59 protein-coding genes are annotated in these 57,671 nt (G+C 42.6%); 28 read left to right on the top strand and 31 right to left on the bottom strand.

The window, feature by feature from the left end:
• Positions 1-49: 49 nt before the first annotated feature.
• Entirely contained in the window at positions 50-2,167 is a 2,118-nt protein-coding gene (locus BB781_RS04970; protein ID WP_094227398.1) for an ATP-binding protein, read from the bottom strand.
• A gap of 501 nt (positions 2,168-2,668) precedes the next feature.
• Here BB781_RS04970 and BB781_RS04965 point away from each other — a divergent pair.
• The 9 genes from BB781_RS04965 to BB781_RS04945 all read left to right on the top strand — a co-directional run bounded on the left by BB781_RS04965 (position 2,669) and on the right by BB781_RS04945 (position 8,376).
• Positions 2,669-4,990 carry a tetratricopeptide repeat protein gene (locus tag BB781_RS04965; protein WP_094227397.1) on the top strand — a complete coding sequence of 774 codons (2,322 nt, stop codon included), beginning with the start codon at positions 2,669-2,671 and terminating at the stop codon, positions 4,988-4,990.
• A 20-nt stretch (positions 4,991-5,010) separates the two neighbouring features.
• Positions 5,011-5,181 carry a hypothetical protein gene (locus BB781_RS15615; protein WP_164997784.1) on the top strand — a complete coding sequence of 57 codons (171 nt, stop codon included), beginning with the start codon at positions 5,011-5,013 and terminating at the stop codon, positions 5,179-5,181.
• A gap of 24 nt (positions 5,182-5,205) precedes the next feature.
• Positions 5,206-5,376, top strand: a complete 171-nt coding sequence (locus tag BB781_RS15610; RefSeq protein WP_164997783.1) for a hypothetical protein — start codon at positions 5,206-5,208, stop codon at positions 5,374-5,376.
• Between the two features lie 299 nt (positions 5,377-5,675).
• Positions 5,676-6,935, top strand: a complete 1,260-nt coding sequence (locus BB781_RS04960; protein ID WP_094227396.1) for an ATP-binding protein — start codon at positions 5,676-5,678, stop codon at positions 6,933-6,935.
• Between the two features lie 140 nt (positions 6,936-7,075).
• A complete protein-coding gene (locus BB781_RS04955; protein ID WP_242492532.1) occupies positions 7,076-7,273 on the top strand; it encodes a hypothetical protein in 198 nt (65 codons plus the stop codon).
• Positions 7,270-7,422: a hypothetical protein gene (locus tag BB781_RS15605; protein ID WP_164997782.1), complete on the top strand. Its 153-nt coding sequence runs from the start codon at positions 7,270-7,272 to the stop codon at positions 7,420-7,422. The genes BB781_RS04955 and BB781_RS15605 overlap by 4 nt, the downstream gene beginning before the upstream one ends.
• A 42-nt stretch (positions 7,423-7,464) precedes the next feature.
• Positions 7,465-7,608, top strand: a complete 144-nt coding sequence (locus BB781_RS15600) for a hypothetical protein (RefSeq protein ID WP_164997781.1) — start codon at positions 7,465-7,467, stop codon at positions 7,606-7,608.
• An 82-nt stretch (positions 7,609-7,690) separates the two neighbouring features.
• Positions 7,691-7,897 (top strand): type II toxin-antitoxin system HicB family antitoxin, encoded by a 207-nt coding sequence (locus BB781_RS04950; RefSeq protein ID WP_094227395.1) that lies wholly within the window; start codon positions 7,691-7,693, stop codon positions 7,895-7,897.
• A 98-nt stretch (positions 7,898-7,995) separates the two neighbouring features.
• Complete coding sequence (locus tag BB781_RS04945; RefSeq protein WP_340637511.1) at positions 7,996-8,376, top strand: RNA-guided endonuclease InsQ/TnpB family protein; 381 nt, start codon at positions 7,996-7,998, stop codon at positions 8,374-8,376.
• A gap of 1 nt (position 8,377) precedes the next feature.
• On the opposite strand, the gene BB781_RS04940 is transcribed toward BB781_RS04945, so the two are convergent.
• Together BB781_RS04940 and BB781_RS04935 are read right to left on the bottom strand one after the other, a co-directional pair.
• Positions 8,378-8,644 carry a type II toxin-antitoxin system RelE family toxin gene (locus tag BB781_RS04940; RefSeq protein WP_094227394.1) on the bottom strand — a complete coding sequence of 89 codons (267 nt, stop codon included), beginning with the start codon at positions 8,642-8,644 and terminating at the stop codon, positions 8,378-8,380.
• A gap of 11 nt (positions 8,645-8,655) precedes the next feature.
• Positions 8,656-8,853 (bottom strand): hypothetical protein, encoded by a 198-nt coding sequence (locus BB781_RS04935; protein WP_094227393.1) that lies wholly within the window; start codon positions 8,851-8,853, stop codon positions 8,656-8,658.
• A 143-nt stretch (positions 8,854-8,996) separates the two neighbouring features.
• Here BB781_RS04935 and BB781_RS16330 point away from each other — a divergent pair, with 143 nt between their 5' ends.
• Both BB781_RS16330 and BB781_RS04930 read left to right on the top strand, forming a co-directional pair.
• A complete protein-coding gene (locus BB781_RS16330; protein ID WP_277985484.1) occupies positions 8,997-9,122 on the top strand; it encodes a hypothetical protein in 126 nt (41 codons plus the stop codon).
• Between the two features lie 340 nt (positions 9,123-9,462).
• On the top strand, positions 9,463-9,642 hold the full coding sequence (locus tag BB781_RS04930; RefSeq protein WP_129582631.1) for a hypothetical protein: 180 nt from the start codon (positions 9,463-9,465) through the stop codon (positions 9,640-9,642).
• A 27-nt stretch (positions 9,643-9,669) separates the two neighbouring features.
• Here the strand turns inward: BB781_RS04930 and BB781_RS15595 are convergent, their stop codons facing one another.
• Positions 9,670-9,837, bottom strand: coding sequence for a hypothetical protein (locus BB781_RS15595; protein ID WP_164997780.1), 168 nt, complete (start codon positions 9,835-9,837; stop codon positions 9,670-9,672).
• A gap of 492 nt (positions 9,838-10,329) precedes the next feature.
• Between BB781_RS15595 and BB781_RS04925 the strand changes: the two genes are divergently transcribed.
• Complete coding sequence (locus tag BB781_RS04925) at positions 10,330-11,910, top strand: RNA-binding domain-containing protein (protein ID WP_242492531.1); 1,581 nt, start codon at positions 10,330-10,332, stop codon at positions 11,908-11,910.
• 1,059 nt (positions 11,911-12,969) lie between these two features.
• Here BB781_RS04925 and BB781_RS16325 read toward each other — a convergent pair.
• Positions 12,970-13,092 carry a hypothetical protein gene (locus BB781_RS16325; RefSeq protein WP_277985483.1) on the bottom strand — a complete coding sequence of 41 codons (123 nt, stop codon included), beginning with the start codon at positions 13,090-13,092 and terminating at the stop codon, positions 12,970-12,972.
• Positions 13,093-13,502: 410 nt separating this feature from the next.
• On the opposite strand from BB781_RS16325, the gene BB781_RS04920 reads away from it, so the two are divergent.
• Positions 13,503-15,062 (top strand): glycosyltransferase family 2 protein, encoded by a 1,560-nt coding sequence (locus BB781_RS04920; protein WP_094227391.1) that lies wholly within the window; start codon positions 13,503-13,505, stop codon positions 15,060-15,062.
• Between the two features lie 78 nt (positions 15,063-15,140).
• Here BB781_RS04920 and BB781_RS04915 read toward each other — a convergent pair whose 3' ends face one another.
• On the bottom strand, positions 15,141-15,686 hold the full coding sequence (locus BB781_RS04915; protein ID WP_094227390.1) for a metal-dependent hydrolase: 546 nt from the start codon (positions 15,684-15,686) through the stop codon (positions 15,141-15,143).
• Between the two features lie 47 nt (positions 15,687-15,733).
• Between BB781_RS04915 and BB781_RS04910 the strand changes: the two genes are divergently transcribed.
• Positions 15,734-16,774 (top strand): DUF354 domain-containing protein, encoded by a 1,041-nt coding sequence (locus BB781_RS04910; protein WP_094227389.1) that lies wholly within the window; start codon positions 15,734-15,736, stop codon positions 16,772-16,774.
• A 74-nt stretch (positions 16,775-16,848) separates the two neighbouring features.
• Positions 16,849-18,105, top strand: a complete 1,257-nt coding sequence (locus BB781_RS04905; RefSeq protein ID WP_242492530.1) for a phenylacetate--CoA ligase family protein — start codon at positions 16,849-16,851, stop codon at positions 18,103-18,105.
• Between the two features lie 15 nt (positions 18,106-18,120).
• Here the strand turns inward: BB781_RS04905 and BB781_RS04900 are convergent, their stop codons facing one another.
• The 3 genes from BB781_RS04900 to BB781_RS15590 form a co-directional block, all read right to left on the bottom strand.
• The gene (locus BB781_RS04900; protein ID WP_094227388.1) at positions 18,121-20,013 is read right to left on the bottom strand and encodes a hypothetical protein; all 1,893 of its coding nucleotides are present in this window, start codon (positions 20,011-20,013) and stop codon (positions 18,121-18,123) included.
• A gap of 44 nt (positions 20,014-20,057) precedes the next feature.
• On the bottom strand, positions 20,058-21,338 hold the full coding sequence (locus tag BB781_RS04895) for a flippase (RefSeq protein ID WP_094227387.1): 1,281 nt from the start codon (positions 21,336-21,338) through the stop codon (positions 20,058-20,060).
• Between the two features lie 437 nt (positions 21,339-21,775).
• Positions 21,776-21,991, bottom strand: a complete 216-nt coding sequence (locus BB781_RS15590) for a hypothetical protein (protein WP_164997779.1) — start codon at positions 21,989-21,991, stop codon at positions 21,776-21,778.
• A 295-nt stretch (positions 21,992-22,286) separates the two neighbouring features.
• On the opposite strand from BB781_RS15590, the gene BB781_RS16320 reads away from it, so the two are divergent.
• The 5 genes from BB781_RS16320 (at position 22,287) to BB781_RS04875 (ending at position 25,347) form a co-directional block, all read left to right on the top strand.
• Positions 22,287-22,418, top strand: coding sequence for a hypothetical protein (locus BB781_RS16320; RefSeq protein ID WP_277985482.1), 132 nt, complete (start codon positions 22,287-22,289; stop codon positions 22,416-22,418).
• Between the two features lie 167 nt (positions 22,419-22,585).
• On the top strand, positions 22,586-22,810 hold the full coding sequence (locus BB781_RS04890) for a hypothetical protein (protein ID WP_094227386.1): 225 nt from the start codon (positions 22,586-22,588) through the stop codon (positions 22,808-22,810).
• A gap of 5 nt (positions 22,811-22,815) precedes the next feature.
• Positions 22,816-23,418, top strand: coding sequence for a hypothetical protein (locus BB781_RS04885; RefSeq protein WP_094227385.1), 603 nt, complete (start codon positions 22,816-22,818; stop codon positions 23,416-23,418).
• 1,269 nt (positions 23,419-24,687) lie between these two features.
• A complete protein-coding gene (locus tag BB781_RS04880) occupies positions 24,688-24,990 on the top strand; it encodes a nucleotidyltransferase family protein (RefSeq protein ID WP_094227384.1) in 303 nt (100 codons plus the stop codon).
• Between the two features lie 51 nt (positions 24,991-25,041).
• Entirely contained in the window at positions 25,042-25,347 is a 306-nt protein-coding gene (locus BB781_RS04875) for a HepT-like ribonuclease domain-containing protein (protein ID WP_094227383.1), read from the top strand.
• 62 nt (positions 25,348-25,409) lie between these two features.
• Here BB781_RS04875 and BB781_RS04870 read toward each other — a convergent pair whose 3' ends face one another.
• From BB781_RS04870 to BB781_RS04820, 13 genes are all read right to left on the bottom strand, one after another.
• Positions 25,410-25,631: a hypothetical protein gene (locus tag BB781_RS04870; protein ID WP_207205240.1), complete on the bottom strand. Its 222-nt coding sequence runs from the start codon at positions 25,629-25,631 to the stop codon at positions 25,410-25,412.
• Positions 25,632-25,636: 5 nt separating this feature from the next.
• On the bottom strand, positions 25,637-25,813 hold the full coding sequence (locus BB781_RS04865) for an NAD-dependent epimerase/dehydratase family protein (RefSeq protein WP_340637509.1): 177 nt from the start codon (positions 25,811-25,813) through the stop codon (positions 25,637-25,639).
• 459 nt (positions 25,814-26,272) lie between these two features.
• Positions 26,273-26,515 (bottom strand): hypothetical protein, encoded by a 243-nt coding sequence (locus BB781_RS04860; protein WP_129582629.1) that lies wholly within the window; start codon positions 26,513-26,515, stop codon positions 26,273-26,275.
• 56 nt (positions 26,516-26,571) lie between these two features.
• Positions 26,572-27,087 (bottom strand): GNAT family N-acetyltransferase, encoded by a 516-nt coding sequence (locus BB781_RS04855; protein ID WP_094227381.1) that lies wholly within the window; start codon positions 27,085-27,087, stop codon positions 26,572-26,574.
• Between the two features lie 13 nt (positions 27,088-27,100).
• Entirely contained in the window at positions 27,101-27,244 is a 144-nt protein-coding gene (locus BB781_RS15585) for a hypothetical protein (RefSeq protein ID WP_164997778.1), read from the bottom strand.
• A gap of 374 nt (positions 27,245-27,618) precedes the next feature.
• On the bottom strand, positions 27,619-27,990 hold the full coding sequence (locus tag BB781_RS04850) for a HepT-like ribonuclease domain-containing protein (protein ID WP_094227380.1): 372 nt from the start codon (positions 27,988-27,990) through the stop codon (positions 27,619-27,621).
• Positions 27,987-28,289 (bottom strand): nucleotidyltransferase family protein, encoded by a 303-nt coding sequence (locus tag BB781_RS04845; protein WP_094227379.1) that lies wholly within the window; start codon positions 28,287-28,289, stop codon positions 27,987-27,989. The genes BB781_RS04850 and BB781_RS04845 overlap by 4 nt, the downstream gene beginning before the upstream one ends.
• 379 nt (positions 28,290-28,668) lie before the next feature.
• Positions 28,669-28,842 carry a hypothetical protein gene (locus BB781_RS15580; RefSeq protein WP_164997777.1) on the bottom strand — a complete coding sequence of 58 codons (174 nt, stop codon included), beginning with the start codon at positions 28,840-28,842 and terminating at the stop codon, positions 28,669-28,671.
• Positions 28,843-28,954: 112 nt separating this feature from the next.
• On the bottom strand, positions 28,955-29,218 hold the full coding sequence (locus tag BB781_RS04840) for a YgiT-type zinc finger protein (RefSeq protein WP_094227378.1): 264 nt from the start codon (positions 29,216-29,218) through the stop codon (positions 28,955-28,957).
• Positions 29,219-29,231: 13 nt separating this feature from the next.
• A complete protein-coding gene (locus BB781_RS04835; protein ID WP_094227377.1) occupies positions 29,232-29,561 on the bottom strand; it encodes a HepT-like ribonuclease domain-containing protein in 330 nt (109 codons plus the stop codon).
• Positions 29,551-29,910: a nucleotidyltransferase family protein gene (locus BB781_RS04830; RefSeq protein WP_094227376.1), complete on the bottom strand. Its 360-nt coding sequence runs from the start codon at positions 29,908-29,910 to the stop codon at positions 29,551-29,553. Before BB781_RS04830 ends, BB781_RS04835 begins: the two co-directional genes overlap by 11 nt.
• A 239-nt stretch (positions 29,911-30,149) precedes the next feature.
• Positions 30,150-30,371 carry a nucleotidyltransferase family protein gene (locus BB781_RS04825; protein ID WP_094227375.1) on the bottom strand — a complete coding sequence of 74 codons (222 nt, stop codon included), beginning with the start codon at positions 30,369-30,371 and terminating at the stop codon, positions 30,150-30,152.
• Between the two features lie 588 nt (positions 30,372-30,959).
• Positions 30,960-31,805: a lantibiotic ABC transporter permease gene (locus BB781_RS04820; RefSeq protein WP_094227374.1), complete on the bottom strand. Its 846-nt coding sequence runs from the start codon at positions 31,803-31,805 to the stop codon at positions 30,960-30,962.
• A gap of 373 nt (positions 31,806-32,178) precedes the next feature.
• On the opposite strand from BB781_RS04820, the gene BB781_RS04815 reads away from it, so the two are divergent.
• The 5 genes from BB781_RS04815 to BB781_RS04795 all read left to right on the top strand — a co-directional run bounded on the left by BB781_RS04815 (position 32,179) and on the right by BB781_RS04795 (position 39,274).
• Positions 32,179-34,890 (top strand): UPF0182 family membrane protein, encoded by a 2,712-nt coding sequence (locus tag BB781_RS04815; protein ID WP_094227373.1) that lies wholly within the window; start codon positions 32,179-32,181, stop codon positions 34,888-34,890.
• 178 nt (positions 34,891-35,068) lie between these two features.
• Positions 35,069-36,016, top strand: coding sequence for a 1-phosphofructokinase family hexose kinase (locus BB781_RS04810; protein WP_094227372.1), 948 nt, complete (start codon positions 35,069-35,071; stop codon positions 36,014-36,016).
• Positions 36,017-36,037: 21 nt separating this feature from the next.
• Complete coding sequence (gene glgP, locus BB781_RS04805) at positions 36,038-37,750, top strand: alpha-glucan family phosphorylase (protein ID WP_094227371.1); 1,713 nt, start codon at positions 36,038-36,040, stop codon at positions 37,748-37,750.
• A gap of 225 nt (positions 37,751-37,975) precedes the next feature.
• Positions 37,976-38,377: a DUF1699 family protein gene (locus BB781_RS04800; RefSeq protein WP_094227370.1), complete on the top strand. Its 402-nt coding sequence runs from the start codon at positions 37,976-37,978 to the stop codon at positions 38,375-38,377.
• A gap of 51 nt (positions 38,378-38,428) precedes the next feature.
• Entirely contained in the window at positions 38,429-39,274 is an 846-nt protein-coding gene (locus BB781_RS04795) for a DMT family transporter (protein ID WP_094227369.1), read from the top strand.
• Here BB781_RS04795 and BB781_RS04790 read toward each other — a convergent pair.
• On the bottom strand, positions 39,266-40,036 hold the full coding sequence (locus BB781_RS04790; RefSeq protein WP_242492529.1) for a DUF1638 domain-containing protein: 771 nt from the start codon (positions 40,034-40,036) through the stop codon (positions 39,266-39,268). The genes BB781_RS04795 and BB781_RS04790 overlap by 9 nt on opposite strands.
• Before the next feature lie 487 nt (positions 40,037-40,523).
• Here BB781_RS04790 and BB781_RS04780 point away from each other — a divergent pair, with 487 nt between their 5' ends.
• Positions 40,524-41,855, top strand: coding sequence for a type IV pilin (locus tag BB781_RS04780; protein WP_094227366.1), 1,332 nt, complete (start codon positions 40,524-40,526; stop codon positions 41,853-41,855).
• Positions 41,856-42,071: 216 nt separating this feature from the next.
• Complete coding sequence (locus BB781_RS04775; RefSeq protein WP_094227365.1) at positions 42,072-42,512, top strand: universal stress protein; 441 nt, start codon at positions 42,072-42,074, stop codon at positions 42,510-42,512.
• Between the two features lie 222 nt (positions 42,513-42,734).
• On the opposite strand, the gene BB781_RS04770 is transcribed toward BB781_RS04775, so the two are convergent.
• Positions 42,735-43,184 carry a YqaA family protein gene (locus tag BB781_RS04770; RefSeq protein WP_094227364.1) on the bottom strand — a complete coding sequence of 150 codons (450 nt, stop codon included), beginning with the start codon at positions 43,182-43,184 and terminating at the stop codon, positions 42,735-42,737.
• Between the two features lie 91 nt (positions 43,185-43,275).
• Between BB781_RS04770 and BB781_RS04765 the strand changes: the two genes are divergently transcribed.
• Positions 43,276-44,778 (top strand): PEGA domain-containing protein, encoded by a 1,503-nt coding sequence (locus BB781_RS04765; RefSeq protein WP_094227363.1) that lies wholly within the window; start codon positions 43,276-43,278, stop codon positions 44,776-44,778.
• 95 nt (positions 44,779-44,873) lie between these two features.
• Here the strand turns inward: BB781_RS04765 and BB781_RS04760 are convergent, their stop codons facing one another.
• The 7 genes from BB781_RS04760 to hdrA2 all read right to left on the bottom strand — a co-directional run bounded on the left by BB781_RS04760 (position 44,874) and on the right by hdrA2 (position 57,258).
• On the bottom strand, positions 44,874-46,055 hold the full coding sequence (locus BB781_RS04760) for an argininosuccinate synthase (protein WP_094227362.1): 1,182 nt from the start codon (positions 46,053-46,055) through the stop codon (positions 44,874-44,876).
• A gap of 26 nt (positions 46,056-46,081) precedes the next feature.
• On the bottom strand, positions 46,082-49,306 hold the full coding sequence (gene carB, locus BB781_RS04755; RefSeq protein ID WP_094227361.1) for a carbamoyl-phosphate synthase large subunit: 3,225 nt from the start codon (positions 49,304-49,306) through the stop codon (positions 46,082-46,084).
• Positions 49,306-50,403: a glutamine-hydrolyzing carbamoyl-phosphate synthase small subunit gene (gene carA / locus BB781_RS04750; RefSeq protein ID WP_094227360.1), complete on the bottom strand. Its 1,098-nt coding sequence runs from the start codon at positions 50,401-50,403 to the stop codon at positions 49,306-49,308. The genes carB and carA overlap by 1 nt, the downstream gene beginning before the upstream one ends.
• A 91-nt stretch (positions 50,404-50,494) precedes the next feature.
• A complete protein-coding gene (locus tag BB781_RS04745; RefSeq protein ID WP_164997775.1) occupies positions 50,495-51,532 on the bottom strand; it encodes a TolB family protein in 1,038 nt (345 codons plus the stop codon).
• A gap of 46 nt (positions 51,533-51,578) precedes the next feature.
• Positions 51,579-53,480, bottom strand: a complete 1,902-nt coding sequence (gene gatE / locus BB781_RS04740) for a Glu-tRNA(Gln) amidotransferase subunit GatE (RefSeq protein WP_094227358.1) — start codon at positions 53,478-53,480, stop codon at positions 51,579-51,581.
• 89 nt (positions 53,481-53,569) lie between these two features.
• Entirely contained in the window at positions 53,570-54,901 is a 1,332-nt protein-coding gene (locus BB781_RS04735; RefSeq protein ID WP_242492528.1) for a 4Fe-4S binding protein, read from the bottom strand.
• Entirely contained in the window at positions 54,898-57,258 is a 2,361-nt protein-coding gene (gene hdrA2, locus BB781_RS04730; RefSeq protein WP_094227357.1) for a CoB-CoM heterodisulfide reductase HdrA2, read from the bottom strand. Before hdrA2 ends, BB781_RS04735 begins: the two co-directional genes overlap by 4 nt.
• Positions 57,259-57,671 lie beyond the last annotated feature (413 nt).

Genomic DNA, 57,671 nt, shown 5'->3' with positions numbered 1-57,671 from the left:
ATTTCTGAGATACCTTTTCAAGATTCCCAAAACCTTCTCTGCAAGCTTCTCATCTGCTAGCATTGACCCGATCTGCAATTGTGAACGTAAAAGTACTTCCCTTTCCTTCTTCGCTCTTAACCCGGATATTCCCTTTGTGCATTTCAACAAACTGCTTGACAAGAGAAAGTCCCAATCCAGTTCCACCATGCTTCCTTTTGTTCGATCCATCGATCTGTGTGAAGGGAGTGAATATATCTTTCAGCCTATGTTCAGGGATTCCAATCCCAGTATCTGAGACAGATACACAAATCCCGTTGTCCGTCTTTTTTGCGACAACAAAGACTTTACCATTATCGGATGTGAATTTTATGGCATTACTGAGAAGATTGTACATGATCTGAATGAATTTCTGTCTGTCTGCGAATATTTCATCTGTCGGGATTTTATTTTCAATGTTAATACTGATGTTTTTCCTTGATGCTATTTGAGCCATCTGTGTAAAGATCTCGTCAAATACTTCAGTAACAGAAAATTCCTCGCATTTAAGATCCATTTTTCTGGCTTCTATCTTTGACAGGTCAAGAATATTGTTTATAAGCTCCAGAAGATGCTTACCACTTTTGCTGATATTATTAGCATATCTAAGCTGCTTCTCTGTCAGTTCACCAAACATAGCATTACTCAACATCTCTGAAAAACCAATTATTGCATTAAGTGGAGTTCTTAATTCGTGGCTCATGTTTGCAAGGAATTGCGACTTTGCTTTGTTAGCATATTCAGCTTCCAGTTTAGCCATCAACAGATCCTTCTCTGCCTGTTTGCGCTCGGTGATGTCCATTGAGATAAGAGTAAGACCTGTTACATATCCCTCGTCGTCTTTAAGAGGGCTATAAGTATTGGAATACCAGCACCTGTTGAGTGATAGATCGCCATATTCTTCAATACTGGTGAATGCTTCACCAGCGAGTACCCTGTCAAAATTAACTTTTGCTTTCTCCCTATATACAGGATCTTTGATGTAACCGAGCATGCTAACGCCAAGTTCGATCCTGACCCCCCATATATGCTCTATAGTTGCCTGATGATTTTTGTTGAAGGCAAGATATCGGTTTTCCCTGTCAAGAGCGAATATACCTATATCTTTTGGGCTTTCAAGTACTCCCTGCAAAAGATTGTATGCCTGCCTGTACTTCCTTTCAGTTTGTTTCAGCTTTTCTTCTGCAATTTTTTGCTCGGTGATATCATGGACAAAACCATCAACAGTAAATGATCCACCATTCAATCCACTGTTTTTTCTCAAGTTCATTAATAGCCATCTGTGCTTGCCATCTGAACGCAAAGCCTCAAATTCAAAATGATGAACATATCCCTTCTTTTTGATTTGGTTAATCAGTTCTTCACTGCGCCTGGGATCAATATAGAACTGTTCCCCTATATTCTCGATGTAACTGCTGACTTGATCAGGAGTATTCAGACCCAAAATAAGGGCCATTTCCGGATTGGTTTGGATCACTTTCCTTTCGGAACTTATACGGAACATCCCTACAGGGACATTATCAATGAAATTTTGAAGCTTTTCTTCATTCTCTTTCAAAGCATCCTGGATTTTTTTGCGGGACAACTGATTTTTCAGAAGGCTTCCCAGTAACACCGTCCCAATGGGATATATCAACATTACTGGAACACTTATAGATCTTAGAACTTCAAAAGCATATGGCCACGGAAGCAGCAACATGCAAATAAGCATGAAAATATGGACAAGAATACCAAAAATGTATAGATCAAATATGCCAAAGAGTTTTTGAAGTCTTTCATGAAATCGTCTCCATAGTAGTCCCAATACCACAGAACATATTGTTACAGATATACCGACCACAGCTCCAACGCCACCCTGATAGAGGCGATGAGAAACGACCATAAGTGCTCCAATGACTGCAGGAATAGATCCAAAGAATAGAGCAACGATGCTAAGTAGAATCGAACGCGTGTCATAGAATAATCCAGGGGAAAGTTCCCATGGATTTAGCATCAAAGCAATGCCTATCAGCCCAATGATCATCCCTGAAGCTATACTTTTCAAGCGTGTGCTGATATCAATATTAAAGAAAAAAACATCGTAAAGGACACCGATAGCTAGAAGTAAAGCCGCATTGTTTACAAGGGGTATTAACATTTCAGTATTCATACGACACCTTTCATCAAAAAGGACCTGGGTATTCTAAAATGTGAGATTTACTGTGGCTGCACATTATACATGGCACACGTATGTGCTGTAATGTATACAATTACCGTGATAATATAAAAAAGAATGTCTATTAAATTTTGAGAGATGTGGTTCTGTGCGATCCTATTGGGAACTAAATTGTTTTGGCATGATCTCTCCTAAGATCACATGAATATTTTCAGCTTAAATTTAAAAGTTTTCACTGCTAATCTGCTAGTTTTTAGAAGATATTTGTATTATCTTATCTAAACTATAATATACCGTAGAAGCGGTGAAGCTGTAGCAGTATTATTATTTAAACGTTTTTTTCTGATTTTCATGTAGATCTGTCTTTCAAAGATGTTGAAACTGTATACAAATACTCATACAATATCCGATCAACACATGGAAATGAGATCAACATTGACACACAGGATGCCGAAATATAAAAATATATAACTATCTTTAACCCTATCTATTTCCATGTCAAAACAGGTCATAGATTCTATCTATCGCTCGATGAGGTCTGTTTCTGCCCATATCGGAAAGGGAAACTACCAAAAAGCCCTTGATATCCTGGAAAAGGCCGAAAAGCAACTGGAAAGCGAAGATGCACCTCAACTTTCCCATATATGCCTGCTGCTGAAAGGAAAGGTGTGTGAGGAAACCGGCAGGCTGAATGAAGCGCTGGATATTTACGAAGGTGCTTTTGAACTTTCATCAGAGCTATTCTTTAAAGACAGTGCTAAATATCACTTACATGAAGCTCTTTCGGATTCTATGCTCTCTGTGGCCCGCATTCTGGGACATATCAATGAGAATGCACTTGCAGAGGGCATCTGTGATAATGAGAAAGCAACATTTGCAAAGATATGCGAGGAATATGCAGGACTCCTTAGCTATAAACCGGATGATATTGAATATTTAAACAATTATCTAAGGATAAGTTCAGGTATCGTATTCTGCCACATGGCGGCTCTGCGGGGTGAAAGCCAGTTGCCGCTGGTACTGGATATCATGAATACCTATGGGAAGATAATGAAACTGGACCCTGATAATCCGGATATTCCTGACAGTCTATATGAGATGACAGAGCAGTTTGCAGACTACTGCATGGATTGCGATTGTATGGGAGAGGCACAACAGGTATATGAGAAACTGCAGGGTATTTCCGAAGACCTTCTTAAAAGCAGGCCGGATGATGTCAGTTTGCTTGGTTTGTTGGCGAATACATATGATCTTATGGCTTCTTTCTACGTTAAGATAAGTGATACGGAAAAAGCGTATCAGTATTACCTGAAATCGCTTTCCGTGCTTGAAAACCGTCTTGGGAGGGAAGATCAAGATATTTTCTACATGCTTTCCCGCAGCAGAATTTTCGGGAAGATGGGACTGCTTTATTCAGGATCAGGAGATTATGATAGCGCAAGATCCTATTATGAGAAGGCACTGGAAACTTTTGAAGATCTTCTTGAGCTGCCGCAGGAGTATGAATTTTTATTTGATGATTATATTGAACTGCTTGAGGGTATTGCCGTATTCTTTGAGGAAAACGAACCATTTGAAGAAGCGGTCAGATGCTATCTGGATGAAGTCAGGGTCTATAATTGCATGATAAAAGCAGGTATCGATGTAACAGATAATGAATTGTGTATTGCAGAGACCTTTGGCCAGATAGCAAAGCTCTATGGATTTGAAGAAGACACGGAAAAAGCAAAAGAATACTATGAAAAGGAGCTGGCTGTTTATGAGGGACTGCTCTTGGAGTACCCCCGGGAGATCGGCTACGAGATAGATATTGCACGTATCCTCGATTCTTTGGGAAACCTTTATTCAGATAGTGGCGGGGAGCTTGCAGAGGGGTATTATGGGAAAGCCCTGGATATATTTAAGCGGATAGAAGCTGAGGTTTCCGGAAAAGAATGGGCATCGCTGGCCTATGCAAGAACCCTGAAAGACCTGGCAAATTTCTATAGCGGCCGGGAGCAATACGAGGCTGCGATTTCCCCCCTGCACCAGGCAATTGTCATTCTGGAGGAAATGGTTAAAAACTCGCCGGATATGGGGGTGTTTTTTAAGGAACTCGGAAACCAGTACAGTGCTCTGGCTGTCATCTATGATCTGGCAGGGGATGCAGCTATGTCCTCAAAGTTCCATTCAAAAGCGCTGGATACGTACTCGCATGCTCTTTTTGATGAGCCCTGTATCCTGTATACCCGGGACAAGCTGGCCAGGGATATTCTGCTGGAAGGCAGCCTTTATATGCGTGATGAAAATTATGAGGTCTCAAGGTCCTATCTGGAACTTTGCCGCACTTATTACGAAAATATCTGCAAAATGGATATGAGCGACTTGGAAATGGTGGAATGTCTTGCCAGGACCCTGCGGCAGATAGGGTTCATTAATTACAGTACCGGCTACCCGGAAGAGGCAATCAGTAATTACCAGAGCTCCTTAGTACTCCTGGAGATTGCAGCAAGGGATAATGCTGATGATATGGTTCTTCTGAGCAATACCGCAACGGTGTATGCATGGCTTGGGGCGGCCTACTGCGCTGTTGACAGGTCTGAGTTGTCAAGACCGGCTTTTGAAAAGTCGATCGATACGCTGGAAGAGATCATCGCAAAATACCCGCAGCAGCGTTACTTGTTCCTTGACATGCAGATAAAAGCTTTTAGCGGATATGCAGATGTTCTCTCCAGAGAAGGAAAGACCGAAGAAGCTGCACGATATGATTCAAGGGTCAAAGAGCTGCGCAGTGAATATGAAAAGTTTTTTCAGGATGATGAATACGTTGACTATTGAACCTGTGGTGTGAACCTCCCATGGCCAGGGTATGTCCTGCCAGGACCGAGATGCTGAGCTGTCCAGGGGCACTTCCTCCTCTTAATAAGGATAATCTGATAGATGTGGGTATATCATCACGAAGATACCTGGTTTTAGTCAATAGCGAACCGCAGATACACTCACCTCTTACAGAGTTGAGTGCCTGCTAAACATCCGTTTAGCAGGTCACGCAGATGCACGCAGATGCACGCAGATTCAAGAAGATACAGGAACCGGATAATAGGGGATCTCCTCAGGGAAGTGTATCTGACAAAAGGCAGGAACCTGTAAAACCAAGGAGCAGGCTCCGGAAGTACAGGACAACCGGGGAGGGAATTGAGGTTTTAAAGAGAAGGGATGAATGAAGCTTAATCCATGATATAAGAACAGGTTAATCATGTTTTTGCATTATGTTGATAACTCTGTTTCTTTGGTGTGTCTGTTGATTTGTTTTGTTGCAGTGCCGGTGGACTGTGCCGCATGCTTCGGGATGGTTTTGGTCGATATGCGTATATGCTTTTCGTATAATGTGCTTTGGAGTATAATATCTCTATTTTAAATGGAGATATTATTGCTATAATATCTATTACTAATGGCAATTTATTAGTAATAATCTCCATTTTAAATGGAAATGTATATAAGCATTCATTGCAGAATGTAATTCATGGACACGAACCAGATAAAGGAGCTCATAGAAGAGCAAAAGCAGGAGTTTGAAATGGAGGTGCCGACAATAAGACGCCAGAAGCTTGAAGAAATAGACAGTTACTCCCAAATTCCTCATATAGTTGTTATTACAGGTCTCAGGCGTGCGGGTAAAAGCACCCTTTTAAAACAGATAAAAAAAAGATACTATCCGGAAGAGAACATCTATTACATGAATTTTGAAGATGAAAGGTTGCTTGACTTCAAAGTAGGTGATTTCAATGCCCTGTATGAATCATTCCTGGAAACATCAAAACAGAGCAAGGTCTTTTTCTTTGATGAGATACAGAACATACCCGACTGGGAAGCATTCGTAAGGCGGATGTATGACCGGGGTTTCAAATTCTACATCACCGGCTCAAATTCTTCTTTGATGAGCAGGGAGCTGGGATCAAAGCTTACCGGAAGACATGTCAAACTCGAACTCTATCCCTTCTCTTTTAAAGAACTGATAGGCTCAAAGGGCATTGAAACCGAAAAGGAGTTTTACCTTACAGAGGAAAGGGCAAGGATAAAAAAAGAATTCAGTCAGTATCTTGAAAATGGTGGTATTCCGGAGTACTATAAATACGGAAATAAAGACATAATCAGGAACCTCTATGATAATATCCTGTACAGGGATATAATCGTAAGATATGGGGTTAAGGACGAGACTGCGATAAGATCTCTTGCATACTATCTGATAACTAACCCCGGAACTGAGGTAAGTTACAACAGGTTAAAGAACGTCCTGGGCATCGGCAGCCAGACCACTGTGAAAAACTATATAGATCACCTGGAGAACTCTTATCTGATCTTCACGATCAATGCTTTTGATTACTCTCTTAAAAAGCAGATATATTCAAAGAAGAAGGTCTATATTATAGATACAGGACTGATGAACGTTCTTGCCTTCAAATTCTCAAAGGATACAGGCAAGATACTTGAGAATATTGTATTCCTTGAACTGAAAAACAGGGGGCATGATATCTATTACCATGTGGATAAGAATGAGTGTGATTTCATACTGATGGAGAAGGGGCATATCATAAAAGCAATACAGGTAACTCAGAGAATGGAAAGATCAAATGAAAAAAGAGAGATATCAGGACTTCTGGAAGCTATGGAAAAGTACGGGCTGAAAGAAGGCCTCATACTAACAGAAGATACACAGGACGCGCTTGAAATGGATGGCAGGAAAATAAGCGTGAGGCCTGTATGGAAATGGTTGCTTGAGTGAAGGTAAAGACTATTCTGCGGATTTTCTTTTTATATCTTTGGTGACGGACTGTGCCGCATGCGGCGGGATGGTTGTTTTGTATTATCCTCTTTGATAGTGAAATAATACTGAAATACTTTGCATCAACTATTTAAGTAAATATGGGAATAATGAAATTGATGACCCTGAATACTCATAACTGTTTAAAAACAAAAAGGTCTTGTTCTAAAGCCGTTGGAGTTGACCTTGTGCCATTGGATAAAAAGACTATCCAACGCATCGAGGAGGCAAAAAAGGACATTAAAGAGGGCAATGTTTGTACTCTTGAAGAACTTAAGGCCGAACTTGGATTTGAATGAGATACGAAGGTGTCTTTACTAATGCTTTTAAAAAGGATATGAAAGTATCCATTCCTTCATATGGCTCGATGCAGACCCTGATCGTTTCACGTATCCTCCATGAGGGTCATGTCGGGGAGCAGCTTTTGGAAGTACAGGACTACGGGTAAGGGATTTGGTCTTTTAAAGCAAAGGGAAATTGAGATCAAGTGATGGTTGTCGGGAATCGGGTGCTTGTGGCTGTTGTTTTTGTATCCGCGCTGATCTTTGGGTTGGTCGTGAGGGACTGTGCCGCCTGCGGCGTATGGTTGTTTTGTATCTGCATGTTTGTTGAACATACACTTATTATAGACTAATTAGCATGGATGAGTGAAAAATGACAAACTTTTTAATGAAATTGGTAACAATTTAATATACCAGAAGTACTGATGAGTAATTATGCAGTACACAATAGTTCTTGAGGTTGCAGAGGAAGGTGGATACACTGCACGCTGTCTGGAGCTTCCGGCAGCGATAAGTGAAGGCGATACTAAAGAGGAAACTTTGGAGAACATCAAAGAGGCCATTGGGCTTGTGCTTGAAGTTACAGCAGAGCAGGCTCGAATTCTTGGTGAGATTGCAAAGGTTGATGTTGTAAGTGCCTGAACTACCAGTTACTTCCGAGCAGCACTCAAAAGAGGCACACTGAATAGTATTCTTAAACAGGCAAACGTCTCACTGGAAGATTTCCTGGATCATTTGAAATAATACTTCATTTCCGGGAGGCTCACTACAGGGTCACATCTGTTCCTTTTTTTTGCAGCGCCGGTGGACCTTGCCGCCTGCGGCGGGATGGTAATCTAATTCAAATCACAAAATACAAAGCGGAAGAAGCTGGTAAGTTTGTAGAATTAGTAAATCCATATAACACATCTCAACTATGTAGCAACTGTGGTCAAAAGGTAGAAAAATCATTAGCGGTAAGAACACACAACTGTCCTCACTGTGGATTAGTTCTTGACCGTGACCATAATGCCGCTATTAATATTCTCAATCGTGCTGTAGGAACTACAGTTCAAGCCTGTGGAATTGAGTCGTTGGACTCGATAATGAAGCAGGAAGCCACCCTATTCATAGGTTGGTAGTTCACAGCCATTTGTAGCCACGTTCACGCTTAATTATCTCGAGTACGTATACATTATCGGTCTCGATCGCAAAAATAGCTCTGTGATCTCCGATGCGTAGCCTGTAAAGGTCTTGCCGGCCTTTTGTACCTTTCAGTTTTTTGACATCGTTATCTAATGGGTTGTTCTCCATTTTTCGAAGGCCTTCTACAAGCCGTGTTTTTGTTTCAGGATCAAGCGAATTCAAAAACTTCCTGACATGTGGATGCATACTTACTTTGTAGCTCATTTAAGTCTCTTTCAGATCTCATCCAGTGAGACAAACTGATCTTTTTCTTCCAGGCGTCTGTACATGCGGTCCATGAATTCCTCCTTGTCCACCGTGTCCATCAAGCGCTCAAGAATATCACTATAGGTATCTCCTTTTAGGCCATAGCTTTTCAGTCTGTCCCGCACCACCTTTGTGGTTGGTATTGTTGTCGCTTCTTTTGTTGTCATTTTCATTTCTTCCTTTTTTTATGGTATATACTGAGTTATAAGTTATTATGTAATATCATTAATACATTATGAGTTCTTATAATTGGTGATTTGCCTGTGAATTTCTTTGATCTTTTAAAGCAAATGGAAATTGAGATCAAGTGATGGTTGTCGGGGATCAGGTGTTTGTGGCTGTTGGTCTTGTATCCGCGCTGATCTTTGGGTTGGTCGCGGGTGTATGTTGCTTGTTGACAATGGAAGGTGCATCCTGCGGCGGGTGGTTGTTTTAGTTCTGTGATTATTTCTGGGTTGTGTTAAAGATCTTGATGATGGCACGGTGCAGGTTGTGGATCTGTTCCGGTATTTTTAAACATTATTGTGTACACAATTATTGTTATGGCAATAAAGTATGAATTTATTCAGTGATGATGGAAGGTGCATCCTGCGGCGGGTGGTTGTTTTGTATCCGTGTTCATCTGTGGTTTTTGTCAATAGCGAACCGCTGATAAACGCAGATGCACGCAGATGTTCATTCTATACCACCAACGCCGATCTGCTACACGTTGCACAATTATAATTCCAAAAATATATATTTGAGTACTAATAATGTAAATATATAGGGGGAATATCATGAAGTGTAAATACTATGACAAGTGTGAACATGCCAGCTCTTCAGCCCTTACCTGCACCAGCAGCGGCGGAGGTACCTATTGCGGCAAGTATCGTGTCTTTTCTGCAGGAGCCTGTGAATGTGGTCATGTTTCCTTTCGCCCCCAGCCCGGCGCCCGTGCAGAAGAGATCCTCGCCTGACCAGGCAGACGGCTAAGCTGTGCAGTTTCACTGCCTGCTTTTCATCCCTTCCATCCCTTTGATCCTTTTTATCCTGCCTCTAAGCCAGGCCAGCCCGAACACCGCCATTACGACCAGCCCGAAGATCTCGGTCATGACCAGCGATAGTATGGCTGGATCACCAATGTCCCCGAGCCTGCCGTAGACCCCGGCCAAAAACTGCCAGAAGGACCCGTATGATGCCTTCCTCTCAAACTCTCACCCCCAGCAGCGGCCACAGGAAGCTACTAACAGATATATATTTTCATCAGAATTCTTCATATTTCCTCTATCTATGAATTGGGTGGTCTCCATGCGCAGAATTCTGATCAAGACCCACGAATTGAAGATGCGGTAAGTATTTGTGAAAAATACGGGAATTGAGTGCTTATGGCTGTTGTTCTTGTATTTGCGCTGATCTTTGGGTTGGTCGCGGGGTGTTTTGTGCGGTGGCGGAAGGTGCCGCCTGTGGCATGTGGTTGTTTGTGTGTTGTATCCGTGCATTCCTGTCCTGTTTGTCCTTAAACTGAAGATAATAACTTTTATTCTGAATGATACTTTTTTGTATCTCTGTTAGACGATAAGGACAAATGTAAGAATGGCTTACTAGTAAAGGAAGATTAACGTTGTCAATACTGAAAGACGTCTTTCCTGAAAAAATATCTAGCTATGATGGATCTGAAGGGAAGAAAGAGAGACAAAAGGAGAACGCATGTAATGCCACTTCCTGTAAATATCAAAGAACTTATTAATGGCCGTACTGTTGAATGGGAGCGCATTGAATTTAAAAAGGGATGGAATCCGGAATCTGTTTTACACAGTATCTGTGCTTTTGCCAATGATTTTAACAATTGGGGCGGCGGTTACATCATTCTGGGGATCGAGGAAAAGAATGGACGACCCCTGTTGCCTCCTTTCGGACTTAAAAGTGAACAAGTAGACCGGATACAGAAGGAATTGCATGAGCTGTGCAATCTGCTATATCCAGCCTATTTTCCGGTTGTTGAACCTATATATTTGCATAATGAACAAATTTTGATCATCTGGGTGCCAGGAGGACAGAACCGCCCATATAAAGCTCCTGTTTCCCTTGGTAAGAGAAAGGAGTATGCATATTATATCCGGAGATTTTCAAAGACCGTAAAGGCTCAGGGGGATGATGAAAGGGAACTGCTGTCTATGACTGCGTCGATACCCTTTGATGACAGGATAAATCACAATGCAAGTATTAACGACCTGAACTTCACCCTCACCAAAGCCCATCTTAAGGTGGTGGGAAGTGATCTTTTGTCCGTGGCTGATTCAATACCGTTTGCTGATCTTTGCAGAAGGATGAATATCGTTGGAGGACCTGATGAGTATATCAGACCAAAGAATGCAGGTCTTTTGTTCTTTAATGATGAGCCTCACAGATTCTTTAAGGGGGCACAGATAGATGTCGTTGAGTTTCAGGATGAGGTAGGGGACAGTTTCACAGAAAGAATATTCACAGGTCCTTTGAGACAGCAGATAGTTTCTGTTCTTGCATATATAAAGAACAATATCATAGCAGAGACTGTACGGAAAGTTCCTGACCAGGCAGAAGCTATACGCTTTTTTAATTATCCCTATGAGGCTTTCGAAGAAGCTCTTGTCAATGCAGTCTATCACAAAAGCTATGAGATATATGAGCCTGTGGAAGTGAGGATCTATCCTGCCAGGATCGAGATACTGAGCTATCCGGGGCCATTGCCTCCTCTGAATAAGGATAATCTGATGGATGAAAATATCTCTTCAAGAAGATACAGGAACCGGATAATAGGTGATTTCCTCAAGGAATTGCATCTGACAGAAGGCAGGAACACTGGTTTTCGGAAGATAAGGAAGGCACTGCTGAACAACGGATCGCCTGGACCTGTATTTAAGACGGATGACGAGAGAAGTTACTTTCTTACTGTTTTAAGAAGCCACTCCGAGGCCCAAGTCGAGGCCCAAGTCGAGGCCCAAGTCGAGGCCCAAGTCAAAATAACAGATACACAAGTGAAGATATTATCCGAATGCACCACTGATCCAAAGTCGAAAAGAGAGATTGCGCAGATGCTGGGGCATTCAGAAGTTTCGGGAAGTGTTAAGAAGGCCATAGCAGAGCTGATAAGATATGATCTGCTGGATTATACGATACCCGAAAAACCAAGGAGCAGACTCCAGAAGTACAGGACTACGGGTAAGGGCTTTGATCTTTTAAAGCAAATGGAAATTGAGATCAAGTGATGGTTGTCCGGGATCGGGTGGTTGTGGCTCTTGTTTTTGTATCCGCGCTGATCTTTGTATTTGCGCTGATCGTTGTTTTTGTCGCGGAGTATGTTGTTTGTTGACGATGGAAGGTGCATCCTGCTGTGGGTTGGTTGTGGGTCTGAGTTACTATGGTGGATGTTGTGGATCTGTTCTGGTAAGTGTTAAGTATTATTGTGTATACAATTATTGTTATGACAATAAAGTTTGACTTTATTCAGTGATGATGGAAGGTGCCGCCTGCGGCGGGTGGTTGTTTTGTATTCGTGTTCATCTGTGGTTTTTGTCAATAGCGAACCGCTGATAAACACAGATGCACGCAGATATTGGTTATTATCATCTGTGTTTATCCGTGTTCATCTGCGGTTTTAGTTAATAGTGAACCGCAGATAAACGCAGATGAACGCAGATATCGTTTATTCTCATCTGTGTTTATCTGTGTTCATCTGTGGTTTTAGTTAATAGTGGACCGCAGATAAACGCAGATGAACGCAGATATTGGTTATTATCATCTGTGTTTATCCGTGTTCATCTGCGGTTTTAGTTAATAGTGAGCCGCAGATAAACGCAGATGAACGCAGATATTGGTTATTATCATCTGTGTTTATCCGTGTTCATCTGTGGTTTTAGTTTTGATAGCGAGCCGCTGATAAACGCAGATAAACGCAGATATTGGCTTTTATCATCTGTGTTTATCCGTGTTCATCTGTGGTTTTAGTTAATAGTGAACCGCAGATAAACGCAGATATTGGTTATTATCATCTGTGTTTATCCGTGTTCATCTGTGGTTTTAGTTAATAGTGGACCGCAGATAAACGCAGATGAACGCAGATATCGTTTATTCTCATCTGTGTTTATCTGTGTTCATCTGTGGTTTTAGTTTTAATAGTGAGCCGCTGATAAACGCAGATGAACGCAGATGTTCATTCTATACCACCAACGCCGATCTGCTACACGTTGCACAATTATAATTCCAAAACTATATATTTGAGTAATAATAATGTAAATATATAGAGGGAATATCATGAAGTGTAAATACTATGACAAGTGTGAACATGCCAGCTCTTCAGCCCTTACCTGCACCAGCAGCGGCGGTGGCACGTATTGTGGCAAATACCGTATCTTCTCTGCAGGGTCTCCTCCAGTTACTCCCACCCCCATTGTTTCCCTATCTCACCCGTGTAACCACACGGGAGAGGTCCCCGGATAGTAACAAATAATAGAGAGAATTACAGAAAATAACCGAACCACCTCTTTCTTTTGTATATGGATGTAGTGTCCCCTGTTTTTTGGTTCATGATCAATTTCTTTATCCATAGTAATATACTTGCGATCCTGCGTGCAAATTTATTCGCAATCCAGCGAACAAACTAAAATATCTGTACATTGTTATATTTAACTTTAATTATAAAACAAATTGCGTACTAATAAGGAAACTTTTATATGTGATAAGTAATCTTCATACTGTGCACAGGATAGATGTAACGCATATATACAATATATGCCTGCGCCTGAATCTGATTTACGGTCTGTGACGATGCGCGCAACAAAAAAAAATGGGTGGTACCAGTATGACAATTGTAGCTGTAATTCCTGCATTCAATGAGGAAGTTCACATACACGATGTGATAAAAAAAGCAAAACACTATGTGGATGAGATCGTTGTAGTTGATGATTGCAGCAAAGATGCAACTGCTTTTATTGCTCAGAGCCTTGGTGTCAGGCTTGTAAGGCATGAGACTAACATGGGAAGGGCTGAAGCCCTGAGATCAGGATTCAGGGTTGCAAGGGAACTTAAACCGAGGATAATAGTCACTCTTTACGCAAATGGCTATCATAATCCTGAAGACATACCAAAGCTTGTTGAGCCTATATACTGGCTTCAGGCGGATGTTGTTTCGGGAAATACCTCTTTTAAAGATAAGGAGGTTCTATCTCTTTTAGGCATGGACGATAATCTTGAAGGTTCCTTGCTTTGCGATACTGGCGTGAGCCAGGGTCTTGTAGATCTGGGCATGGGATTCACTGCATTTTCATCAAGTACTTTTGATTCGCTTCAATTCTATGAGAATGGCACTGCAGTTGAACTTTCCCTGATCATGGATGCAAAAACTGCAGGCCATGATATAAAAACGCTTCCTGCATCACGTTTATGGAATCACGATCTTGATGTTTTACAGAAATATCGCATAGGAGTCGTTGTTCCTGCCTACAACGAGGAGAAACTCATCAAGGTCACCGTGAACGGCATCCCCGAATACGTGGACCGCATATATGTCATCAATGACTGCAGTACAGACAGTACAGCCGAGGTGCTGGAGTCCATAGATGACCCCCGTCTGCACATTATCACCCACGCAGTGAACCAGGGAGTCGGTGCAGCTATCCTCCACGGTTACCAGAATGCACTGAAGGAGAACATGGACCTGATCGCCGTCATGGGCGGTGACAACCAGATGAACCCCATGCAGCTCCCCAATCTCCTGATGCCTATCATCGAAGGCAAAGCTGACTACACAAAAGGCAACCGCCTGCTCAGTGAGGAGTTCCGTGTAGGCATGAGCAAATGGAGAGCATTCGGCAACGGCCTGCTCACTATGATCACCAAGATCTCCAGCGGCTACTGGCACATCATGGACCCCCAGAACGGCTACACAGCCATCTCCAAAAAGGCCCTCTCTAACATGGACCTTCACAACCTTTACACTTACTACGGCTACTGCAACGACATGCTTGTCAAACTCAACACCTTCGGCTTCCGCACCCTTGACATAACCATGCCAGCCCGCTACGGCCAGGAACGCTCCTCCATAAAATACAGCAAATACATGGGCAGAGTTTCAATAATGCTCTTCCGCAAGTTCCTCTGGAGACTCAAAACAAAGTACATGGTCCTGAGCTTCCACCCTCTGGTGCTGTTCTACATATTCGGCATGATACTGGTGCCATTGGGTGTGCTGCTTGGCGGCTACATCCTTGCGGCAAAACTGCTGCTTGGCTGGACCGTCTCCACCAACCTCCCCCTGCTTGATGCAGTCTTCCTGATCACAGGCATACAGTTCACCCTGTTTGCCATGCTCTTTGATATGCAGGAATGCAATTGTGCGATGAGTAACCCTCATAGTATCTGAATATTCAATCAAAAAAGGGATGGTAATAGAACAATGACCTTTTCTAACTACATTGCACTGGCAGGATCCCACAGCAGTTCAACGCCTGCTCTTCCCCTCCATCACCCTGCTCCTGAGATAACCCAGCCCAAAAACAATTATCACAGCAAGCCCCACTATCTCCCCCATGAACATGGAAAGCACCTCCGGGTCCCCTATCCTCCCAAGGTTCCTGTAAACCACGGCAAGATAGGTCCAGAAGGACCCATACTCAGTCCCCCTGCCAAAGCCCAGCCCCATCAAAGGCCAGAACAAAGTCTGCGGGCTTTTCCACATACTGTCCAGCACAATATGCACAAAACTCCCGCCTGCCAGCATGAGCACTTTTGCATCGTTCCTCCTGCGCAAAAGATAGTAGCCTGCCATGCTCAGCACCACAACAAAGAGCAAAGTATGCGCAAAGATCCTCCCGCTTGCAAAGATATCCTCAAAGAGCACCCTCCCTATGAGCTTATCAATAATATCCGGCAGCATAGACCCTATGACCACATACCAGTAGCTTATATGGGGTCGAATTTTTGGAAAGGCCTTTGCGGCTATGTAGAAGAGTGCAAGGGTTATGCCGATGTGTGCGAAAGGGAGCATGATGCAGTAAATACGGACCCTTTCTTTAAATATGTAAGGTGAACATAATGAAAGTTTTGATTGATATCGGTCACCCTGCACACGTCCATTTCTACAAGAACACGATCAAAGAGCTTGAAAACCGAGGCCATGAAGTTCTTGTCACTGCCAGGGATAAAGAGGTAACTGTAAAACTCCTGAAAGCCTATGGCATCGAGCACACAGTTCTTTCATCAATGAAGCAGGGAAAAGGAAACCTGATCAAGGAATGGATAATCAGGGATTACAAACTCCTGCAGATCTCCCGAAAATTCAAACCCGATGTTCTGACCGGTATTTTAAATCCTCCTGTTGCTCATGTATCATGGCTGTTGAGAAAAAAATCAATTATTTTTAATGATACTGAGCATGCAATTTTTGCCCAGAAGATCACATATCCGTTTTCAGATGTTATTTGTACTCCCTCGTGCTTCAATAAATCCATTGGAAAAAAACAAGTCACTTATGAAGGTTATCACGAGCTTGCATATTTGCACCCCAATTACTTTACTCCAAACCCAGATGTTTTGCAGGATATAGGATTAACAGAGAACGACAGATTCATCATTGTAAGATTTGTTTCATGGGGTGCCAGTCATGATGTTGGACATCATGGCATAAAGAACAAATTGGAAGTCTTAAAAGAGCTTGAAAAATATGCTCATGTTCTCATAACTTCTGAAGCAGACCTTGGTCCTGACTTTGAAAAATACAAGATAAAAGTATCTTCAGAAAAACTCCTTGATCTGCTTTATTATGCAACCATCTATATCGGAGAAGGGGGCACTACAGCTTCTGAAGCTGCTGTTCTGGGAACACCTGCAATATTTATCTCTTCTCTTTCTGGCACAATGGGTAATTTCACAGAACTTGAAGACAAATATGGTATGATATTTTCATTCAAAGAAGAAGAGGCTGCATTATCAAAGGCAATAGAATTTCTCCAAAAACCATACCTCAAAGAAGAATGGAAAGCTAAAAGAAATATACTTCTTGAAGAAAAAATTGATGTAACAGAGTTCATGGTAAAGTTCGTTGAGAATTATTACAATGAAAATAAAATGGGATGAAAATGCTGCACAAACCACTATTCGTACTCGCTCACCAGACACAATATCCTAAATTTCATTCAACATATAAGAATGTGGTAAAAAACCAATGGAAACCATACGATGAGCAGAAGGTACAGCAGGAAAAGCAGCTTAGGCATATGATCAGCTTTGCTTATGAGAACGTTCCCTATTATCACAGGCTTTTCAAAGAGCTAAACTTATCTCCTGAAGATATTCGAACTATTGAAGACTTAGAAAAACTGCCTATACTCACTAAAGATATAATTAAATCAAACTGGGAAGATTTTAAACCTGCAACTCTGTCTTCCATGAAATATTATGAGCAGGCAACCGGTGGTTCCACAGGTACTCCTTTCAAATACAGATTGCTGAAATCTGATAGGTTTTTGAGTGCTGCTCTACTTTATCGTGGGTGGGGATACGCAGGCTATGAACTTGGAGATAAAATGGCTTTTCTTGCAGGTTCTTCCCTTGGCGTTGGGACTAAATCGGTTCTCGATAAGAAAATCCACGAGGTCACTCGAAATATCAGAAAGCTCTCTTCATTTGATATGGGCGAGAATGACATGAAGCAATATAATGATATTTTAAACTCATTTCAGCCTAAGTCGATCAGAGGATATGTATCTTCCATCTACTTCTATGCGAAATGGTTGCAGGAGAATGATATAAAAATCCATAATCCTGATTATGTATTCACAACAGCTGAAAAACTTCTTCCTCATATGCGGGAAACAATTGGCAATGCTTTTGAGTGCGATGTTTTCGATGCCTATGGTCTAAACGATGGTGGTCTGGGTGCTTACGAGTGTCCAGAACACAATGGCCTACATATAGATATTGAAAGAAGCATCATGGAAATTGTTGATGATAATGAATCTCAGATCGATGAAGGCACAGGAGATATTCTCGCGACAAGTCTGAATAATTATGCAATGCTATTTATAAGATATCAGACCGGAGATATGGGGCATATTATTGAGGATAGTTGTGGGTGTGGGCGGGAATCTAAGTTATTGAAGGAAGTTGTAGGAAGACAGCAGGACATGCTCCAAACCCCCGAAGGTAAATATGTTCACGGTGCATTTTTCAATAGTTATCTATTTGGGAATATCAATGGAGTTATAGAGTTTCAAGTTATACAAAAATCATTAGAAAAAATTGTTATTAAGCTTGTACTAAGCGAGGACTTTGATGAAAAGCAACTTGAATCTATGCTTTCGATTGTGAAAAGCAAATCTCAAAAATGGGATGTTGAGTTCAAACTTGTGGATCATATAGAGCGGACGAAAGCGGGAAAGTATAAGTTTATTGTTAGTGAGATATAACCAAACAGTAAAATATCAAGTAAAAGCTAGAATACTCTTTGTATCATAAACTTTATTGTAGGATTCAAAATCATTCCACAAGCTTAAATCTTTATAGTAGTAATCGATTTTGCTCCCCCCTTCCCATGATGGATTTGGCTTGAAATATCCATCCGTGTTAGAATACAATTTCAAAGGTCTTTTTGACAATTCACTCTGTCTTATCAAAAAAACATCATTATCTTTTTCTCTTAAAACTTTCATGTTCGTGGAATCAACCACCAAAATATGTCTTTTATCACTATGGGGTGTATTTGAAAGAGATGTATATCTGGTTGTTACATAATCCGACATAATAGATCCTGAAGTAAATATACCTATAGTGTTAAAGGAATTAATTTCTTGTTCTGTTAGATAATATGTATAAAATGGTCTTTCGATTATGGGGTTGTCTGATGCTATAAAATCATTTGAAACAGATAAAAAAGCTAGAGATATGAACAATAATAACAAAAAACTTTTTGAATATTTTTGTGTTGTTTTGTACATTGTATAAAAACCAATAGCAATGGCAAAAGTAATAAATGGGAATAAATATTGTCCAAATCTTCCTACATTAAAATTTCCTGCAAATTTATTAATAAGAAGTGCTGGACCAGGAAAAGCTACCACAACTGATAATAGCCCTAACAAGACAAAAATTTTGGCAATTGATGGAAGCCTATTGGAGTATAAAGTTCCCAGCGTACCAATTATAACAAAAAAAAGCATAGGTGTGTATTGAAGGTAATTAAAAAGTTCGTTTAAGGGCGTATAAATGATAGAACTTGTAATTATGCCAGATGGTGCTTCTCTTATGATGGTACTTATTATTGTTTCAAATAATAATTCAGCATAAAACATCCAATACAACAGATTGAATATAATAAAAATTACTAGAAAGTTATATGTAAATATGTTTTTATTTTTATCGTAGATATGTTGTCCTATCAATAGTAATAAAAGAATTGTAAATATAAAAGGAGTTGAAGCTGTATGGTACATTACAATTGGGAATATTAACATTATTGAAAGAAAAACCATTTTCAAGTTTGACTTATAGAGAAGTGATAATATTAACAGTAAAAATAAAAAAGATACAACGCTTCTGGAAATGGATGCCATTCCATAACCAATCACATCAGGATTTAAAACTATGAATAAAGCACTTAACAATGAAACCTTGTTATTGCTAAATATTTTTCTGGAAATGAGATATGTGATTACAGGAGTGAAGGAATAAATAATTCCATTTGTGAAAAACATTATTTTTTGTATAGGTAAATCTAAAGCAGATATGTAATAAACCATAGTGCATAAAACATGCCACAAGGGAAACGGTTTATATATTTCGAAAATTTCTGCTTCAATATAAGCATTATTTATAAGGGATTCAATTGCTGCAACATGAAATATCGGATCTGTACGAGAAATATAATAAAAATAGTTAAGGTTTACACTCCACAAGATACAAAGCATCAATATCATTGACTGAAAAAGAATGACCTTTGTTTTCATATTTGAATCATTGAACAGCAAAATTTCAAACAATATAATTAAGCTCATTATTGTGACAATTAAGTAAAATAAAATTGGTCTGACTTCACTAATATACACAATAATAGTAGCTAAAAAAATACAAATAAAATAAACACTTAGAAGCAGAATAAAGATTCTGTTGTTTAATTCTATTGAATCCGAAGTGTTGTCTTTATATTTATGATAAATAAGGGGTGCTACAATCATAGGGATTGCAAGATAACTACCTAAAAGTGTTAGATTGAATTGGCCAATTATCGTTGGGATTAGCAGGCCAAGTATGCCCATTATGGGTAATGCGTATAGAATTAACTTAGCAGTTATTTTGAATCTATTGTTATCTTTTTCCATACCCGTCCCACAGTAAATTTCCATCAGTCTAATACAAACTCTCTTTATTTTAAAGTATTTCTCAAATCCAATACGTATTTTTTAATAAAATATAATTTCAATATTGACAACAAAATAATTGACATGCTGGTGGCCAATGAGGCACCTAATATCCCATATTTAGGAATTAGTAAAATATTGAATATAATATTGCAAATAGCACATATTAAAGCTATTTTGTATATTACATTAACTTTCCCTATGCTTAAAAGTGTACAGTCAACAGAATGTACAGGTGAATAAATAGAATAACCAATTAGTAAAACTAGCAAGGGAGAATATGCAAATATAAAATCATTAGTGAATAGTAAAACGATTAAAGTTTCTCCAAAAAAAGCCAATACTAAAGCAATAACGAATATGACAATAAATACTTTAAGCATCGTTTGTCTAATCAAATTAATCGTCTTTTCATATTCACCTTTTCCATAGTGATACGCTATAGGCGGTGCTATTGCAGTATGAACAGAATTGGGTATCAACGTGATTCCATGTATTATTATTATTGCAACAGCATATATTCCTACACTTGTAGCATCCATTAAATGTCCAACCATCAAGCTATCAATTTGAGTATTAATCATTCCAATTGAATTTGCCAGAACAAAATAAAATCCAAACCATGCTACGTCCTTAAATTTGTCTGTAAAGGACAAATATGTAATTTTGTACAAGTCTTTAATGAAAAAGGCAGATATAATGCTTATTATTATAGTAGGGATAACAAAACCAAATACTGCTCCTCTTACATCAGCATTTAAGACCAAAACCAGGTAAATAGATAATAAAAAGATGAACGTGTTCTGGATAATATTTATCAATGCATACAATTTCATTTTACGAAGGCCAACCAAGGCTCCTAATACCATTTTTTGAATAGCTATGAATGGCAAACAGAAAGATACAAATTTAAGAAAGTCACCCATTTCAGGAATGTGGAACACTGACATAGCTATAAAATCAGATACTAAATAAAGTACAATGGCCATCATAACGCCAGTGATTATTGAACTTGAAAATCCTGCTGAAACATATTCTTTGACTTTGCTGGATTCGTCACTGAACTCAGCAACATATTTAGTTAAAGCTGATCCAATACCAAAACCTGCAAATTGCATTCCAAAAAGATAAATGGTAAAAACCAGCGTGTAAACTCCCAAACCCTCAGGTCCAAGCTCCCTTCCCAGAACTATCCTTAGCAGCAGGTGGGATAAAGATGCAGTGGCAAGGCTGATGAATGACCACTGGACATCACGCATCGTTTTGGTGAGCTTGAAGTTGAACATGATATTACCAGCTCAGAAAGAAAACATGAGTAAAATATGATCTGTCTGATACCACCATTTTTCAATCACCCATCACAGCAGGCACATCGTATGCCTGTACATTTGTACTTCAATGGGTACATTAGATTCATTGAACATATTTAAGTTTTGTGAAAATAGTGCAAGAATAATTTGCGGCGTTATATATAAATGGTGGGGATAATGGTGGTAATTTGTCTGTTTTAAGCCTGGATTGCTAAAAGCTGGGGGTCGGTCCGGGCGGAGAGGAGAAAAAGGATATATCCCTGGATATTAGCAGGATCTGTCAGCAGGATCGACAGTACTGTCTGATGGGGGAGGTTGTGTGTTTATTGAGACTGTTGAGGGCGTTGGGGTGTATTTATCTCATGGGTGATGATATTTTGTATAACACTGGAAGAAGCCAGGTGTCCGGCGCTTTATCCCGGTGTTTTGGAGGAGTTTGAAAGGGGTTGCGAAAAAAAGTTCTTCTGGAAGAATAACGGGTTGTTCTGAGAAGCAGCTCTATCTATACCCGGGCTTTTGTGTCGCTTGTCCAGGGGTCCGCTGGTCGGTCTGGTGAGATCTGGTGCATGCTCTTTGGTGGGTTTGATAATGGCGTAAACATATCGGTGGCAGGTGGTGCGTTCCATCATCAATATATGTTAATTTTGTAGAGATCCGAATGGTCACCTGACCATCGATAGACATAGATGAGAATAAACAATATCTGTGTGCATCTGCGTGTATCTGCGGTTCGTTATTAACTAAAACCACAGATGAACACGGATAAACACAGATTAGAATAAACAATATCTGTGTGCATCTGCGTTTATCTGCGGTTCGCTATAAACTAAAACCACAGATGAACACAGATTAACGCAGATTAGAATAAACAATATCTGTGTGCATCTGCGTTTATCTGCGGTTCGTTATTAATTAAAACCACAGATGAACACGGATACACTCACTTCCTACGGAGTTGAGTGCCTGCTCAACTTAGAAGATAACACAGGCATACCCGTAGTTCTTTGTACAAAAGCATCCGTTCCGGAGGCAGGCGGCGCATTCCATAACTTCTGATAAAATAATAAAAATCTATTGTAAATTTAATTGTAATTGCATGACAATACCATCACGAAGCATGATCTCAACTAAAATCCACTCTTTTGTTTTAAAAGTCGTCATCTGGAAAAAGTTATATATTGTTCATTCCTTTATATTCCTGTATTATAGAGTGGAGAAAAAACATGTCCTTAAAAGCCGATACTGTCCTTTTTGAAGATAAGTTCAATGTCAAGATCAGTGATTTCTCCACCACAGAAGATGTCGACAGTTTTGTAGCGAAAAGGCTGGGAAAGGACGAGTTGAAGATCGTATCACTTGAGCAGAATATAGTCACTATACAGGGTTGTGTCTTTCCGAGAACGGATATAGACATCGACACTGTTTTTGAAAAAGCTCTTAAAAAGTGATCATTGTGGTAGTGGATAACAGTTCAGTTGAAGAGATATTCGAGATATACAGAGATGTCTTTGTACCCGCTTATGCTGACCTTGTAGGATACATAGGGAACAAACCTGTTCAGATAACAAATGAATTGGACAATACTCTTGCCCATGTCTCTCACATATATAATCCGGATTACCCGGATGAAAAGCGTCTTGAGAACCTTCAAAAGGCAAAGAACCATCTGACAAGGGCAACCCTGGATTCATATAAGCTCTTATGGGTAGAAATGAAAAAGGAATTGGACCTTGTTTCTGATGACAGGGACCTTGAGTTTTTTATAAATGTTCCTGAACATGTATTCATCAAGGAATTCGAAGACTTCAAAACAAAGGCTCAGGATGCCAGGAACATCGAAATGAGATCAGTAGGTAATTCTCCTTTTGATGCAGTTGAAGCCTACAAAGAAACCATTCGTATAGGAAAAAGGCTTCTCGGATATATTGACACTAACAAAGCCTGCAATATACAGAAATTCAGAACAGGTTATTGGCTCAAAGAAAACGCCTTAACTATTCTCCTCTCCTTCCTGGCAGGATATGCAGCAAACTATTTCTGGAACCTGTTCAATTAGAAACACGTTATATCGCCATCATTACTCCCTTGAAGTAATTCCTAAGAAGATGAGCATAAACCTGGTTTTAAAATAATTATATCAAGTAACAAAGAACTAACTAACTGTTTTAAGTTCTATCCCCAGTGATGCATTTCAGTTGTCGCCAGCTGAGTTAATTCTTTTGTGTGGTCGCACAAAAGGAAACAAATAAAAAGTATTTAGGCCTGGAACAGTCCACTCACTTCACCGCAGGCGGCGCGGTCCATCATGAATATATGTTAATTTTATAGAGAACCGAATGGTCACCTGACCATCGATAGACACGGACGACAAGAATCAATATATGCGTGCATCTGCGTTTATCTGCGGTTCATATTTTGAAAGAAACCACAGATGAACACGGATAAACACGGATGAGAATAAACAAAAATCTGCGTGCATCTGCGTTTATCTGCGGTCCAATGTGAAATAAAACCACAGATGAACACAGATTAACGCAGATGAGACTAACCAATATCTGCGTGCATCTGCGTGTATCTGCGGTTCGCTATTGACTAAAACCACAGATGAACACAGATTAACGCAGATGAGAATAAATAATATCTGTGTGCATCTGCGTTTATCTGCGGTTCGCTATTAATTAAAACCACAGATGAACACAGATAAACACGGACGACAAGAATCAATATATGCGTGCATCTGCGTTTATCTGCGGTTCGCTATTAATTAAAACCACAGATGAACACAGATAAACACAGATGAGAATAAACAATATCTGTGTGCATCTGCGTTTATCTGCGGTCCAATGTGAAATAAAACCACAGATGAACACGGATAAACACGGATGAGAATAAACAAAAATCTGCGTGCATCTGCGTGACCTGCTAAACGGATGTTTAGCAGGCACTCAACTCTGTAAGAGGTGAGTGTATCTGCGGTTCATTTCAGAATAAGACCAGCATTTCTTAAGCCTCTGTCTCGCTAAGGCTGACTTCCCCTGCAGCAAGCGGATGGACAGGCAAAGATGATCTGTAAAACTTTTGCATAACCTTGTCTATGCGTCCGGAAGTCTGCGGGGTATAGTATGCTTCTGCGCATTCCTTATCAACGAGCTAGATTTAAAAAAAACTTCGAAAATCCCATCACTGAAGTGATGAGCTTAATACACTATCATCTCTCCTAAGCCCTTTGGCCGTCTATTGAATATCTGTGCCTTTTCCAGCAAAGGACAAACAACTTATATCAATAAAACTAACATTAACTTAGAAAGTCCCTTCTAAGATCAATATGCCAGATAATAGAGATGTTGAACTATACAGAACCAAACTCCGCGAAATGCTGCCGGAGTTGAAAGAGCAATATAATGTAAGTTACATAGGATTATTTGGGTCCTATATAAGGGGAGATCACACTACGGAAAGTGATCTTGATGTGCTGGTGGAGTTTAGCAAAACTCCTACTATTTTCAGATTCGTTCATCTGGAGAACTACCTTTCCGATTATCTGGGGATCAAAGTGGATCTTGTCATGAAAGATGCACTGAAACCAAATATCGGAAAATACATACTTAAGGAAGTTGAAGCCATATGAGGGATTAGCATTCGGGATATAAGGGACTATGTACAGGACATCTGCAATGCCATGGATGCAGCAGAGAACTTTGTCTATGGCTGTACTTTTGAGGATTTCCTAAAAGATATCAAGACTCAATACGCCGTGATACGGGCCCTGGAGATAATTGGTGAAGCAGCAAAGAAAGTCCCTGAGGATATAAGGCAAAATTACCCTTCAATTCCCTGGAAAGATCTGGCAGGCATTCGGAACAAGCTGATCCATGGATATTTTGGTGTAAACCTTGAAGTTGTCTGGCTCAGCGTAAAGGAAGGCATCCCGGAAGCAAAGCCTATGATACGGGATCTATTGGACGAACTGGAGAATCAGATCTGACATCTCCCTCTGCCTGCATTGACTTATAAAAGAGTCATGCATCACGCTTAAAACTAACATGATCATTCTTTCTTTTTCTCTTTATCAGGACCATACTTGCTGTATTTCTCAGCAATTTCCATGCCTTTGATAAAGTTCTCATAGCTAATACTATCTTTAACACGATGTTTTTCGAACAGGTCGTTGATCTCATAAATACTGATATCCAGCATCTTGGCAGCTTTTCCCTTACTTATTCTGCCATTTGAGTACTCCTCGATCAGATAGTGCTCAGTTACATCCATAGATATTAATAAGAATTATTATGATGATGGGCTATGAAATCCATCCTGCCGAAGCTGAGGTTGTCAAAAACGGTAACTTTGTTACCTGACTTTACAAGCCTGTCAACTACGTGACTGCCGATGAAGCCGGCGCCACCTGTAACCAGAATCCTAAGATCAGAAAGACTGCTCACTACCACCATTTTTCATTCACCCAACACAGCAGGCAGATCGTATGCCTGTATAATTATACTTCGTTGGGTAAACTAAACTCAGGGAACATATTTAAGTTTTGTGAAAATCTCGCAAGAATAATTTGCGGTGTTATATATATTGAGGGGATAATGATGCTGATCTGTCTGTTTTAAGCTGTGGATCACTATAAGACGGGGTCCGCTGGTCGGTCTGCTGAGATTTGTTGCATGCTCTTTGGTGGATCTTATAACAATGCAACCACCCCGCCGCAGGCGGTGCGGTTCATCATGAATATATGTTCATCTTGCAGAGATGCGAATGGTCACCTGACCATCGACAGACACGGACGACAAGAAGCAATATCTGCGTGTATCTGCGTTTATCTGCGGTTCATATTTTGAAAGAAACCACAGATGAACACGGATACACTCACCTCCTACGGAGTTGAGTGCCTGCTAAACAGTCGTTTAGCAGATAACACAGGCATACTCGTAGTTCTTTGTACAAAAGTATCCGTTTAGGAAGCAGGCAGCACATTCCACTCCCATAAAAAGAACAAAATTCTCACTTCCGGAAACTTTCCAGCATTTAAGCGATATCTTCCGGATATAACGCAAAGATGCCGTCCTGGAAAGGCTGGTCCTGGCATTGATCGTTCCTGCACGGATACAAAGGATGCCATCCATTCTCCCCGCAAAAGCGAACCCCACTAACGCTCACCGCTGTGCATGTACGATAATTGGGCTTTGTTGTATGGGCGGGGGATCTATTCAAGGTCCTCTATTATCGGTTGCATGTTCAGATACAGGGACGTGTAGTCTTTCTTAATAGATCTTTTAACGATCTTAAATCCGTATATTATGTAAAATCCTGTAGATTCGGGCTTTGAATCCACTGTAATATATCTGCATCCGGTGATGTCAGCTACCCTTTGGGCAAGACCTATTGCTGCAAACAACATATGCGAGCCAATACCTTTTCTTTCAAATCTTTTGTCAGTGGCAAGCCTTGCGAGTTTTACAGCCGGATAACGGGAATATGGGAAATCATCAACACAGTCAGAATCATCAACGGATCTAACTTTTATAGTATCTGTGGTCAGGGTAAAGTATCCTGCAAAGTGTCCCCGATAATAACAAACATAGGTTTTACTTATGAGTTGTTCCTGATTGCTCAGAGCATCATTTTTTAAAAAATCATTCAAATCATCGTTATTGCAGCAAAAAAGCAAAACATCGTCTCTCTTAGAAAGCGCAGAAATAGAAAGATCAGATTCAGACATATCGATGCCGGGACTAAAAACGGATACTATCGGATATTTTCCTGGCTTTTTTGAACATTTCTACCTGTTGCCTGGTAGCTGGCTTTTTCTCATTATCCCAGAACTCTTTTGCATCTTCACCTTCCAGCACAAGTCCCAGTTCAATAGGTTTTGCCATTATCTTTTTCACCTTTAATATGACTTCAATTGTGTTGTCAATAATATTGACATACGTGAGATATTGTTCTTACGTGGGTATATAATTTACCATGAGAACTATTCACGATGTATGTATGACAGTCCCCATTCACACATCCAGGACCCTTGTATCGCTTATCTAAGGGTCCGCTGGTCGGTCTGATGAGATCTGGTGCATACTCTTTTATAGGTCTGATAACAACGCAACCAAACCACACCGGCGCAGGCGGTACATTGCCATGCTGCTGAGTAGTGGTAAGAAATAGAAACAAACCTCAAGATTATGTATTCTACGATCTGCTCATGGATCAAGTTCTAGCAACAAAACTTTAGTCAAGGGATAATGTTTGTCCTTCAGAGTTTCTCATCTTTTATAGCATCGATCTGAAGCATTTCAAGTCTTTCAAGTCTTTCAAGTCTTTCTTTAAGTCCAGGCAATTCTTCTTCCAATGTCTTCCACACAAGATTATAATCTACAACAAAATAAGCGTGTATAAGTCGGTCCCTCATTCCTGCAATATTGCTCCAGGGAATGTCCGGTGCAAGTTCTTTAATGCTCTTTGGTAAAGCTTTACTGGCTTCTCCCATTATCTCAAACTGTCGTACAACAGCACTTTTTGTTTTCTCATCATCCAGAAAACCATCTTTGTTCATACCTGAAGTAAAATTATCTATGGAGTCAATGGCACTAATTATCTCTGAAATGTACAGCGACGGTAATCTCATATAGTTACCATCTCTTTTAGAACTTCATTCTTCATCATTGGATGCAAAGCTCTCATTGAAACAACGTCCACTGGAAGCCCAATCCGCTCTTCCAGATAGTCACCAAGTCCAACAAGGTCAAAAAGTGTAGCATCCTCATTAAAATTTACAAGTAAGTCAACATCACTGTTGATCTTCTCTTCACCCCTGGCATAAGAACCGAAAATACCAACTATCTCTGCATTGAACAACTGACTGATCTCATCCCTGTGCTCTTTGATCAGGAGCCTGATGTTGTCCATTTTAACATATTTAGTCATATTTTCACCTATTAATATCTCTTTTAATTGAGCTAACTTCTTTAGTATTTAACTCCCGCGGAAAGAAAAGATAACATGATGTGTGCTCTGTAGTATCATGCAAAGTCGTTACGTAGCGTTTTATATCTTGTAGGATCTATTCTGATAGCTTCTCTTGCAACCTCAGACCAGTTTATGTCCTTATATCTGCTCATCTCTTTGATCAGATCATCCTGGACAGACAGAGTTATTGTCGCTATATTTAGCTTATATAGTAATTCTATACATTAAAGATTTTCCCGTTTTAAAAGGAAATCAGACCTTCTTGAGTTCAATATCATTTAAGTTGTGAACTACCCACTAAAGGGAACGGGAGTTCTGATGCAGGGGTATTGTAGGCTTAGCTGTTAAGAAGGGGACCTTCCTGTGAGGTCAGGGAACTTGTGATGGGCAGGTGATGGATGGGAGGGGAATAGGGGGGAGGACAAAGGTTCGCTGGCAGGTGGTGTGTTCCATCATCAAAATATGTTGCTTTTGTAGAGATGCGAATGTTCACCTGACCAACGATAGACACAGATGAGAATAAATAATATCTGCGTGCATCTGCGTTACCTGCTAAACGGATGTTTAGCAGGCACTCAACTCTGTAAGAGGTGAGTGTATCTGCGGTTCATTTCAGAATAAGATCAGCAGTTTTCAGCCTCTATCTCGCTAAGGCTGATTTCCCCTGCAGCAAGCGGATGGACACGCAAAGATGATCTGTAAAACTTTTGCATAACCTTGTCCATGCGTCTGGATGTTTGCGGTGTGTAATATGCTTCTGCGCATTCCTGGCAGACAAAGGCATCAACATCTTTGATGGCAAGCATGGTTTCACCTACCTTCACAACGAACTCATGCTTTCCGTCAACAAGTTTACCTTTGCAAAAACCACATCTATCCGGGATCATTATTTATCAATCCTTATTTTGTCAGAAGCCCCTCGACAGCTTCCTTTAGATATGGGATGTCTTTTTTTGCAGTGTTCCAGACTTCATCAAGATCAACACCAAAATAAGCATGTATCAGCTTATCCCTCATTCCTGCAATTTCTTTCCAGGGAACATGCGGACAGCGTTCTGTCGTGATCCCGGAAAGGTTCTTTGTAGCCTCACCGATTATTTCAAGCTGTCTGACAACCGCATCCTGTATAAGTCGTGTTTCAAGGAATTCATCATACGATATATTGGTGTATTCTCCTATCTGATTCACTGCATCAAGTATATGCTCCAGGAAAAAAACATCATCTTTCATGATACAGCCTCTTTATATCCTTTTTAATAGCCGGGGCAAGATGGTGGCTCAATGATCTTTCAGTTACAAGGTCCACTTTTATCCCAAGCAGGTTTTCAAAGGCTTTCTCGGTCCTTATATGATCAATAAGACTCTTTCCTTTTGAGAACGTGACCAAAAGATCAAGGTCACTATCCTGGCTTTGCTGACCTCTCGAATAAGAGCCAAACAGCCCAAGAGAAGCGATATCATTCTGTCTGCAAATATCCAGAAGCTCCTCTCCTATGTCCCTGGAAAGGCCAAGGGCCTCTACCAGATCGAATGTATCGCGAATTTCATTGAACTTCTCATAACAACTATCTGATCTCATCCCTGTGCTCCTTGATCAGGAATCTTATGTTGTCAATCCCAGTAAGGTTTTTCTCTTTTCCGGCCATCGATAACTTCTCCATTTATTGAGCTTACTCCTTTAGTATTTAACACCTATGACCAGATAATGGTCCCTGATAAAGACTCCAGGATCCTTCATAGTATCCTCATCTTTTCTTTGAGGACCCGCTCCCTGATAAGAGGACTAATGGAATCATAAGTTATGACCTCAACCTTTCTTCAGGCTTCCTTCTCTAGCTCAAGATCAAGCCTTGCAAGATCAAAGAGACTTTTCCTGCCCTTAAAGCGAACAAGAACATCGATGTCACTTTCCACACCTGCCTCGTTCCTTGCAAACGAGCCAAAGATGCCAGCTTTATCCACACCGTTTTTCAGCAGTATTGGAACAATTCGTCCTCTGTACTCATCGATCTGCTTCTCAGCCATACTATCACATTTCATCTCACATATCTATTGGTGACAATTCTTATTAAGTTTCTTGAAGGGAATCCCGAAAGTTGGCTTATCAAAAGTAAAAAGCGTTCAGGTCTAAGAACAAAACAACCATACAGCAGCGGGCAGCACATTCCACTCCCATAAAAAGAACAAAATTCTCACTTCCGGATCTAACGCAAAGATGCCGTCCTGGAAAGGCTGGTCCTGGCATTGATCGTTCCTGCACGGATACAAAGGATGCCATCCATTCTCCCCGCAAAAGCGGACCTCCCACTAATGCTCACTGCTGTACATGTACGATAATTGGGCTTTGTTGTATGGGAAGATCTATTCAAGGCCCTCTATTATCGGATGCATGTTCAGCTACAGGGACGTGTAGTCTTTCTTAATAGATCTTTTAACGATCTTAAATCCATATCTGATGTAAAATCCTGTAGATCCGGGTTTTGAATCCACTGTAATATATCTGCATCCGGTGATAAACGGATACTGCCGGATGGTACAGGATCATGATCCCATCTCACCCGATCAACGCGCAAATTTGATGGCATGAACTCTTTTTTGTCAGGTTTCCGCATTCACGGATGATGGGGCTCATTCTTGTGAGGTCGTGACAGGACTTTTCCTTTTTGAGACCATATAAACCAGATATGCCTCTGCAAGAACTAATAGGAGGATGCAAACTATCGTTGTGGTGATTATCGAAGGGTATTGTGATCCAAAACCTTCAGGCGAAATGTGCTTAAGGAGAATTCCTGCATAGGCCCAGATTATAACGAGTCCATAGGCAATATCTTTGTTTTTTAGCATTGTTGTGGCTGCGATAATAAGGCCGGCGATGATCACCAGGACGGTCCAGATCGTTTCGGCTAAACCAAAACCTTTCCAGCCTATGCTTACAAGCAATATGGTAACATTGGCGATGGTTGCAATGGTTATCCAGCCGAAGTAGACGCTGAAGGGGAGTCTGATGAAAAGATATTCTCTTGTTGTGAGACGTTCTTTGTTTATCGTTGATGTTATCAGGATCAGGCAGACAAGGATCACAAGCATCAGTAACATGGAAAGGGGGATGAGCCCATAGTGCCAGGCAAAGATCCAGGCGGCATTGGCAAGGGAAGAAACTGAGAACAGTATTGCGGTCTTGTGCAACAGCCCGGACCTGTTGACGGACCTGTTGACGGACCTGTTAGTATTTGTATTGCCTTGAAAGATGCCAAGCTGGTAAAGTGTGAACCCTGCCAGCAACAGATAAATGAGTCCCCATATTGCAAAGGTTATCCCTGCCGGGGCAAAAAGGTTGGGATAAGAGTCCGAGACCTGGCCTGTGCTGACCCCGTTGATAGGGAGGATATTGGCCAGCGCATTGACAATGATCATTGCCAGAAAAGTTACCAGCGTGATGATCCTGATAAGTGTGCCTGTTTGCTTGCTTTGCATTGATAGTCCCATCCTGTTCTGATGTATAATACACTTTAGCGCTCAAAAATGATTAAAGTGTCCTTGTTCAGGACATATCTGACAGGAACTGCAACATAGTTTCAGGGATAAGAGCGGTGCGATAAGCAACAATTCCACGGCAGCAGCGCATTCCAACACCAGCATTCAGTAAAGAAACGTTATTCGTATTTAAGTTTTAAGGCCACTGAGATATATACGATATCTTTGGGATCGGGGCAATTCAAGAAACTGTATTGACATCCATTTGCCGTGGGGAAAGATATTAGTGTGAACGTTGACCTGAATATATAAAGAAGCAAAGAAGCCAGTTATCTCAATAAATGATTAACGATCACTTGTGTGTGGTAAACTCATGAATTTAAAACCGATAGTTCTCTTAATACTGATTGCTATATTCTTCGGCCTTAGGCCTGCAGTTACTTATTTCACTGAATATCTATGGTTTGATGCAACCGGATATGCGTCTGTCTTTTTGAGCATCCTAAGCTGGAAAATATTGATATTCCTGACAAGTGTATTACTTGCATTTGCTTTTCTCTATTTCAACATCAAAATTGCAAGATCATCTGTAAATAGAATATTAGGCAATAAGGAAAAATATACAGATATCGAAGGACTGGTGATGCCAGCCACAGTAATCATATCACTGATATTCGGCTCATATCTGAGCAACCGATGGGAAACAATAATACTCTATTTCAATATGGTGCCGGCAGGTATAGAAGACCCCATCTTTTTAAGGGATATTTCTTTTTACATGTTCCAGCTTCCCTTGCTTGAACTTATCAGAACGGTTGCACTTTCACTTACAGTTCTTGCACTCATAATAACCGGCGTCTTCTATCTCTACAAACTGGAGAGCATACTGGAACCAAAGTACACGATCGATTCTGACGAGTACATGCCCGCTGGAACGGACATATCAGGTATTGTTGATAGAACCCCGGACAGGGTACTTGTGCACATTTCAGTGCTCCTGGGACTCATTACTTTAATTATCGCTTACAGTATCTATCTGAGCCGATTCGAGATATTGTTCTCACAGCAAGGAATAGTAACTGGCGCGGGATACACAGATATCCATGTAAGATTACCTTTGCTCACCATCACATCACTGGTCTGTACCTTAGTAGCGACCGGATTGATAGCCAACGTAAAATTGAAGAACAGAAAAATCCCGGTCCTGGGGATAAGCGCAATTGTGCTCATGATCCTTCTTACTTCCTTTGCTCCAACGGCGTACCAGCAGATCAAAGTAGAGCCTACTGAACTGCAGCTTGAGGAGCCTTATCTGCTGTACAATATTGAATATACAAGAGCCGGCTTTGGACTTTCAGACATTGATATAAGACCATTTGATTATGATCCGGAACTTACTCATGCTACCATTGAAAACAACAGAGATATCATAGATAATATCCGAATATGGGATGAGAGGGCTCTTCAGAGTACATACAAACAGACCCAGCAGATCAGAACATATTATGACTTCAACGATATTGACACAGACAGGTACAATATTGACGGGCAGTACAGGCAGTTTATGATAGGTGTCAGGGAAATGGATATATCTAATCTTGATCCCTCAGCCAGGACATGGGTAAATGAACGGCTTGTTTTCACCCATGGATTTGGTGCGGTAATGAACAATGTGAACGAAAAAACAGATGATGGAAGACCCGTTTTCTCACTTCAGGACATACCACCCATGGGAGATTTCGACCTCGCAAATCCCCGAATATATTACGGGGAACTTACCACAGATTATAAAATAGTCAACACCGACATCGAAGAACTTGACTATCCCAGTGCCGACGGGAATGTCTATGCCAGTTATAAGGGAAGTGGTGGTGTACAACTGGATTCCATATTCAAGCGCCTGGCTTATATGGTGCGTTTTGGAGATGTGAATTTCATACTGAGTCAGTATCTAACCGATGAAAGCCGTGTGATCTATGACCATCAGGTAAATCAAAGAGCTTCAACGATAGCTCCGTTTCTTGTCTATGAAAGTAATCCCATTCCTGTGATACATGACGGGAAGGTGTTCTGGATAATAGATGCATACACTGTTTCTGATAAGTACCCATATTCTGAAAAATATGGTACCAGTGCAGGTAACATGAATTACATACGCAATTCTGTTAAGGTTGTCATTGATGCCTATGAAGGTACTGTGGACTATTACATAATGGAGGATGAGCCTCTTATCAACACATATGCCATGATCTTCCCGGACCTGTTCAAAACATATGATGAAATGCCGGAAAATCTCAAACAGCACATCAGATATCCTAAAGAGTTCTTCAGTGTTCAGATGCAAATATACCGGAACTACCATATGACAAATGTTGAAACATTCTACAATAAAGAGGATGCCTGGCAGATCCCAAATGAGTTCTACCGTGGAACAACAGTTACTATGGAACCCTATTACATAATGACAAGACTCTCTGAGGAAGAAAATATCGAGTATATACTCATGCAGCCATTCACACCAAGGAACCGGCAGAATATGATCGCATGGGTAGCTGCAAGATCTGACGGAGAAAATTACGGACAACTTGTACATTATGAATTCCCAAAGGATAGATTGGTATACGGTCCAAATCAGATAGAAGCCAGGATAGATCAGGATCCGCTCATATCCGAATTGTTCACACTCTGGGGACAACAGGGATCAAGTGTGATAAGAGGGAACCTGCTTGTAGTTCCACTTGACAGTTCAATACTATACATTGAGCCGGTGTTCATCAGTGCAGACCAGGGTGAGATACCAGAGCTTAGAAGAATTATCGTGTCTTCAGGGGAAATAGTCTACATGGGTCTTGACCTGGAAACATCATTGCAGGTATTGCTTGGAGAGGAGCTCATCGATGATGAGGGATCACCTGTTTATGTGTCAGAGGATGCAAGGGAATTGGCCTCAAGAGCACTTGAGCATTACAACAGAGCACAGGAACATTTGCAAAACGGTGACTGGGCAGGATACGGGCAGGAAATGGATAGTGTATACGATCTGCTTGAACAGATATCTCAGACAATGACAGAGATAGAGCAATAATAAAAGTAGTACATGTACCTCTGCTTTTTTCCTTTTTCCTTCTTCTTTTTCAATTTCCAGAAAACCGGGAGACTTATAAAATATCATGCAGATATTCATGGATTAATTGATATTGACCATTGTGAGGATCAGATAGAGATATCCATACCGTGCAAATATTATCAATGGAGAATTACCCATGAAGAAGATCGTTACCCTGAATATGAATCCTGCCATTGACAAAAGCACTACTACCGAACATGTGATAGCTGAACACAAACTGCATTGCGGCCCTGCCAGCTATGAACCAGGTGGTGGCGGTGTTAATGTCTCCAGGGCCATAAAAAAACTTGGAGGAGAGTCACTGCTTATCTATCCGGCTGGTGGCATGTCTGGTAAGATGCTAAATGAACTTCTGGAACAGGAAGAAGTGGATCAGTTGTCCTTGCCCATAAAAGGGATCACACGGGAGAACCTTATCGTCCTTGAGGAATCCACAGGACAACAGTTCCGCTTTGGAATGCCTGGTCCTGAGCTTAAGCGGGAGGAATGGGAACAATGCCTTCAAGAAATCTCCTCGCTCAGCCCTGCTCCGGATTATCTGGTAGCCAGTGGAAGCCTTCCTTTGGGTGTGCCATCAGATTTCTATGCACGTGTCGCACGTGTAGGGAATGAGATAGGAGCAAAGGTTATCATTGACGCATCAGGTGATGCCCTTGAACATGCGCTTCATGAAGGTGTGTATCTTATCAAACCCAATGTTCGCGAGTTCAGGGAGCTTGCAGGCAACGATATAAAAGAAGAGTTACAGATATCAGAAGCAGCTCAGAGAATGATCAGGGACGGAAAGTGCGAAACGATGGTCATATCCCTGGGTGCAGCCGGCGCTCTGCTTGTTACCAGGGATAACGTGGAGCACATTGTTCCACCAACCGTGCCCATCAGCAGCAAAGTAGGAGCAGGTGACAGTATGGTGGCAGGTATTGTCCTGGGCCTGTCCAGGGGAGACAAACTGCGTGAAGCTGTTCTATACGGGATAGCTGCAGGTTCTGCTGCTGTGATGACACCTGGGACAAAACTATGCCGAAAAGAAGATACTGAACGCCTCTATGCAAAAATGATATCAGCACCTAAGAAACTAATGTAAATAAGGATATGGAGAATGAAAATGCAGGATATGCTCAATGACAGAAGTAGTGTGGCATACTTTTCAATGGAGATAGGTATTGACGAAAAGATACACACCTATAGTGGAGGACTTGGTATACTTGCAGGTGACACTATACGCTCAGCTGCTGATCTTAAGGTGCCTATGGTCGCAATTACTCTCCTCTACAGGATGGGACACTTTCATCAAAAACTGGGGAAAGATGGATGGCAGCATGAGGAGCCGGATCCCTGGCCTGTGGAAGAGCTCATGCAGGAGATGCCCGCAAGGATCTATGTAGTTGTCCATGGAAGAACAGTTCATTTGAGGGCCTGGAAATATGAGATTAAGGGTATAGGCGGTTTTGTAGTTCCTATCTACTTCCTTGACGCAGACCTGCCCGGGAACTCTGAATGGGATCGGACACTCACCCACCACCTCTATGGAGGAGATAACTACTATAGATTATGCCAGGAACTGATACTTGGTGTAGGCGGAGCCCGGATGCTCAATGAGCTTGGCCATAAGAATATCCGCAGTTTCCATATGAACGAAGGACATTCTGCACTGCTTACCCTGGAACTGCTTGATGAGGAAGCTAAAAAGGCTGGCAGGGATCATGTGCTGGAAGAGGACTGTAAAATAGTTAATAAAAAATGCGTATTCACCACCCATACCATCGTTCCTGCAGCCCATGACAAATTCACCAGAGAAATGGCAGAGATGATCCTTGGAAAAAGAGATGATTTCTTTGGATTGCCGGGGGTACTGTATAATGGAAATACTCTAAATATGACATACCTGGCCCTTTATATGAGTCGCTATATAAACGGCGTGGCCAAAAGTCATGGGAAAATTTCGGGGGAACTTTTTACTGGCTATTCAATAAATTCCATCACCAACGGCGTTCATGCAGACACATGGGTCTCAGATCCATTCCGTAAATTGTTCGATCATTATATTCCCATGTGGCAAAAAGACAATTTCAGTCTTCGCTATGCATTGAGTATCCCAAAGGAAGAGATATGGGGAGCTCATATGCAAGCCAAAAGGAAACTAATGGACCATGTCAGCAATAAAACCGGATCATACATGGATGATAATGTACTGACAATTGGTTTTGCAAGAAGGGCTGCTAACTACAAGAGGGCTGACCTGCTGTTCCATGATATTGAACACTTAAGGAATATCTCAGACAATGCCGGGAAGATCCAGGTGATCTTTTCAGGCAAAGCACATCCTGCAGACCATGGCGGGAAGCAGCTCATAAAAAGGATATTCCAAGCAAAACATGCCCTTGCCAACGATATAAAGATAGTTTATCTTGAGAATTACAACATGGATCTTGGAGCACTGATAACCTCTGGGGTTGATATCTGGCTTAACACTCCAGAACCACCCAAAGAAGCCTCCGGTACAAGCGGGATGAAAGCCGCCTTAAACGGGGTCCCCAATCTGAGCGTGCTGGATGGGTGGTGGATAGAAGGGAATATAGAAGGAGTGACCGGCTGGGCAATAGGTAATGGTGCTTCCACAGCCACTGAAGAGAACAAGCACTTACAGGACGCGGCATCAATGTATGACAAACTGGAAAGCATCATCCTTCCTATGTACTACCATGACCGCAACAGTTTCATCGATGTGATGCGTAATTCAATTGCCATCAATGGTTCTTTCTTCAATACCCATAGGATGATGCAGGAATATGTGCTCAATGCATATTGCTGCTACTAAGAGATGAATGGATGAAGAATGGATCATGGACTTTATGTCGGATTATTGTAAGTAATTTGAAAGGGTAATGAGATAGATAGCATTGACTGTACAAAAGAGGAAGTTTTTTTGGTGGATCGTCCTGCTATTTATGGAAGTTATGGAAGTTATTAAATATTATGGGTGCGACTCGAGTGAAAATCGATTTTTAAGATTGTGTAAGTATATTGGAGACAATAGATAAAAATGAAAATCAGAGTTGTAAGTTCAAAAGAAGAGATAAACACTCTTGGACCTAACGAAGAGATCGTGCATCTTACATTCAGACCTTCAAACACCGATATCTTATCCCTGGTGACAAAATGCCCAAGTGTAAAAGCGCTTCATGTTCCTCCATCCTATAAGAATACCATTTCCAGATCCACCGGGATGTTCCTTGAAATGAAGGGTATTGCACTTATCGAGGGTGATGTATGGGGTCATCGCAAGGATATCAACGAGTACTCTGAGATCTCACAGAGCGTCTATGACCACATTGACCAGTACAGGAAAGAAGGATTTTCAGACAAGGAGATCGAAGCAAAGATGGACAGAGAACTGAATATGAGTCCTGACTTGCTCCGGTTCATTCTTAAGAACAGACAGTGATCGTGCTCGAGGGAACTTTCCCGCAGTTGTGATCTATCATGGAGTAAGCACTTGATACCTGCCGAATTTCTTGTTGTGTTCTTTGGACTTATCTCTGCAGCTTCATGGGGAGCTGGAGATTTTAGCGGGGGTTTTGCCTCGAAGAAGGCAAATGTTTATTCTGTTGTTTTGATCACACAAGCAGTTGGAGTTTTTCTTTTAGCAGGATCTGCCTACGTACTGGATGAACAGATGCCTTCTTTAAGTGGCATGATCTGGGGGGGCCTTGCGGGAATTTTCATAAGCATTGCCTTGTTAGCCCTGTATAAAGGACTGTCACTAGGCAAAATGGGCTTTGTAGCTCCGGTATCTGCTGTTGTAGCTGCAAGTGTACCGGTTGTATATGGTGCCTTCTATGAAGGACTGCCTGCGATCCAGCAGATCATAGGTTTTGTAATTGCCCTTATAGCAGTATGGCTTATCGCAGGTAACAGTGAAGGTATCAGGATACAGAAAAAAGACCTATACTTACCCTTTGCTGCAGGAACGGGATTTGGCCTTTTCTTTGTAACCATAGACCACGTGAGCGAAAACGCCGTTCTCTGGCCACTTACTGCTGCCAGGATCGCTGCTGTGGGAGTACTGCTGGCATTCATCATCCTTTCCGGCCAGGTGGAAATGCCTTCCCGCAGTGTTCTGCCTGTTGTTCTGATTGCAGGTGTTTTTGACACCGGTGGGAACACATTCTATGCACTTGCCTCCCAGGCAGGCAGGCTTGATATCGCATCGATCACTTCTTCACTTTATCCTGCTGGCACGGTGCTGCTTGCCTGGTTGATCCTTAAAGAGAAACTGGCACCCAGGCAGTGGGTTGGTGTGATCTGTGTTCTGGCGGCAATTATTCTGATATCACTCTAAATCGTTTAACATTGTGATATCTTTTTTAATGGAATGATAGCATTCTTCAGCTATTTTCGTGGAACCATTATACAATATTTGTTCAAAGCCAAAGAGGGAGGCAAATTCATCTACGATGTTCCCAAACTCTTTTTCGTAACATAATCCTGTATCAACCTTACCGACATTTTTATAACCGGAATAATCAAAAACCATTTTCATCATTTCGGTATCTTCCGGATTGGGTGCTAATTTCGCAAGAACAAGCATTTCCCTCCAGTTAGCCGCCTGCATTGGTGTAAGGAAGTATGTTCCTTCTCCTCTTTTGTCACCTATAACAGCCTCAACATAAGTACTCCTGTTCTCAAAGGCAGCACATATACAATCATCTACAATGTTCCCATGAGCATCTTTAAGTATCCTCACAGGAATACCCAGATAAGCAAAATCCTTTTCAAGTGAACCAAGCACATTTCCACAGAGACCATAAAAGACAAGTATACCGTCAAATAATTCTCCCTTCTCTTCGATAGCCCTATAAACTTTTTCTTTTAAAAGCGGAGGGTTAGCATCCAGTGCAAACTCCAATAAATTCAGGACTACTACAAAGTCATTTGTGGAACAAAGTTTTGAAGGCAGATCCTCAACGGATGTTTTTTGATATTTTACAGATACTTCATTTAGCTTCTTTTCAATTCCTTCAACGTTCTCGTTATCAATTAGTATCAAGCAGGCACTCTTATCTTTCTCTTCGAATATATGGACAAGTTCATCTTCAAACATACGACAGGATATCAGATACAACAATGGCATTTTTCGAACCTTCCCTTTTATTTTTTGGAACACGGAACTCCTACAACCCACAAGTGCAGTTTTTCCACAGGTAAAAAGCTGACCTGATGAAGCGTGATATAATTTATGAGGACTTCTATATTAACATCACCATTATCCTGTGCAATTCGGCGAAGCAATCTTCATTTATTGATCAGGCTGCCTGTAAATCTGTTAAATGTCAAAACGCAAGATATGAGATCAATAAAGCGTTGTTCCATGATCCTGAAACAGGCTATTATATCGGGAGAAAAGTAGCTTGGTAAATAGAGCAGATATAATATGCCATGTTTTTATATATTATACATGATAATAACTATATACAAGCTGATAGTGGCCAAAAGTAAAAGAGATATTACAGTACAATTACAGTACAATTACCGTGCCCAGCTTTTCTTAAGAATACGCATACCTTAATATCCATTACACAGACCATTTAATGATACAGGTCCGCATGAACCGTCACAACAGTACATTTCTTAAAAATACAGATGCTGTCTCCGAAATCATTGGAGAGGTACTGATGACAGCTATTGCTGTACTTGCATTCTCAGTGATCACTGTGTTCATATTCTCATATGCCACTCCCCTGGAAAAAGTACATGCTGACATCCAGGGCTGGGTCGATGTGGATTCTGACACTATTTATCTGCGTCATGCAGGCGGAGAGAGAGTAGACATACCTGAAGTCCGCCTGTTACTGGACATCAACAACACCCGAAGGGAGCTTTCATCCTCTGAGCTGGAACAGATTAAACAAAGTGCCACCTGGGATCTTGGTGAAATTATAAGGATCAATGCTTCACAACTGTGGTCATATAATATCGGCCAGGATGATTACGTTGCTATTGCCCTTATCACTACGAATTCAAATCTTGTGATCAAAAGCGGGACCCTGCTTGGAGACAGCATGAATGTTATTCCGTCGGGAAATACTTCAGCACCAACACCGTCACCGACAGCTCCGGTCCTGTCCGGCCAGAATCCTTTAACCCCATACCAGAGCAATACCTCACAATCTGTAACCTTCAATGCAATCAGCAGCCAGTCCTCCATAAATGAATTCCTCCTGAATGGCCAGCACTTTGCATGGTCCAACGGAACCAGTCCATCCTATACAAATACAAGTGCATCTGAGGGCACATATACGGTAACACTGATAGCTAAGAACAACACAAATCCCCTTCTTACCGATTCACTGACATGGACATGGACTGTAGTATCGGATACATCTGCACCTGTCCCGGGAGTGAACATGCGTCTGCAGAAATCCTACAAAGGAGGATATATTGCAGATGGGAACTACATCCAGTTCAAGACCGGAGGCGGTGGCAGTTCGATAACTATCGATGGTGTCCCAACCAGCATCCCAAACAACAGAAATGTCATGCTTGTTATGAACGGCCACCAGACATCAGGCGAATCAGATATAAGCATCTCTGGCTCGTCCCGAAAGATCACAACATATGACTTCAATGTTAAGTTCTATATGAACGGTGTCCTGACAGATACAGGGGATATAACAAGTATTTTCATAAGTAAGGCCGACAACTTCGAATCCACATTATCGTATTACCTGCCTGCAGACCTCTCCCAGACCTATTTCACTGAAAACGGGGGCAGTAATGTACTCATTGGCTGGTACCCGCCGAATGGTTCTGAGATCCGGCTGTACGACATAAGACCTTCAAATGGCATCGATTTCCGGCTCGAGTTCGATCCAGGTTACACTTACATAAACGGGTTCGATGCGAATTATACGATCGGTTGATTGCCATAGGTCCCACAATCCAGTACAAAGGATAATTACAAAAATACAGGTGAACTGAACGCCGAAATATCTACAGATCAGTTTACTCCGCATCCTACTTTTTGGTTAATTTATCATCCCGATATCTGCTTTTGATTTCCTCAGGTATATTCTTTGATGCTTGACCCAACAGGTATATATTTCGTGAAAATAGAATAATTATTAGGGGTTAAAAGCATGAGTGCAGAAATAAGAACAATAGCAGTGGCTACCGATGGATCGGATAAAGTAAAGAACGCAGTGGAATGGGGTATAGGACTGGCAAAAGCGAACGGTGCTAAGGTCAGTGCTCTTTATGTTGTGCCTCATACAGGTGTTACTCTTGCCATGCGTGGGGAGATGTGGTCAAAAGCACTTGAAAACCATCTGAAGGAAGTAGGTGAGAAAGCTACCGGATATGTAGCGGATGTCGGCAAAAAGGAAGGAGTTAAAGTAGAGCCTGTGATCATTGAAGATAAAACACCTGCAGACGGTATTGTCGATTTTGCTACAGAGAACAACATAGACCTGATTGTGATGGGAACATTGGGAGTTACAGGGCTTGGTCATATCCTGCTTGGAAGTGTCGCAGAGAATGTAGTACGGCATGCAAAAAGACCAGTACTTGTTATTCCGTAAACTACCAACCATTAAAAAGCGTGGCTTCCAGGTCATTGCCAAACCCAACGATTTGGCCTCACAAGCGTTTACCGTAGTTCATACTGTAAGATCGAGAATAATGATAGTAGCATTGCCTCAATGATTACACGACATAGATACTTTTTTTGTTTGCGGACGTAACTCATCAACCTGTTTCATTTAGAATCAGCCGGCAATCAGCAAAAGAGAACTTTATACTGCTCAATACCTGCTGGCAATGTAGGCAACAACCGTGTACCTGAAAAGTTTTCCTGCGAAGACAAGGATGGCAAAGTAGCTGAATCTGTACCGTAAAAGACCTCCGGCAACAGTGATGGCATCACCTATACCTGGCAACCAGGTGAAAAGAAGCGAAAAAGCGCCATATTTCATGAACCCTTCTTCTGCACGCTTAAGTTGCTTATCGGATATATGCATGTATTTGCTTATTAATAGAGTCCGTCCTGTGGATCCGATGTAGTATGAAGTACATGCTCCCAGGAAATTTGCTATTGATGCAACAAGAACGACAGCATAGATATTGAAATTACCAAGGACCATTAATACTACAAGACCTTCAGAGCCAAGTGGCAATATCGTTGAGGCAAGAAAACTTGTAATGAAGAGGCTTATGTATCCATAATCAGTTAGCAGTGGCATTATATCGACCATTGTATCTCTCACCTATTTTGCAAAGTTATAAATACATTCTTTATATATTTACTTATTGTTTAAAAGTGCATATATCATTCGGGGAATTTTTATGTTGGTAATTCAGTGTTCAAAAACGACCCTTCCATTAAACGTAGGAAGAACAGCATTGATATTGTTAATCCTTTTGTTCATGTCATCCCCGGCACATGCAGGAACACCTGTGGTTGTTACCCAGATAGGTTTCACCCCTGCCCTCTATCCAGGTGGATCTGCAACTTTGAGTGTTCTTGTATCAGAGGTTGGTGGGAATGACTGGGTAAAGGATGTCACTGTATCTGTCCAGGTATCACCTTCCAGCGGGGTTGCCGGAGGTTCAGTTTCACAGGGCATATCCAGAATAGGAACAAGTTCGAGTAAGTCATTCTATTTCCCCATTGAATTGAGCGATACTGCAACACCAGGGACACGAACTATAGCTGTCACGGTCAAGTACTATGAGATGGACCTGTTCAATATCAATACCTTCGGACCATATTACATACATGATCAACAATTTTTTACCATAAATAATCCATATGGACAGATAGCTGTCAGTACAACGCCGCCTGATGTTGACATCTATCTTGACGGAAAATATGTAGGCAGATCACCTATGACCATCTCCAGTGTGATGAAAGGAAAACATACTGTTCTCCTAAAAAAAGATGGCTATAATGATCTGAGTACCAGTGTCGATGTCACGGCAGACTCTCAAAGTTCACTTTCAAAGGAACTTTCTCAGAAAACTGGCAGTGTGAGTATATCAACTGATCCAAGGAGTGCCTCTATCAGCATAGATGGCAGATATACAGGAGTTAGTCCCCTAACACTGGACGCACTCATACCTGGTTCACATACTATTGCTTTGAGTATGAACGGTTACAGAGATGTGTCTGATTCCTTTTATATCAATGCAGGCACTTCAACAACTTATTCTATGGTATTAGTTAAAAAAAATGGGAATATCGATATCGATTCCGCACCATCGGGTGCAAGCGTATATCTGGCCGGTACTTACAAGGGAGTAACACCCATGTATATTGAAAACATCCCTCCTGAAACATATAATATCCGGCTGATAAAAGAAGGTTATAAGGATCTGGACAGGACGGTTACCGTAAAGGATGGAGCCACTGCCTCTGTCTCAGTATCAATGGACCGCCTGAGCCTCTCAGAAAAAGTTACTGCAACGGTAAGTGGTGGTTCTGCATCAAGTTCATCCATTTATAGTTCTTCGAGTTCTTCGACAAATGCTTCTTCCGGCATCAGTTCCCAGCTACCAGGAATAATGATTGTGGCCCTTATCATCCTCATTTTCATAAAGTTCCTTAGCAGGAGCGCCAAAAACATGAAAACAAAAGATGATGGGACAAAAGCACATGCCGATGGCCAGACAGTGATACAGAACATACATTATGGAGACAGGATAGAGACACATATAAAAGATTCTGTTGTCCAGCGTTCCAATATTGGTTCCAGGATTACCTCCTGTCCTTATTGCGGCAGTACAATGCCATCAGAAGGCAATTTTTGCATGGCATGTGGTAAGAGGATAAAGTACATGCCGAAATGAAGTTATATTTATCTGATTTTTCCGGAACAACAGGAAATGTAAAAATAAAAAATGAGCAGAAAATGGATGAATTGCCGGTTTCCCGGCACACGATCCTACTTTTCAACAACCTTCTTATACATCCTTGCCTGGAAACCGTGGTACTTTGCAAACCCTTCCGCATCCTTCTGGTTGATGGTCGCACTGTCAAAGGATACGAGGTCTTCTGAGTAGAGTGCATACGGGGATGTGCGTGCAAGTATCATGACGCTGCCCTTGTGCAGTTTCACGGTCACAGTACCAGCTACACGCTGCTGTGTCTTGTTAATGAAAGCGTTCAGGTCATGGTAGAGCGGCTCGTCAACAAGGCCATAGTAGGCAAGCTCTGACCACTGTTCATCCACGCCTTTCTTGAACTTCAGCTCTGCTCTGGTGAGCACAAGCTTCTCAAGATCCTTGTGGGCTGTAAGGAGCACTGTGGCTGCAGGGTGTTCATAGTTCTCACGTGCCTTAAGTCCAAGGACACGGTCCTCGATCATATCGGTCCTGCCAACACCGTGGGAACCTGCTATCTCATTGAGCTTCATTATAAGCTCGACACCGTCCATCTTTTTCCCGTCAAGGGAAACAGGGACACCGTTCTCAAAACCAATAACCATGGTCTGTGCTGCAGGAGCTGATTCAGGGGACACGGTCCACTTGTAGATCTCCTCAGGTGGTATGTATCCGGGGTCTTCCAGCTTACCGCCTTCGATACTGCGGCTCCAGATGTTCTCATCCACACTCCATGGCTTTGCGGCTGTGACGGTCACAGGTATGCCGTGTTTCTTTGCATACTCTATTTCCCACTCACGGGTTAGGTTCATGTCCCTCATTGGTGCGATGACATCCATGTCGGTCAGGCGGAAGATTGCCTCAAAACGAAGCTGGTCATTACCCTTGCCGGTACATCCGTGTGCAAGTGCAACAGCATTTTCCTTCTCTGCTATCTCAACGACCTTCCTGGCAATGAGGGGACGTGCAATGGATGTGCCCATCACATATCCTTCATAGTCGCCGTTAGCCCTGATGAGCGGGAAGATGTAATCCCTGACAAACTCCTCACGCACATCAAGGGTGAAATGCTTGTCACTTATCCTCTGTGCTTTCTCTTCAGCCTGCTTAACATCTTCTTCCGGCTGTCCCACATCTACTGCTACCGTAACAACTTCATCGTAGCCGTATTCCTCTTTGAGCAGCGGGATGCACACAGAAGTGTCAAGTCCGCCTGAATAAGCAAGTACTACTTTCTTTGTCATAATATCTGATCCTGAATACAGGAGACCTATGCGATCTCCCGGTGATACTCATTAATTGACTTAACGTCTCCCTCACCCTGTTTCATGGCGACGATCGCGTTGGATGCTGCAATAGCGGCCTGGATGGTGGTGATGTAAGGTACCTTGAAATCAACAGCTGCACGGCGTATCCTTGAACTGTCCTCACGGGATAGTTTGTCATTTGGGGTATTGATGACAAGAGCAACCTCATACCTGCGCATCATATCAATAACATTGGGGCTGCCGTCATGGACCTTCTTCACAATGCCCATTTCGATACCATATTCAGAAAGGGAATCTGCCGTACCTTTTGTACCCAGCAGTTCGATACCTGTATCCCTGAGCTTGCGTGCAACATCAATAAGCTGTTCCCGGTCCTCATCCCTTACTGAAAGGAATACCTTTCCCGTAAGCGGGAGCAGGTTATCAGCGCTGAGCTGTGCCTTGAAGAATGCCCTTCCATAATCGTAATCTATACCCATGACCTCTCCGGTACTCTTCATTTCAGGACCAAGCACAGGGTCTGCTCCGGGGAGCTTGTCAAAGGGCAGGAGAACTTCCTTCACAGAAACATGATTGACTTTAGGCTCATTGCATGTTGAATAGCCCTGCTCCTCCAGGCTCTGTCCCATGATAACACGAGCTGCTATCTTTGCAAGAGGCAGGCCAACTGCCTTAGACACAAATGGTATGGTCCTGCTTGAACGGGGATTTGCTTCAAGGACGAAGACCTTGTCCCCTTTCTTTGCCATCTGGATGTTCACAAGACCCTTCACATTCAGTGCAAGTGCGATCTTGCGGGTATAATCGCGTACAATTTCAAGAACCTCTTCTGAGAGTGACTGCGGCGGGATAACACATGCAGAGTCACCTGAGTGAACACCTGCTTCCTCGATGTGTTCCATGATGGCACCAATAAGTACGTCCTTGCCGTCACATACTGCATCAACATCTATCTCAACGGCCCCCTCAAGGAAATCGTCGATAAGTATTGGGTGTTCTGGTGAGACTTTCACAGCCTCACGCATGTAGCGCTCCAGGTCATTCTGGTCATAGACGATCTCCATTGCACGGCCACCAAGCACATAGGAAGGGCGTACCAGTACCGGGTATCCGATCCGTGTGGCTATCTCAATGGCCTGGTTCTGTGATGTGGCGTAACCCGCATCCGGCTGGTTGATCCCCAGCTTGCCCATCCTCAGGTTGAACTTCTCACGGTCCTCTGCCACATCTATATCTGCAGGAGATGTACCAAGAATAACAGTCTTAAGATCAGTGCGCCTATTAAGTTCCTTTTCAAGAGGAAGCGCAAGGTTTACGGATGTCTGCCCTCCAAACTGCACAAGCACAGCATCAGGATTTTCTTTATCGATAACATTCATCACGTCTTCAAGTGTGAGGGGCTCAAAGAAAAGCTTGTCAGATGTGTCATAGTCAGTAGAGACTGTTTCCGGGTTGTTGTTGATGATATGGGTTTCGATACCTGCCTCACGGATAGCTGCAACCGCATGAACCGTGCAGTAATCGAACTCTATTCCCTGTCCTATGCGTATAGGTCCTGAACCGAGTATCAGTATTTTCTTACGGTCGGAAGGGTCTGCTTCACACATCTGTTCGTAACATGAATAATAATAAGGAGTTTCTGCCGCAAATTCCGCTGCACATGTATCTACCATCTTGTATGTGCTGGTGATACCTGCTTTGCGCCTCTGGTCATTGATCTGTTCACGTGTCTTGCCGGTAAGTTCGGCAATACGGGTGTCAGTAAGCCCGATGCGTTTAGCATCCCGCATCATGTCATCAGATACGTTTCCGGAGAAACCTTCTTCTCTGACCATGTCTTCCATATCAATAATGTTTTTAAGCTTCCTGATGAAGAATATATCAATACCTGTTAACTGGGATACATCTTCCACTGAGAAACTATTGCAAAGAGCATGGTACATTACGAACAGGCGCTCACTTGTAGGCGTCTGGAGCAGGGTTTTTACCTCATTGTTGGACCACTCATCGGTACCAAAGTCCATTTTGATATCAAGGGAACGCACAGCTTTTAATAGTGACTCCTCGATGGTGCGTCCAATAGCCATTACTTCTCCGGTGCTCTTCATGGCAGTGGTAAGGGTCTTGTCCGCATTAACGAACTTATCAAATGGCCACCTGGGTATCTTCGTAACGATGTAGTCGATTGTAGGCTCAAATGATGCAGGTGTCTTCTTGGTCACATCGTTGAGGATCTCATCCAGTGTCATGCCGATAGCTATCTTTGCTGTAACCCTGGCTATAGGGTAGCCTGTTGCCTTTGATGCAAGGGCTGATGAACGTGATACACGTGGATTGACTTCCACTATACGGTAGTCGCCATCCTTTACAGCAAACTGGATGTTACAGCCACCCTCAATACCTAATGCCCTTATGATCTTAATGGCAGCGGTCCTTAACATCTGGTGTTCCACATCACTGAGGGTCTGGGAAGGGGTAACTACAATAGACTCACCGGTGTGTACTCCCATTGGGTCAAGGTTTTCCATATTACAGATAACTATGCATGTATCATTGGAATCACGCATTACCTCATACTCGAATTCCTTCCAGCCCAGAACACTTTCCTCTATCAGCACCTGGCTGATACGGCTTCGGCGAAGACCCCTTTCAGTAATTTCAAGAAGTTCTTCCTTTGAGTGAGCGATACCGCCGCCTGCGCCACCAAGAGTATATGCCGGACGGATGATAAGAGGAAGTCCGAGTTCATCTATAATTTCTTCTGCTTCCTTGAGCGTGGATATGGCCCTGCTGCGGGGTACTTTTTCCCCTATCCTCTCCATTGTCCTCTTGAACAGCTCACGGTCTTCGGTATTCTTGATCGCGTCAAGGGGAGTTCCAAGGAGCCGGACATTGTACTTCTCAAGGATCCCATGCTCTGCAAGCTCACTTGTTATATTAAGGCCGGTCTGTCCTCCTATACCTGCAATGATACCGTCAGGTCTTTCCTTTGCGATGATCTTCTCCACCGCTTTTACTTCAATGGGTTCGATGTAGACCGCATCTGCCATCTCGGGGTCGGTCATTATAGTTGCGGGGTTTGAGTTGACAAGCACAACCTGCAGTCCTTCTTCCTTAAGTGACCTGCATGCCTGGCTGCCGGAGAAGTCAAACTCTGCGCCCTGCCCTATCATAATAGGTCCTGAACCTATCAGGAGTACTTTTTTAATGTCTTCACACTTTGGCATTATTTTTTCCCTCCTGCAAGTTTGAGTACCTTTTCAAAGAATATCTTTTCTGAATCAAGCGGTCCGGGGTGCGCATCCGGGTGGTACTGTACACTGAATATGTCCAGATACTTATGGGCAATACCTTCAACGGTCTTGTCATTTGTATTGAACTGAGTGATCGCTACTTCTGCCTCTTCAAAGGAATCACCATCAACCGCAAAACCGTGGTTCTGGGAAGTGATGTGCACTATTCCGGTTTCCAGGTCCTTTACAGGCTGGTTTGCGCCCCTGTGACCGAATTTCAGCTTGTATGTCTCTGCTCCAAGTGCGAGGGAAATTATCTGGTGGCCCAGACATATACCGACTATCGGTAACTCGCCTGCAAAGTGTTTTACAGCTGATATCGCGTCCTGTGCCTTTAACGGGTCTCCTGGTCCATTCGAGAAGAACAGGAGGTCAGGCTCATAGGACTGGATCATTGAAACCGGCGCATTGCCCGGTACAACGGTCACATCCATTCCCCTTGCCAGCAGACTCCTTTCAATGCTCAGCTTACGGCCACAGTCCACAAGGACCACATTGAGTGGGTTTTTCGGGTCCCTGACCGGGCTTTCAAGCCGAAATGGCTGCGGGCAGGATACCTGTGATATGAAATCGATATCCGATATGCTCTTCTGGGCACGTGCTATCCTGACTGCCTCCTCGCCATCGTCACTGCCGTTGATAAGAGCTGCGCGCATTGTCCCGTGTTCACGGGTCTTTATAGTTAGCATTCGTGTATCCACGCCTGCGATGCCGGGCTTGCCTTCGTCTTCCATAAGCTGGAAAATGGTCTTTTTTGACATGTGGTGGGACGGCTCGGGACACGCCTCCCTGACCACAAGACCTTCAGCTTTTACACCATCGGATTCAAAACAGTTGTTACTGACACCGTAATTGCCGATGAGAGGATAGGTGAACATAAGGATCTGGCCTTTATAGGAAGGATCTGTGAGAGCCTCCTCATAGCCAGTGTATTGAGTTGTGAAAACAAGTTCCCCGGAAACGATACCTTCAGCACCGAAACCAGTGCCTTTAACAATTGTCCCATCTTCTAATCCTAGTACTGCATTCATCTTTAGAACCTGCGAATAGATGTGATGAATAGGCTATAAGCGTTGCGATGAGTTTTTTACTTTTTACAGGAAGTAAAGTACAAAAGTAAAGTTATGAGATCTTGCGCATAAAAGATCCGACAATCAAAAAAACAAATCCAAAAGATACCAAAAGTACTATACCTATGAATTCTCCGGGCTTGTTTACAGCATATTCACGCAAATTTTCAACATGTGCATTGTTGATTTCCCTTTCTTTCGCTTCTACAGGCACTTCAGAATTTTCAAATTCTATCTCCTCATTTCCAATGGTCATAACCCATATATTGTATTTCCCGGTCCTGTCAGACACATAGGCTATTTTCCGGCCATCCGGACTCCATGAAGGAGCTCTTTCTGAAGAAAGATCACTTGTCAGTTGCATTTCAGAGCTGCCAGTGGAATCCATAATCCACAGGTCATAATCCCCTCCAAGATCAGAGGCATAGGCAATTATTTTCCCATCCGGGCTATAGGCGGGTTCAACGTTGTTATACGAGTCATTTGTAAGTTTAACTGGCCTTACAGCATCGATACCAATTGTCAAAATATCCCCCATGGAAGAATAGACAATTGTACTCCCATCAGGGCTCCAGGAAGGAGAACTCTCGTCAACTGCAGCATCAGTAAGCCGGACCTTATCGGTTCCGTCAGTTGTCATGACCCATATATCATAATTGCCAGAAGCACGTGAAGCATATGCCAGTCTGGTGCCATCCGGACTTACGGAAGGTGCTCTGGAATCTGTGGTTTCTGTAAGTTTGAGACCGTTATTACCATCCCGATCCATCACATGGATACTAATATAGCGTGCAGAATAGGCTTTTTTACTTTCCGTGGCAAAATAGATCTTTGTACCATCCTCATTGAACTGTGGATCCCCTTCCCAGGCAAGCCCGTCGTACAGTTTCTTTTGTCCGGAACCGTCACTGTTCATAATCCATATTGCCTGATTGGCAGTATAGACTATCTTCTTTCCATCCGGACTCCATGAAGGATGACCGGCACCTGTGGTACTGGTAAGCTTTTCATCACTTTCAATGACAAGAGTTCCAGATCCAAATGATACAAACAAAACCAAAAAAACAAGCAGGAAAAAAAACCTGCTCAATAATTCTCTGAACCTGATCGTAAAAGAAATACACATCGAAAATATATTATGTAGCCATATATTTATTAATCTTTTGTTTCAGAATTTCGTTCAAAATCTTACCGTCAACCTTCCCGCGAACCTCAGCCATCACTACACCCATAAGAGGACCCACAGCCCCCAAACCCTTCTCTCTCACAAAATCCTGGCGCTGCATTATGACAGACTCCACCATTTCCTCGACTTCAGACACATCCAGATTTCCAAACCCCATCTTTGAGGCTGCATCCTTTGCAGACATTCCCGGTTCAACGGCGATCGTACGAAGCAAACCGTCAATAGCTTCCTTTGCAACCCCGCCTTCCGCAAGGAGGCTGAACACTTCTATGAAGTGACTGTCCTCAAGTTTGTCTGTTTCCACACCGTCACGTTTCAGTTCGGGCAGCGTTCCTGTAAGTGTCCTAACCACCAGAGTTGCATTGACGTATTGGTTATCGCCTATGAGTTGGATTATCTCTTCAAACAGTGGAAGGTATGTTGAATATGCCATTTTCTCGGCAAGCTCTCGGTGAAGCCCTAACTCCGACTCGAATCGTTTTGCCCTTTCGGTGAGAAGTTCGGGTTTTTCAATTGAAGCGAAATATCCGGCCGAGATATTCACCTGTGGAACATCGGTCTCAGGATACATCCTTGCAGCACCTGGAAGCGGTCTTAAATAAGAGTTATTCCCATCCGGAAGTGCCCTGCGTGTTTCCTCCGGTACACCTTGCAGTGCCTCCTTAGCACGGGCTATGACACTTTCCATGGCACCCCTGGCACGCTCCTCACGGTCTGCAACCATAATAACAGCATCATTCTCACCGGCACCAACTTCTGTGCGCAGTGCCTGCACTTCCTCTTCAGTTATACCATAATTTGGAAGTTCATCAGTATGGAATATGCCCCCCACACCTGATGTCTTTGCACGGTCTGAGAATTCGGTACCAAGACGCCTTCCCGGTTGTACTTCCCTTCCCACAAATCCGTCAAAGCCGCGCAGAAGTATAGCATAGACCTTACCACTCCTGATGGTCTTTTTGACAACCTTGGACTGCGTTTCCATGAATAGTTCAGTTACATCGAAAATTGTGTCACATACGGATGCGCCACGCTCCAGAAGTTCACCTTTAATTGCAAGGAGATTGACCTGTCGCTCTACTTCACGCTCAACCATGGTCTCTATCATATCAAGAGCCTGCACGCCTTTAAGTTCCACACGTGCACCCTTTGCAATGGATATGTTAACGTCCTGGCGAATAGTTCCAAGACCACGTTTCACTTTTCCTGTGGAACGCAGCAGCATACCGATCTGCTGTGCAGTTTCCTTTGCGTGTGCCGGGGAGATGATATCCGGGTCTGTACCGATCTCAACCAGTGGAATGCCAAGGCGGTCCAGGGAGTATATTATAGAATCGCCTTGATCTTCTATCTTCTGGCATGCCTCTTCCTCAAGGCAGAGCACACCCACACCAACCGGGCCAACAGAAGTATCAAGATAACCATCCTTGGCTAGGAAAGCAGTTCTCTGGAAACCAGATGTATTGGATCCGTCAACCACTATCTTGCGCATTACGTGCACCTGGTCCACAGGTACCATATTCATCAGCTTTGTAATACTAAGCGCAATGTCAAGGGCTTCCCTGTTTACTTCTGTGGGAGGCTCATCATCGTTCTCTACAAGGCAGGTGGTATCATATGCTTTGTAAACGTACTTACGCCTGAGCTTGGACTGTTCCAGGGCAGCCCTGTCAGTTTCTCCCATCTCACTTGCTGTAGGGCGAAGATAACGGAAGAATTCGTGGCTGGATTCTTCTATGTTCCGTATCTTTGTGGGGCACCTGCAGAAAAGTTTCTCTTTTGAGTCCAGTTGCTGGTGAATCTCAAGACCGCATTTCAAACCCAGTTCAGCATAGTTGAATTTATCATTCATGGAAAATCTCACCGTATAAATGAATAATTAGGATCTTTTGAATTATAGTTAAGATATCTACACAACAAAACGCGCACGCAGGTATAAAGTTATTGTTCGAAGTTCCGTTTGATTTCCTTCTGTATCTTTTTACGGAACTCTTCACGCACATCATCAGAAGGACAGTCCTCAAGCATTTTCCTAAGCTTCACATTGTCAAGCAATGGTTTTGCCTTTCCGATACGTTCCTTTGCCAATTTAAGGAGTGAAACATCAACTCTGGGAAGTTCCACTTCAACATGCTCTTTATGGACTTCCTTCTCAACTTCAAGAGCCCTGGAAACATCCGGATAGTTCCTCTTTTCAGTTACCATGGAATCCACAGCATCCTTCCACTGGCCGGCCCAGGGAGAATCCGGAATATCTGTATGATGCACCTTTGTCCTGACAACTTTCATAACATCCTTGGGACATGCATTGACACAGGCACCGCAATAGGTACAATAATCCTCTTTTATTGCGATCTTAGCTCCATTTTCGGGTACATACCACAGGTGGGAGGGACATACATTGAAACACCCATGGCAACCCTGAGGATCACATTTATCGATGTTGACTTCCACCAGGGTAAGCTGACCCTCAAACTGTTTTTTGATATCCACAGCATCATAAGGACAGACAACCTGGCACCAGGTGCATCGGGTGCATTTCTCATCATCCACAGTGACAATTCCCTCGATCTGCGGAGCTTCGCCTCTTTTTTCGCCTTTGACCTTTATGGCATCCTCGGGGCACAGATCCTGGCAGAGCACACAGTAATCACATTTATCCTCATCAACAAGAAGCAGGTCAAATGGCTTTGGATCAGTTGGAATTGCTTCCTTTTCCACAAGAAGGAAAGCATCACAGAACTCCGCACATAAGCCACAGAAATTGCATTTCTCAGTGTCGATCTCTATCTCACCTTCTGCATCTTCCTTAAAAGGTGCTATCTCCTCTTTTTTCGGGAAAGTGAACTGCACGTCTATGGCCTCCTCCGGACATGCTGCCCTGCAAAGTGCACATGGCAGGCATTTTTCGTTCATGATAACATAGGAGTCATATTCAGGGAAATCTTCCTTTTCAGGAAAATCGCCTTCTGCAGTCATTTTAAAGGCATTGACCGGGCAGAAGTTGGCGCACATGGAACAGAAAGTGCACTTCTCAAGATCCATCATCACAGGAGGGGCATCAAGTCCTGTGGATATCTCCTGCATAGGGCCAAGTTCCAGAGCCTTTGTAGGGCAAAGACCCACACATATCCCACAACCCACGCACCTCTTATAATCATAATCGAGGAACTTCACAGACTTATCAGTTATCTGGCGGTATATGAAATGAGAACCCTCTATATCCATGTCCTTATCAACACATAGAGAGCTTTCCCTGCATTCTCCGGTCACTGCTTCCCCTCCGTGTCCCTGATCTCAGAACCTATTGGACCGATCTTATCCAGATAGTCAACAAAGCCTACAATGGAGCTGGCAAACCTCTCACCTTCGGAGGCCGATATCCATTCCACATTGAGGCGTCCAGGGTCTATGCCCACGTCCTCAAGCACTTCCTTCAGTGCTTCCATCCGGTGTTTTGCGTTATAATTCGCAAAGATGTAATGACATTCTCCCAGCCGGCATCCGGCAACAAGTACACCGTCAGCACCGCTTTCAAGGGCTTCAAGTACAAAGGAGGGGTCTACACGCCCGGCACACATGACACGGATGATGCGGATATTTGTAGGGTATTGTATTCTTGATGTGCCTGCAAGGTCTGCACATGTATAACTGCACCAGTTGCAGAGGAAAGCCACAATAAGCGGGAATTCGGATTTGACCTCGGTGGCAGCATGTATCTGGGCGATTATCTGCTCATCAGTGCTGTTACGCATCCATATGGCATCGGCGGGACAGGATGCACTGCATGCACCGCATCCCATACAGGAGAGTTCGTCAACCACAGCTTTGCGGTCAATGAGGTTTATTTTATTGAACTTACATGCATCCACACAAATACCACACCCTATGCACCGATCAGGATTCACATGGGCACTTAGGGGGTCCATTTCCAGCTCGCCTTTTGCCAGCAGTTGCATGACCTTGGCAGCAGCAGCACTTCCCTGCGCTATGGATACCTGGATCTCCTTAGGACCAGAAGCACAGCCTGCTATGTATATACCTTTTACATGCGAATCAACAGGGCGCATCTTGGGATGTGCAATAGAGAAGAAACGGTCTGTGCGTCGTGTAAGGTTCAGTACTCTGGAGATCCTGTCAGCATCTTTGACGGCTTCCATGCCTGTTGCAAGGACAACGAGGTCATAAGGGTCCTGGCAAATCTCACCGGTAAGAGTATCCTCATAGCGCAGGTTTGGCCTGCCCTGGCAATCCCGCAGTATCTCGCCTACTTTGCCACGGATGAAATTGACACCCATTGCCTGGGTGCGTATGTAATATTCCTCATACATCTCCCCTGACGCACGTATGTCTATGTAGTGAATAGTAATGTCAATATCAGGATAACGTTCCTTGAGCAACTGGGCATTCTTCATGCTGGACATGCAGCAGACCCTGGAACAATAAGGATTGCCTACCTGCTCGTCCCTTGAACCGACGCACTGGATGAATGCGACTTTTTTCGGTATTTCCATTGTTGACGGGGAAAGTACCTTGCCTCTTGTAGGACCGGAGGCGTTGAGAAGGCGCTCTAGTTCCATATTAGTGATCACATCAGGATAGATGCCATAACCATACTCCTGCTTTCGTGATGCATCAAAATGGCTGTACCCGGTTGCAAGGATAATAGCACCGACTGTGAATTCAAGCTTTTCTTCTTTCTGGTGATAGTCAACAGCATCTGCCGGACATGCCTGTTTACAGAGTCCGCAGCCTACGCAGAACTCACTGTCAATATAGACGACCTGTGGAACTGCCTGGGGGATAGGCATATTGATGGCTTTTGTTTTCCCAAGCCCGAAGTCAAACCTGTTGGGTATCTCCACCGGGCAGACACGTCCGCATTCATCTACGCAGCCTTTGCATTTGTCCTCTATGACATATCTGGGCTTTGCAGTCACTGTAACATGAAAATTGCCTACAGGGCCTGTGACCTCGGTAACTTCTGCAAGGGTGATGAGGTCGATGTTTGGATGTTGGTTCACATCCGTCATCTTTGGGGCAAGCACACAGATAGAGCAGTCGTTGGTAGGGAATACCTCATTGAGCAGTGCCATCTTCCCGCCGATGGTTGGCTCTTTTTCCACCATAAAAACGTGATAACCGGAGTTGGCAAGGGTCAGTGCCGCCTCTATTCCTGCAACACCCCCACCGATAACAAGTACATCCTTTGTAACAGACACTTTCTTAATCTGCAGCGGATCCAGCAGTTTGAGCCTGGCTATGCCCATCCTGATAAGATCGAATGCCTTCTGGGTTGCCATCTGCGGATCTTCCATGTGCACCCATGAACACTGCTCACGGATATTGACCATCTCAAGCATAAAAGGATTAAGACCTGCTTTCTCCAGCACCCTCTTGAATGTCTGCTCATGCAGATGGGGAGAACAGGCTGCCACAAGAATATGGTTCAGGTCATGTTCCTTTATGTCCTGGACTATAGAATCCTGTCCCGAATCAGAACACATGAACTGTATGTCCTTTGCAACTGCAACACCATCCAGCTTACTGACCTTGTCCCGCAGTGAGTTGACGTTTATAGTATGTGCTATGTTCAGCCCGCAATGACAGATATATATTCCAATTCGCATATTGTTGGCTCCTTACAGCAGGAAATGATGACTTTAGGAGAGATATAGTTTTGGATAAAAGATGAAGAAAAAGACAAAATTTGTTGTTCTTGAATGATTACCTATTAGTCAAGAAGCATAGGCAGATAATTGTATCTTAGCATCCAATTTAATGGATTAGTGTGCACAACTATTAAAAAATCGGTAACTATTCAGCCTAGCTCCCTTCCACCAAGCTGATTTCTCTCTCTACGATCAATTCTGCAATATTGGAATAAGTGAACCCTCATAGAATATTGCATTAATTGAGTCTATAACAGACATGGAATTCTTGCTAACAGTAGAAACGTATCCTCTTATCCGGCAGAAATTTCTCGCACCTTGTTCACTACGGAAGGTACCGGATATCTTCTGTTGTACTTTCGTCATTCTGA

Source organism: Methanolobus psychrotolerans (genome assembly GCF_002243045.1).
GTDB lineage: Archaea > Halobacteriota > Methanosarcinia > Methanosarcinales > Methanosarcinaceae > Methanolobus > Methanolobus psychrotolerans.
This window is presented reverse-complemented; position numbering and strand designations above follow the sequence as displayed.

What these genes read in the sequence shown, in the direction of transcription:
- BB781_RS04970 (WP_094227398.1), bottom strand. Translation starts at nt 2,167, where the DNA reads ATGAATACTGAAATGTTAATACCCCTTGTAAACAATGCGGCTTTACTT.
- BB781_RS04965 (WP_094227397.1), top strand. Translation starts at nt 2,669, where the DNA reads ATGTCAAAACAGGTCATAGATTCTATCTATCGCTCGATGAGGTCTGTT.
- BB781_RS15615 (WP_164997784.1), top strand. Translation starts at nt 5,011, where the DNA reads ATGGCCAGGGTATGTCCTGCCAGGACCGAGATGCTGAGCTGTCCAGGG.
- BB781_RS15610 (WP_164997783.1), top strand. Translation starts at nt 5,206, where the DNA reads ATGCACGCAGATGCACGCAGATTCAAGAAGATACAGGAACCGGATAAT.
- BB781_RS04960 (WP_094227396.1), top strand. Translation starts at nt 5,676, where the DNA reads ATGGACACGAACCAGATAAAGGAGCTCATAGAAGAGCAAAAGCAGGAG.
- BB781_RS04955 (WP_242492532.1), top strand. Translation starts at nt 7,076, where the DNA reads ATGGGAATAATGAAATTGATGACCCTGAATACTCATAACTGTTTAAAA.
- BB781_RS15605 (WP_164997782.1), top strand. Translation starts at nt 7,270, where the DNA reads ATGAGATACGAAGGTGTCTTTACTAATGCTTTTAAAAAGGATATGAAA.
- BB781_RS15600 (WP_164997781.1), top strand. Translation starts at nt 7,465, where the DNA reads ATGGTTGTCGGGAATCGGGTGCTTGTGGCTGTTGTTTTTGTATCCGCG.
- BB781_RS04950 (WP_094227395.1), top strand. Translation starts at nt 7,691, where the DNA reads ATGCAGTACACAATAGTTCTTGAGGTTGCAGAGGAAGGTGGATACACT.
- BB781_RS04940 (WP_094227394.1), bottom strand. Translation starts at nt 8,644, where the DNA reads ATGAGCTACAAAGTAAGTATGCATCCACATGTCAGGAAGTTTTTGAAT.
- BB781_RS04935 (WP_094227393.1), bottom strand. Translation starts at nt 8,853, where the DNA reads ATGACAACAAAAGAAGCGACAACAATACCAACCACAAAGGTGGTGCGG.
- BB781_RS16330 (WP_277985484.1), top strand. Translation starts at nt 8,997, where the DNA reads ATGGTTGTCGGGGATCAGGTGTTTGTGGCTGTTGGTCTTGTATCCGCG.
- BB781_RS04930 (WP_129582631.1), top strand. Translation starts at nt 9,463, where the DNA reads ATGAAGTGTAAATACTATGACAAGTGTGAACATGCCAGCTCTTCAGCC.
- BB781_RS04925 (WP_242492531.1), top strand. Translation starts at nt 10,330, where the DNA reads ATGATGGATCTGAAGGGAAGAAAGAGAGACAAAAGGAGAACGCATGTA.
- BB781_RS16325 (WP_277985483.1), bottom strand. Translation starts at nt 13,092, where the DNA reads ATGGGGGTGGGAGTAACTGGAGGAGACCCTGCAGAGAAGATACGGTAT.
- BB781_RS04920 (WP_094227391.1), top strand. Translation starts at nt 13,503, where the DNA reads ATGACAATTGTAGCTGTAATTCCTGCATTCAATGAGGAAGTTCACATA.
- BB781_RS04915 (WP_094227390.1), bottom strand. Translation starts at nt 15,686, where the DNA reads ATGCTCCCTTTCGCACACATCGGCATAACCCTTGCACTCTTCTACATA.
- BB781_RS04910 (WP_094227389.1), top strand. Translation starts at nt 15,734, where the DNA reads ATGAAAGTTTTGATTGATATCGGTCACCCTGCACACGTCCATTTCTAC.
- BB781_RS04900 (WP_094227388.1), bottom strand. Translation starts at nt 20,013, where the DNA reads ATGGAAAAAGATAACAATAGATTCAAAATAACTGCTAAGTTAATTCTA.
- BB781_RS04895 (WP_094227387.1), bottom strand. Translation starts at nt 21,338, where the DNA reads ATGTTCAACTTCAAGCTCACCAAAACGATGCGTGATGTCCAGTGGTCA.
- BB781_RS15590 (WP_164997779.1), bottom strand. Translation starts at nt 21,991, where the DNA reads ATGATGGAACGCACCACCTGCCACCGATATGTTTACGCCATTATCAAA.
- BB781_RS16320 (WP_277985482.1), top strand. Translation starts at nt 22,287, where the DNA reads ATGAACACGGATACACTCACTTCCTACGGAGTTGAGTGCCTGCTCAAC.
- BB781_RS04890 (WP_094227386.1), top strand. Translation starts at nt 22,586, where the DNA reads ATGTCCTTAAAAGCCGATACTGTCCTTTTTGAAGATAAGTTCAATGTC.
- BB781_RS04880 (WP_094227384.1), top strand. Translation starts at nt 24,688, where the DNA reads ATGCCAGATAATAGAGATGTTGAACTATACAGAACCAAACTCCGCGAA.
- BB781_RS04875 (WP_094227383.1), top strand. Translation starts at nt 25,042, where the DNA reads ATGGATGCAGCAGAGAACTTTGTCTATGGCTGTACTTTTGAGGATTTC.
- BB781_RS04870 (WP_207205240.1), bottom strand. Translation starts at nt 25,631, where the DNA reads ATGGATGTAACTGAGCACTATCTGATCGAGGAGTACTCAAATGGCAGA.
- BB781_RS04865 (WP_340637509.1), bottom strand. Translation starts at nt 25,813, where the DNA reads ATGGTGGTAGTGAGCAGTCTTTCTGATCTTAGGATTCTGGTTACAGGT.
- BB781_RS04855 (WP_094227381.1), bottom strand. Translation starts at nt 27,087, where the DNA reads ATGTCTGAATCTGATCTTTCTATTTCTGCGCTTTCTAAGAGAGACGAT.
- BB781_RS15585 (WP_164997778.1), bottom strand. Translation starts at nt 27,244, where the DNA reads ATGGCAAAACCTATTGAACTGGGACTTGTGCTGGAAGGTGAAGATGCA.
- BB781_RS04850 (WP_094227380.1), bottom strand. Translation starts at nt 27,990, where the DNA reads ATGAGATTACCGTCGCTGTACATTTCAGAGATAATTAGTGCCATTGAC.
- BB781_RS04845 (WP_094227379.1), bottom strand. Translation starts at nt 28,289, where the DNA reads ATGACTAAATATGTTAAAATGGACAACATCAGGCTCCTGATCAAAGAG.
- BB781_RS04840 (WP_094227378.1), bottom strand. Translation starts at nt 29,218, where the DNA reads ATGATCCCGGATAGATGTGGTTTTTGCAAAGGTAAACTTGTTGACGGA.
- BB781_RS04835 (WP_094227377.1), bottom strand. Translation starts at nt 29,561, where the DNA reads ATGAAAGATGATGTTTTTTTCCTGGAGCATATACTTGATGCAGTGAAT.
- BB781_RS04830 (WP_094227376.1), bottom strand. Translation starts at nt 29,910, where the DNA reads ATGAGATCAGATAGTTGTTATGAGAAGTTCAATGAAATTCGCGATACA.
- BB781_RS04825 (WP_094227375.1), bottom strand. Translation starts at nt 30,371, where the DNA reads ATGAAATGTGATAGTATGGCTGAGAAGCAGATCGATGAGTACAGAGGA.
- BB781_RS04820 (WP_094227374.1), bottom strand. Translation starts at nt 31,805, where the DNA reads ATGCAAAGCAAGCAAACAGGCACACTTATCAGGATCATCACGCTGGTA.
- BB781_RS04815 (WP_094227373.1), top strand. Translation starts at nt 32,179, where the DNA reads ATGAATTTAAAACCGATAGTTCTCTTAATACTGATTGCTATATTCTTC.
- BB781_RS04810 (WP_094227372.1), top strand. Translation starts at nt 35,069, where the DNA reads ATGAAGAAGATCGTTACCCTGAATATGAATCCTGCCATTGACAAAAGC.
- glgP (WP_094227371.1), top strand. Translation starts at nt 36,038, where the DNA reads ATGCAGGATATGCTCAATGACAGAAGTAGTGTGGCATACTTTTCAATG.
- BB781_RS04800 (WP_094227370.1), top strand. Translation starts at nt 37,976, where the DNA reads ATGAAAATCAGAGTTGTAAGTTCAAAAGAAGAGATAAACACTCTTGGA.
- BB781_RS04790 (WP_242492529.1), bottom strand. Translation starts at nt 40,036, where the DNA reads ATGTTTGAAGATGAACTTGTCCATATATTCGAAGAGAAAGATAAGAGT.
- BB781_RS04780 (WP_094227366.1), top strand. Translation starts at nt 40,524, where the DNA reads ATGATACAGGTCCGCATGAACCGTCACAACAGTACATTTCTTAAAAAT.
- BB781_RS04775 (WP_094227365.1), top strand. Translation starts at nt 42,072, where the DNA reads ATGAGTGCAGAAATAAGAACAATAGCAGTGGCTACCGATGGATCGGAT.
- BB781_RS04770 (WP_094227364.1), bottom strand. Translation starts at nt 43,184, where the DNA reads ATGGTCGATATAATGCCACTGCTAACTGATTATGGATACATAAGCCTC.
- BB781_RS04765 (WP_094227363.1), top strand. Translation starts at nt 43,276, where the DNA reads ATGTTGGTAATTCAGTGTTCAAAAACGACCCTTCCATTAAACGTAGGA.
- BB781_RS04760 (WP_094227362.1), bottom strand. Translation starts at nt 46,055, where the DNA reads ATGACAAAGAAAGTAGTACTTGCTTATTCAGGCGGACTTGACACTTCT.
- carB (WP_094227361.1), bottom strand. Translation starts at nt 49,306, where the DNA reads ATGCCAAAGTGTGAAGACATTAAAAAAGTACTCCTGATAGGTTCAGGA.
- carA (WP_094227360.1), bottom strand. Translation starts at nt 50,403, where the DNA reads ATGAATGCAGTACTAGGATTAGAAGATGGGACAATTGTTAAAGGCACT.
- gatE (WP_094227358.1), bottom strand. Translation starts at nt 53,480, where the DNA reads ATGAATGATAAATTCAACTATGCTGAACTGGGTTTGAAATGCGGTCTT.
- hdrA2 (WP_094227357.1), bottom strand. Translation starts at nt 57,258, where the DNA reads ATGCGAATTGGAATATATATCTGTCATTGCGGGCTGAACATAGCACAT.